Origin of the sequence: Aquimarina callyspongiae (assembly GCF_034322225.1) — a bacterium.
Classification (GTDB): domain Bacteria; phylum Bacteroidota; class Bacteroidia; order Flavobacteriales; family Flavobacteriaceae; genus Aquimarina.
This window is the reverse complement of the sequence record NZ_JAXLPA010000003.1, coordinates 602,888-660,558: the sequence shown is the minus strand read 5'-3', so window position 1 is coordinate 660,558 and position 57,671 is coordinate 602,888. Positions and strand designations below refer to the sequence as shown.

Here is a 57,671-nt window from a genome sequence, read left to right as displayed (position 1 = left end):
ATGATCTATCCAAGTTTGCAATGTTATGGTATCGTTTTCAAAAGCGGGATTATGATATTCGAGAAAATGATTGATTACTACCCAGACGTATGTATCTCTGATTCGTTCATTGGTTTTATGTTCCCAATGTTTTTTAGCGACATCTTGTACCCATTGAAGGTAAACCACATTATTAACATGATTCATATCATCAATTGCCGATTTGGGAACTTTTAATTGTAATTCAAATACTTGAGATGCCATAGTAGTTATTTTTAAATAACCTTGAAAAATAAAAAAATATTCAGGGATTTATTCCCTAAAAATAAATAATTATTAAAAAAGTTAAAATGATTCTTTACAAGTGTTTTTTGATATACATTTAGAGCATTAACCTTTAAATATATTTCATATGAAGACCAATCTTTTAACCATTGATGGTATCACCAGACTTTCTAAAAAAAGTCAGAGTACGATCAAAGGACAGGCTGGAGTAGATCTGTCATTATGCGGATGTTCTTGTAGAGGATCTGTTACAGGACCAGCGTATTGTAGTTTATACATTGGATGTCCTCACGTTTATTCTTGCGAAGAAAGTTCGTAGTGATATCAAATTAATTATCCGGGTTATGCATTGGTTATTCTTCTTGATGGTTTTACTATCTTGGCAAAATTCTTTTGTATAATCCGGAACAGAAAATACAGGGAATTTTCAAAATATCCAGATCTAAAATCCAAGCATTACTTTGGCGATATAAAAGAAAAGAAAAATCCCAAAAATATCATTGCTTGTAGTAATAAAAGGACCTGTTGCAATTGCAGGATCAATTCCTCTTTTATCTAGTATGATAGGTACAAATGTTCCGATTAGAGCTGCTACAATAATGACACATAACAAGGATAAGGCAATAGTAAAACTAAACAAGAGATCCATTCCGTCAAAAAAACCAAAAACGATCACTAATACCCCAAGGGTAACACCACTAATAAGACTGAGGCTGATTTCTTTGACTAATCGATTAAATAGACTTCCTTTTACATTATCATTAGCCAAACCTTGAACAATAATTGCACTTGATTGTACTCCTACATTTCCTGCCATCGCAGCTATAAGAGGGGTGAAAAAGAACAATTCTTTGTATTTACTTAATGCGTCTTCAAAACCTTCCATTATAAAAACACTTCCTAATCCCCCTATTAATCCTAAAACTAACCAGGGTAGACGTGCTCTAGTGAGTTCCCATACACTGTCATCTGCCTCAACATCTTGAGAAATACCTGCAGCTAATTGATAATCTTTTTCTGCTTCGTCTTTGATGAAATCTACCATGTCATCAATAGTGACACGGCCAACTAAAATATCATCCTGATCTACTACAGGAATCGCTTCCAGATCATATTTTTGCATAATTCTTGCTACTTCTTCACCTTCAGTATCTACATTTACATAATCAACTTTAGGAATGTAAATGTCACTGATGTGTGCTTTGGTAGGAGCAGTTAATAGATCTTTTAAGGACAATCGTCCTTTTAACTTTTCATCTTTGTCTACCACATAGATTGAATGTACGCGAGTTACATTTTTTGCTTGTCTACGCATTTCACGAACACAGCCAGCAATTGTCCAGGTTTCGATTACCTTTACTAATTCTTTTGCCATCAATCCACCAGCGGTATCTTCATCATAAGTAAGAAGTTCTTTAATATCCTCTGCGTGCTTTTCGTCTTCTATTTCGGCAATTACCTTTTCTGCACGTTCTTCAGGAAGTTCTGCTACCACATCTGCTGCATCATCACTATCCATTTCTTCTAACTCTTCTGCAATTTCTTTTACAGAAAGTTTTTTAAGGATGCGCTCACGAAAATCTTCTTCCAACTCCATAAGAGCTTCAGAAGTTTTTTCGCTATCCAGTAATTTGATGATGTATGTAGCTTCGGTAAGGCTTAATTCACTTAAAATCTCTGCAATATCAGCAAAGTGAATCTCATCAAGCATAGAGCGTAGGCTGTTATCCCCTTCATTTTGAATAAGGTGTTTTACCTGCTCAATAAGCTCATTAGAAATCTGAAATGACATGCTTGATTATTTGATGTTTCTATTACAAACGCTCACAAAGATAACCAAAGAATTTAATTGCATTTTATGAGTGTGTTAAATGAGTTTAATCTCTTGATTTCTCTATATTGATCGTTAATTCAATAAATTGATCTACACTTAGTTGTTCTGGGCGTTTTGATAGTATTTCCAATACTTTTATTTCTTCAGAAAGTTGTAAAGTCTTAAGGCTGTTTCTTAGGGTTTTACGTCGTTGTCCAAAAGCTGTTTTTACAACGGTAAAAAATAATTTTTCACTACAAGGAAGTTCATAATCTTTTTTCCTTTTTAATCGTAAAACACCACTATCTACTTTTGGTGGAGGATTAAAAACCGAAGGAGGAACTGTAAACAAATATTCTGCATTATAAAAAGCTTGCGTAAGGACAGAAAGAATACCGTATGTTTTAGTTCCTGGTTTTTCACAAATACGTTGTGCTACTTCTTTTTGAAACATACCAGTAAACTCTGGAATACGATTTTTGTTCTCAAGAGTTTTAAAAACTATTTGAGAAGAAATATTATAAGGAAAATTACCAGTTATAGCAAACTGCTCCTCAACAAATAGTGTATTGAGATCGTATTTAAGAAAATCTGCCTCTAAAACTGTAAATTTGTTATTGCCTTTAACTGCTTGAGGGTTTTCTAATGGAAAATTAATGTTTAGATATTCAATGGATTCACTATCTAGATCCATAGCCACAACATCAATATCTTTTTGAAGAATATATTTGGTCAACACACCCATTCCTGGGCCGATTTCAATTACATTTTTATATCCTGATAAAGTAAGTGTATCTCCAATTTTACGAGCAATATTTTCATCTTTTAAAAAATGTTGACCTAAATGTTTTTTTGCCTTTACACCTCCTTTTTCTACACCTCTTTCTACAAAAGAAGGCTTAGTTTTTGAATATTTATTTTTCTTAGAGTGAGATGACATACTAGGAAGGAGTTTGAGAAGATTCTATTTTTTTGAGTAAGGTATCTTCAATTTCAATACGATCTTTTTTTCTAAACCACGAAAGTTGCAAATCTACTCTAATCCCTTCTGAAGTTATTATGTAAGGTTCAGAACCACCTTTTGAAGGAAAAAAATCTCTAATTTGATCATATGCTATTTCTTGATTGCTAGCAATGATATGAGTATCACTAAACTTAATTATAGGATTGTTTGATAGTATTGAAAAATATGAGGTTATCACAAAAAGAATGATGACTACAATCAAAATAATAAGCTCAAACAAAGAACTTTTTAGAAAGTATCCAATAACATCAAAAAAAAGATTAAAGATTAATACAGAAAAAGATGCAAACACAAGAAGCCCAAAAATCTTAATTAAATAAAGCAATGATGGTTTGTATGTTTTCATGATTGCTCACTTATAATTTCAAGCTCGGTTCTAAAAGCCACAAATTTACCAGCAAAACGATTGGATTCTGCGCGTAAACGTTCTGCATCTTCTGTGTAATATTGTTCTAAGGTTTCTTTGCTATTTGTAGTATATTGAACGGAGTAGGTGATGCCTCCCATTTCTTCTTCGACCAAAACCTTTGTCAGGAGCGCTTTGCTAAATTTTCCTGTAGCAATCATATTAGGAATGTGCTCAGCTTTCATCCACTCTAACCATTCATCATGAGCGGTTTCTTCAATATTTATAGTAACGTTATATATATACATTAATTAGTTGTATTAATTGTCTTGGGGAGATAATAGAATCAGAATAAAATTTTACTTCGACAAAGGTAAATGAACCTATATCAACTACCAACAAAATGCTAGTTTATTGCATCTCCGCGAAGGGTACGATACTTTTTACGAGCATCAACAAAATAAATACTATCTGCATGGTTGAAAATGATCTTTTCATACAGTTCTTTAGCTTTCTCTGGTTGTCCAAGTTTGTTGACATATAATTCGGCTAACCAATAGTATGCATCGTCTGCAAGAATGTCTTCACCATAAAACTCTATGATTTTAAGATAGTTTACTTTTGCTTTTTCAAATTGCTTCTCTTTCTCATATAGTTTAGCCTGACGAAGAAAGGCTTCATCTTCTATTTTTTCACCTTTATGATCGGTTAAAATCTTTTCATAGGTTGTGATGGCTTCTTCATTTTTATTCTGAAAGGCTAATAGATCAGCTCTCGCAAATATTTTTAAAGCGGTCTGTGTAGAGTCTTCAAGAGAATTATCACTGATTATAAGGCTCAGTTCCATAGCATCATTTGCAATCAATTGTGAGGTAGAAGATTTTAATACATCCAATTGTGTTTGTGCCCAGGCAAAATCACCTTTGTAATAACTAGTTTTAGCAACTTTAAAACGAGCATCCTGAGCAAGGAAATTATTTTTTAAAGCATTTTGAACTTGAGTATAATAGATTAATGCCTGGTTGAATTTTTGATCTAACACCAAAATATCAGCAATTTTCATTTTGACACGAGAGGATTGGAATCGAGATAGGCGCTCTGTTTTTAACAACTTCTTTAAAAAATCAATTGCTTCTTTTTTCTGATCCTGATTAAATGCCAAAAAATGTGCGTAATCTACTTGCAAGCCAATAGTTTCTCGAGATCTTCCATAGGATTCAAAAACTTGATTGTATTGCTCATTAATCGCTTTGTATTGTTTTTCGTCTGCAACATCAACTTTGGCTTTAAGAATAATCTTGTGAGCAGTAAGTTTTATGTCATCAGAAGCAGGAGCACTTAGTATATAATTGAGAATCTCTGATGCGGATTTAATATCTTTTTCTCCAATGGCAATTCGGGCGAGATCGATTATACCCTGTAACCCTTCATTATTTCTTTTGTATATCGCTTTTTCTTGTATAAAAGCTTTTTTGAATTCTTTTTGCTGTATAAAAAGCCAGCTCAGCATCCTATTGTATAAAATATCTGGATTCTGTTGTAATTTTTTAATAAGTAGTTTTCTAAAAATCACATTTGCATTATTGGCAGGATCTTCAGAAATATATTCACTAAAATTACGCTGAACCATATTTATGTAATTAGGCTGGATTTGAATTAATGTCAAATAACTATTAAACATTTTTTCAAGTTTGCCTTGTTCTCCATAGATTTTTGCTAACTGTACATTAAAATTGGAACCAGGATTATTTTCCATTCCTTTTTCATAAATCATCGCAGCTTCATCCAGAAGGTTATATTTTTCAAAAGCTTGAGCTAAAGAATAGGCAAACGAATGATTAGCGTTATTCTGAGTATAAGTTTGGATAGCTTTGTCATAAGAAAAACGAGCTTCTTCCGATTTTCCCTGAAGATCATAATGATGACCAAGTTCTACTAAAAGTCGGGCATTACCAGGTGCTTTCTCTATTTGTTGTTTTAGAATTTTTTCGGCATTATCGAACTGTTCTAATTGCTGATACGATTCTACTAATCCTAAAAAATAATTAGTACGATTAGAGTTTCTCTGGTATAATTTTTTATAAACTGAAAGTGCTTTTTCATACTCTCCTTGTTGCATATAGTTTTTTGCTAATTGTTCAGATTGAGCAAAAAGAGAAGTAGAAAATAAAAATAATATGCATACAATGATAATGCGCATGTGGCAACTTTTTTTGTAAAGATAACAAATTGTTGATGAGTTAGGTAGTTTTTAAGAAGCTGGTACTAATTAGTAATTGTATAGAAAATTTGCTTTCAATAAAATAACCCGATCAAAGATATAATCCTTTGGTCGGGTTAGTGTATTCTTTCTTACTATTTAAGTGATTCCAGAAATTATTCTAAAATCTCTTTTTGTAGGTAAGTATAGTGTTAATCAATCCATTCAAATCCACAATAAGGTACTAGAACGTCTGGGATTCTGATACCTTTTGGAGTTTGGTAGTTTTCTAGAATACCTGCTAATACGCGAGGTAATGCTAAAGAACTTCCATTAAGGGTATGTGCCAATTGATTTTTACCATTTGCATCTTTAAAACGTAGTTTTAAACGATTAGCTTGATAAGATTCAAAATTAGAAACAGAGCTTATTTCTAACCAACGATCCTGCGCTGTAGAAAACACCTCAAAATCATAGGTTAGGGCAGAAGTAAATCCGATATCTCCTCCACAAAGTCTTAAAATACGATATGGCAGTTTTAATTCTCTTAAAAGTTCTTTTACATGATCTACCATTCCATCAAGAGCAGCGTATGAATTTTCAGGCTTTTCAATTCTTACAATCTCTACTTTATCAAATTGATGTAAACGGTTTAATCCTCTTACGTGAGCTCCATAAGAACCTGCTTCTCTTCTAAAACAAGGCGTGTATCCAGTACAACAAACAGGAAGATCGTTTTCCTGTACCAGGTCATCTCTAAACATATTGGTTACCGGGACTTCTGCTGTTGGAATTAAGTATAAATCATCTCCTGTTACATGATACATCTGTCCTTCTTTATCCGGTAATTGTCCAGTACCATATCCTGAAGCTTCATTTACTAAATGAGGAACCTGATATTCTTTATATCCTGCATCAGTATTTTTATCCAAGAAATAACTAATTAGAGCACGCTGTAATCGGGCACCTTTACCCTTGTATACCGGAAAACCAGCTCCAGTAATTTTTACACCTAGCTCAAAATCAATAATGTCATATTTTTTGGCTAATTCCCAATGAGGTAATGCTCCTTCTTCTAATTCAGGAACGTCACCTTCTCTAAAAACCTCTTCATTATCTTCATCACTCTGTCCGTCAGGAACAGAGTTGTGAGGAATATTGGGTATTGTATATAATATTTGCGCTAGTTTCTCCTGAATTTCTGTTAGTTCCGAAGAGAGCTCTTTTGAACTTTCTTTAAGTTGTGCAGTTTTCTCTTTTAACAAATTGGCTTTTTGCTGTTCTCCATTCTTATATAACATTCCGATTTCTTTGGAAAACTTATTGGAGTCAGCAAGAGTGTTATCTAATTTTGCCTGTGTTGCGCGACGATTTTCATCTAAAGTAATTACCTCTTCTAAAATAGGCGCCGCATCAAAGTTACGTTTTGCTAAGGCTTTGATGTAAGCTTCTTTGTTTGCAATAATGTTCTGTACTACTAACATGGTTCTAATTTTGAGCGATAGCCGAGTTATCCGCTATATCCCTGAAAAAAATTCAGGAGATGCTGCTATTACCCCCTATCGCAATGAAGGAGCAAATTTAAAGAAAAGAAGTGTTTAAATAACTTGATTGATAAGATAAATTTTGTGATCTGAGAATGGAACTTGATTGTACTTTTTTGGGTAAACAATATTACTGAAAAGTAGTAGGTAAGATTTATAAATTTAACAGATAAAATTTATAAATCTTAATCAGTTATGGTTGAAATCAAGCTAATTGAGGTAATATCTTTAATGCTATCAAAAATCAGAAATCGAGGATCATATGTTGAAGACTCATGGGAATTTAGATATAAGTTGTTTTGTGAAAATTGACACTAACATTGGGTGTCATAAATAGTTTAGAGAATATAAATCATAAATATTTTATACATGTTAAAATCAATTTTAAAACTTGACGGGGTACAGTCAATTAAAAAAAACCAGCAGAAAAACATTTTAGGAGGATCGGCTACCGAATTGGCTCATCATGATGATCGAGAAGGTGGGGTTAATTGTCATTGTGGTGGAACTACTCATTATGCTGAGGATTGTTCATGGTGCGGTTGGATATGTGGTAGTGACTTTCACAGATGTTCACCGGCTTAAATATTGAAACGATTTAAGAGCACATGATATAGTGTTATTTCATTTAGCAACAGGTATAAAATTTAAAATCTCGTATAAGTGGAATTTATAAATTTTAACCAGTTGTTTGTTGAAATAAAGCTAATTAGATAACAAGTTTATTGTCGTCAAAAATCAAAAATCAATTGTTATGTGTTTAAGACTCTTGAGAAATAGGTATAAGTTCTTTTGAATGAATAGACACTAACCCTGGGTGTCATAAATAGTTCAGGGAGTATAAATCATAAATTTTATTCATAATGTTAAAATCAATTTTAAAGCTTGATGGGGCTAAGACATTAAGCAAAACTCAACAGAAAAACGTTTTAGGAGGATCAGCTACTGAGTTAACTCATCAGGATGATGGAGATGGGGGTTTTAATTGTCATTGTAATGGCACTACTTATTATGTTGCTAATTGTAAATGGTGCGGTTGGAAGTGTGGCGCTGGTACGATTCAAGGATGTACATCAGCTTAAATATTGAAACGATTTAAGGGCACTTGATATAATGCCATTTCATATAGTAACTGGTATAAGATTTATAAACCTTAATCAGTTGTGGTTGAAATCGAGTTGATTAAGAAACATATTTATTGTTGTTAATAATCAGAAATCAACTGTTATGTGTTGAAGACTCTTGAGAGATAGGTATAAGTTCTTTTGAATGAATAGACACTAACCCTGGGTGTCATAAATAGTTCAGGGAATATAAATCATAAATTTTATTCATAATGTTAAAATCAATTTTAAAGCTTGATGGAGCCAAGACATTAAGCAAAACTCAACAGAAAAACGTTTTGGGAGGATCGAGTACCGAATTAGAAATTGCAGATGATCAAGTTGGTGGAGATCAATTGTATTGTCATTGTAGTAGTGGTGGTGTTTATAAAACTGGTCATTGTCAATGGTGTGGTTGGTTTTGTGGTGCCAGTACTATTTTAGCTTGTAAATAGTATAAGATTGCAATTCTGTTATAATTAAAAATTTAGACGGGTTTACTGTTATAGGTAAATCCGTCTAAAATTATTTGGACTGTTTACTTTATTATATTTTTTCCTTAAAATTTAAAACCAATTTATTGATTTAAGATTTTGATTATTTTTATCAGCGCTAAAATCATCCTATGCATACAAACAATTTTTCAACCAAAAGACTTATTGTAATTCTAAACATAGTTTTTCTGTTTTCTAATATACTACACTCCCAAACGGTTGTAGATACAGTAAAAGCATCAGTTTTCTACAAAAAGGGGGATTCACTTTTTGGACAAAGAAATTTTACCAGTGCTATTGCAAATTTTGAAGAAGCTAGAAAAATTTATAAACAAACCCCAAATTGGGAGCGTATTGCTTCTTGTCATAACAAACTATCAGAAAACTATCAAAATACTTTTGGTTTAGAGAAAGCTTTACATCACGCACAAAAAGCATTACAAATTAGTGAAACCAAAATACCTGATAATGCACGGGTAAAAGCTAGGGCTCTGGATAATTTGGGGACGTATTATAGAATAGGTAAGTCTGACTTTGATCTTTCATTAGAATATTATGAAAAGGCATTTCAATTACGATCTGAAAATCTTACAAAAGAAGATCAGGATTTTGCCAGATCTCATTATAATTTTGGTACAGCCAAAACATACAAAGGGCTTTATGAAGAAGCTATGGATCATTTTAACAAAGCAATTGAGGTCAGAAAGAAAAAAGCTAAAGAAAATCCAATCGAAATAGCAGAAATCTATAGACAAATTGGTAATGTTTTTTATGAACAAGGGTTATATGATGATACATTAGCATATCTTGAAAAAGCATTGATTATAGCAAATAATACCTATAAACCAGATAACTTTTATTTTGTTGATTTATACAATAACATAGGGTTAATGTATAGCTATAAAAAAGAAGAAAACAGAAGTCTTGAATATTATATAAAATCTCTTCAGTTAAGTGAACTGCATTTGGGAGTTGATCATCCTGATCAGGTACGTATGCATTATAATATTGCAAACATATATTATTTTCAGAAGAACAAAGAAAAAGCACTATTTCATGTAAATAAAACCATAGAAATAGGCGTTCAGACTTTTGGTGAGAATTTTCCTAATCTTGCCTTGCCATACAGTCTCAAAGGACTTTTGTTAAGAGGAGAAGAAGGAATCGTTTATATCAAAAAAGCGTTAGTTTTAGCACGTAAGGTTTATGGCGAAAATAATGTAAGAACTGCCTATTTCTATTCGTATCTAAGTGAACTATATCATGAAGTCGATCAATACAAAACAGCATCTGAATATGCCGAAAAAGCACTTGATATTCGTTTAAAGGTTTTTGGAAAACATAATTTTTATGTAGTAGAATCTTATAACCTTATGGCAATTTTTGAAATCGATAAAAAGAAATACGATAAAGCTTTAATCTATCTTGAAAAAGCAATCACAGCTAATACACAACCCAAAAGCACAGCTTCAGAAAACTATGGAGAGTTTGATAGGTTTTTAAGTCTAACCAGATTATTAAAATCTTTGGAACGGAAAGCATTTGTATTAAAAATGATGTATGAGAAAGGAAACGATGCAAAGGTTCTCAATAAGAGTGTGATTACTTATGAAAAAGCTAGTCGATTGGTAGAAACCATTAGAAAAATTCAATACAATAAAGAAGACAAAATAACATTTGCAAAGGATGCTAAAAATGTTTTTTATGGAGGTATCGCTACTCAATTATTATCTGATGCTGAAAATGGAGAAGAGAGATTAGAAAAAGCTTTTAATTATGCAGAAAGAAGTAAGGCAAATCTTCTTAAAGAGATGCTTAATGATGCAAATGCCAAAGGTTTTTCAGGTTTGCCAAAGAAGCTTTTACTTTTGGAGAAAAGATTAAGAGAAGATTTATCTGAGGCCAAATCCATTTTCTATAACAATATCGATAGAGGAATTACAGATACAACCAAAGTATCAAATATAGAAGGTAAGATTGCAGATGTTTCCAGAAGACAAGATTCATTAAAAGATGTACTCGAAAAACGATATCCAAAATACTATCAATTAAAGTATGAAGATAAGACGCTTTCGGTTAAAGAGATTCAAAAAAAGATAGATCAAAACACAACTCTTCTGGAGTATTTTGTTGCAGACAGTACATTATATGTTTTTTTACTAACTAAGGATACAGCAAAGATTAAAGAATTATCAATTTCTGGAATTGATAAAAAAATAAGAGATTTTAGAAAAAGCATAACTTTTAAAAACACTACAGACTATGTTGTTTTAGGGCACGAGCTTTATAATGATCTTATTGCTCCTATAAAAAATGATTTTAAAGGAGATCATCTGATTATAATACCTGATGAATCTTTATGGCACCTTAATTTTGATCTTTTATTGACTTCTGATAAGCAAATAGATGCCGTTGCTGATCTGCCTTATTTGTTAAACCGATATTCAATAAGTTATACCAATTCTGCAACCATTCTATATGACAGATCAAACGAAGAAGTACAAGTCGGTGATGAACTTCTTAAGCAATGCCTAGCATTTTCTTTTTCGGGTCAAGATTCTTTAAAGATGGGAGATGTTCTTTCTTTGGAGAAGTTGAGAGATGCTGATGAAGATTTGCCGGGAACGCGAAAAGAAATCAAGGCGATAGCAGATATTGTTGAAGGGCGTTACTTTTTTGGATCAGAAGCTGTAGAGTCAAATTTTAAGAAAAACACATCCAGGTATAATATTTTACATTTAGCATTACACGGAGAAGTGGATGATAAAAATCCGGAAAACTCTAAGATTTACTTTACCAAAACAATGGATTCTTTAGAAGATAATGTATTGCATGGTTATGAATTATATGCTTTGGATATTCCTGCAGAACTGACTGTTTTAAGTGCTTGTAATACAGGAGTAGGTAAAATAGCAAAAGGAGAAGGGGTTTTGAGCTTAGGTACTGCTTTTCAATATGCAGGAACCAAAAGTCTTTTATTGAGTAGTTGGGAAGTTTCTGACGAAATTACCCCTTTAATTATGAAAAACTTCTATACCAATCTCGGCAAAGGAATGAGTAAAGCCAAAGCATTACAACAAGCAAAGCTAGCTTATATCAAAAATGCAGATGTGTTTACGAATCACCCTGTGTATTGGGGTGGATTTTATTTAATAGGTAATAATAACCCTATTGAATTTGAAACTCCTTCAGAAACAAATTGGATACTATATATAATACTTGTGGTATTAGGTGTTGTGATATTGGTGTACGGTAAAAGAAAATTAATTAAGTGATTTTTTAAAGCTTAAATCATTCTTTTAATTGTATTTCTGAGTTATTGTTATTGGGTAATTCAAGGTGTTTTTTGGCAGACTCAATATCATTTAAATCCAAATAAATTAAGCCTTTATACCATTGTGCTTCTTTTGATAACCGACCTGTAGGATAGTTTACTAAAGAATTTAACAATTGTATTGCCTCTTTCGGTTTGCCCATTTTGTAGATAGATAGTGCTCGTATCAATAATGCATCTTCATAATATGACTGAGGTGGGACATATTTTTCTAATATTTCTAGAGCAGACTGATAATCTTTTTTTTCGTACGCTTTAAAAGCATTGGTCACTATTTGTTTTGGATTAATGTCTGTATTGTTTCTTACGCTGTAATCACTAAAACCTACTTTTTTATTCCAGGCTTGTTTTGTTAATTCGTCAAGATCATTTTTTTGTAAAGAAGGCTGGAAATACCAAAAAGAAACTAGTAGTACAATAGTAGCGGCAATACCTGCAATCCATTTCCAGTAAACTGTATTGTTAGAAGTTTGAGTTTCGGTAATAAGTTCTTTCCATTTTTTGTTGCGTGCCTCCTGGTCTGTATTACGATAGCTTTTGTTTACTAAATCAATACTGTTTTGGTATTTATTTACTTTAGAAGCAAAAATAGAATCATGTTGTAGTTTTTGATCAAACTCTTTCATTTCTTTTTCAGAAAGATCTAAGTCAAAATACCTCGTAATAAGCAGTATGTCTTTATCCTTTATCTCTTTCATCCTAATGTTTCTTATTTACCGTTAATTGATCAAATATCTCATAGACCTTTTTAATAAGTCTTTTTTTGCAATTATATTTTGCTTGTGCTAAAGCTTGGTAATTTTGGAATTCTAATTGTTGTTGTAAATCTTTTAATTTTATTTCGGGATTAATTTCGGATTCCATGAGGGTTTTGCATTTTTCAGATAAACTATCCAACGCTTCGGATAAGGCTCTTTTTTGTGTCCATTCGACTTCTAGATTTTCGATAGAATTATCAATATTCGTATTATTTTGATCATTAAATTTATGATCTTCAGAGATAGCTTCTTTTAATACCACAGAATTCCAGGGATGACGCTTTGAGATGAGCCAATTGTTTTTGCACATTACAAAAATATAACCGATACTATTTTCGGGTAATTTTTCCTGATTGACAACAAATCGTTCCCAAAACTTTTGCATAGAAGCTATAAAAATATCTTCAACTTCTTGCGGTGATTGAGTTAGAGATAAAAGTTTTGGTTTTAATTGCTTAAAAAGATCTTTAAGAAAACGGTCAAAAGGCAATTCATTTCCTTCAATTGCCTGTTTAATAATCTTTTCCAGCTTGTTTTTATTCATATAAGAAAATAATTTCTTTTAAACATCTTGATGATACTTCGATCCTGTTAATTATAAACAACTTCTATCGCTTTCTGTGTCAAAAGGCATAAAATTAATCAAAAAGAATTTGAAAAAAATCAAAAAACATCTGTTATGTTTTTTGATTCTTGCATTAATACTATGTGGGCCTGTAAAATTTGATCTAATACGCAGGAATACATATGGATAACAAATCAAGTTTGGGATACAAGGGAGCTGACACAAACCTTGAGTGTCATAAAATGTTCAAGGGCTTAATCAATTTTTAAATTATTACTTATGAAAAAATCGTTGTTAAATTTAGGACGAGCTTTAAACAGAAACGAACAACAACAAATTAACGGAGGAATGTCTGCAAGTTTTGGAACTTGTGGTTGTTCTTCAGATTATGTTTTAGACGTAGCAGATGGAGGTTGGTCTAATGGGAGGGAGTGTTCATATGAGCCAACAGGAGCTGGTGGTTTTCCAGGAGCTCGATGCTATGGTAAAGTTGAAAACGGTATGTGTTGTCCGTATTAATAACAATTCATAATTTTTGGCATATGAAAAAATCATTGTTAAACGTTGGAAAAGCTCTAAGCAGAGAAGAACTAAAACAAATTAATGGGCAACAAAACCTTTACTGGTGTGCAGGAGGAAATGCACATACTACTAACAGATGGTGTCCGGTAAGATGTTTTATGGGTAATTGCTTATTGTAAAGCTTATTGTATACAAGAGTTCCAAATCAGGAACTCTTGTTTTTTTATAATAAAAATTCAATTTCTGGACACTAAGCTTTAAAAGCTATAATAATGTGTTTGATTTATGAAGAAACAGGGGTTAACACAGGAATTTCAATATCGATAACCGTTCCTCTTCCAGGAGTAGAATCAACAAATATTTTTCCTTCTAATGCATTTAAGCGGTTTTTGATATTTTTAAAACCAACTAGTCAAAGCTTTTATATAAGCTTCTTTGTTTAGAATGATTTATTGTACTATTAACGTGTTTTTTATTTTAACCTTTTAGAATGAAGGAGCAAATTTTAAAAAAAGTATGGTTTCTGTAATGTAAAATTAAAGGATGATTATTACGCTTACGGATTACATCATTCTAGTACATATGGTAGTAGTATATTTACTTCTGTTCCACTTCCATTAGAAACATCTTTAATAGTATACTTGGCCTTTTTGTTAAGGGATTTAGAATAAATATGCAATCTTTCTTTTAGTATTTTTCCAGAAAAAGAGCCATGTTTTTGAATTGGATCACTTACAAATTTTGAAGCTTTAGATATTCCTATTCCGTTATCCAAAATTCTACAATTAATCAATTTATCTGTAGTGTTAATTGCGATATCAATACTGATAATTCCATTCTCAATACCTTTTAAGCCGTGTTCTATGGCATTTTCTATAAAAGGTTGAATAAACATGGGTGGGATACAAGTTATTTCTTGATCTATTGAATTGTCAATATTAATTTTGTAATTGAATTTTTGAGAAAAATTGGATTGTAATTCCAGGTAATCTTCTATTGATTTTAACTCATCTTCTAATAAAACAAACTCCTCTCTAGAATTCTTAAGTATTAATCTGATCAAGCTTGCTAGTTTTGCGATATAGGGGATAGTGTTTTCAGAGTTTTTGCCTGCAAGGATACTTACTGTATTCAATGCGTTAAATACGAAATGTGGATTTAATTGAGAACGTAACAAACGTTGTTCTAAATTTGCAGTTTCATACTTGTTTTTAAGTTTTCGTTGTCTAAAAAACAGGAACCCCATTCCTAGAATGGATAATAATAAAATGCCTAAAACAGCAGTAATAATGTTACGCTGTCGGAGAATGATATTCTGCTCTTTATTTGTTAATTCTAATTGCTGAATAGATTTATCTTTCTCTCTTACTTCGTAAGCTATGGTGAGATCTCTAAGTTTCTCATCTAATACTTGTTGGTAAAATTGTTCTAAAAATTGACTTTTATTGAGAGAGACGACTAAAGCATTTTCTGGCTGATTGTATATTTTATAAGTTTCGATAAGGCGATCCATTGCCTTTATTTTTAGATCTTTATCTACTTTATTGAATTTTCCAAAAGCATTTATACTATCCAATACGGATTTCAGGTTATCAATACTTTCCTTATACTTCTTTTGGTGATTCAGAATATAACTATAATTGACTTTAGAGTTATATTTTGAAGTGATTGAAACCTTATTGTCGTATAAATCAGCTAATTTCTTAGAAATATCATAGTGATATAAAACAGAATCTATTTTATCTTGTTTTATATACAAATCTCCTAAATTGTTATGAGCCGTTACTCTTCTTGATTTAATGGTGTCCAATAGTGCTTTATGGTAAAAATAGATTGCGGAGTCTGGTTTTTTTTGCTCCAAGAACATTTCACCAATACCATTATATAAAGGACTATAATTTAATGGGTTTTTTAAGTAGTTAGTGTCTTTTGATGTCTTAAGCAAATATTTTAAAGCCATTCTGTCATCACCCATTTGAAGATGAATATTGGCTATATCTTTTAAGATATAACCTCGCAGATATTTTGAAAATCGAGGATATTTAGTGATAAGAGCTAAGGAATTCATCATATAATCCAATGACTTATTATAGTTTTTATAATATAATCGCAAAGCGCGCCCACCATTATAGTAAGCTCGGGTTAGTTGTTTTTCATCCTTAGCACGTTTTTGATCAGATAACGCATAGGATTCGATGGCTTTATTTGCATAAAAGTAACAAGAATCTAATTTGTTTTCTCCTAGATGTAAAACACTCATCTTAGAATAATAGTAAGTCCAGCCTAATAGGTTTTTATCCGATTCTAACATCTTTCGGTAAGTAAGAATATTCTCCCTGTTTGTTGGTAATATTTTAAAAGTATCTATTTCTTTCTGAGTATAAATCTTTTCTTGTGCTATGATATTATAAGATATAATAATAAGAAATAGCAGTATAACTTCTTTTGTTTTGATCATCTCAACAGCTTAGTATAAGCAACAATAATAGTAAAATTAATTATCTTGGTCTTTTATAAAAAAGAACGAGCCCATTATGGTTAAAATTTATACGGAAAAATTGGTTTCTGTAGTTGTTATAGAAGATGAAAAGGAAGCATTCGAGAATTTATCTAACGTACTTATAAAAAATTTTAAAGAAATAGAAGTTATTGGTAATTCAGATAATGTACAAGATTCTATTGAACTTTTGAATTGTGCTAAACCAGAATTGGTATTTATGGATATAGAATTGGTAGATGGTAATGCTTTTCAGATTCTTGATAAAATCGAAAATTATGATTTCGAAATAATTTTTACCACCGCACATAATAACTATTTAGAAAAAGCAATATCATATTATGCTTTTCACTTTCTTACAAAACCTTTGGAGGTCGATAAATTAAAAAAAGTTGTTACACGTTATCTGGATTTAAAAAACCGATTATTTACTCAGCAGAAGTATAAGTTGCTCATGGAATTTATTAATGAATCAAGGTTGTTGGTTCAGGTTGGAAACGAACATATAGCTATTGATCTTAATGATATTGTAAAATGCGAAGCAGATGGTAATTATACACATTTCTTAACCACAGGGAAAGTGAGATATTTAGCATCGAAACCATTAAAATATTATGAAAAACTGCTAATTGAACGAGGTTTTTTTAGAGCCAATAGATTTGTGCTTATTAATATCAAACATATCCGATCCATTTATAAAAAGGAAGCCATTGTATTGGCTAATAACGAAAAAATAGTTGTTTCTGTCAGAAACAAATCCAAGTTATCAGAATTGATAAAATATCTCTCTTAAGTTTATAATAATTACGCTCATCAGCTAAATACCGACGCTAAAAACTTTATGTGTTTCCTGGTGTCTTATTAACACTACGTTTGTATTTGTTTAACAAAGTTTATTCTTTTTACTTCAAATATGAAACGTATTATTTTAGTAGTATCAACCGTGTTGTTAAGCTTCATTATGACAGCACAGGACGACGGGAGCACTAGTTTAGCTATTGACTATGGAGGAGAGCTTTCCAGAATTGGCAAAGCAGCCACTTCGCCAGAAGCCGCGGCATTAACCAAACATGGAAACACCCCGGTAAGTTTATACACAGGTACTCCGCAAATCAGTATTCCTCTATACCAACATCTAGGTAAAGAATTTAATCTTCCTGTGCAATTGAGTTATGATGCACAAGGAATAAAAGTAGAACAACAAGCTACTTGGGTAGGATTAAGTTGGAGTCTTACTATAGGTGGTAGGGTAACAAGAATTACTAATGGTATGCCTGACGATTATATCTCCTCAGATTACCAAACCATCTTTACACCCGAGGTTCGTACTAAAATGTTACAATATGGTGCAGAAGAACGTTATTTTGATACTGAGCAGGAAGTAATGGATTACTTTACTTTTTTAGAAAATGTCAGTGATAACCGAAAAGATATAGAACAAGATTATTTTACGGTGAGTGCGCCAGGACTTAATGAGATGGTGGTTATCGACCTGACTACTATGGAGGCTCGAAGTCTAAAAAATCCAAGAACTAAAATTACTTATACCAGATCTGGAGCCATACAGAGTTGGACGATCACCAACGATACAGGCACCAAATACTATTTTGAAACCAAAGAAACTACTGATGTTCAGGGTAATGATGCTGCTTCTGCAGGAGGGATTTTAAAAGAATATGTATCCTCCTGGTTATTGACCAAAATAGAATCGCCGAACCTAAAAGACGTGTATACTTTTAATTATGTAGCTACAGGGTATTGGAACCAACCCTTTAGCTCCTCTCCGGTAAGTCATGTAACCAACGTTTTACAAAACAATCCAAATGGAAGTACTTATAGCAATGCTCCGGGATCAACCTTTCAACCAGTTACTAAATTGAACCAACAATTTTTGAGTAGTGTGAACCACAATGGACAGACGATCATATCTACAGTTCTTAAAAATCGTTATGATATTGCTATAAGTGTGCCTAGTGCTTTAGAAGAGTTGCGAATCCATACTCCTTGTATAGATGAACCTTGTAATACAAATAATCAATATTTAAAAAAAATCAAATTTACCCATAGTTATTTTGGTATCCCTGAAACTGCAAATCCAGTTACAAGTGATATAAATGCTATCCGCCTTAAGCTTGACGAAATTGCCATTACTAATAGAATTGATACTGATTCTCAAAAGTATGTGCTTACTTATGAGGAACCATTAGCAGTACCGTCTAAAATTTCATTTTCACAAGATTATATGGGGTATTATAATGGGGCAAACAATAGTGTATTATACCCTCGGTATACTGGTAATGGAGATACATATAGTGGAGCAGACCGTAGTCCTGTTTTCTCAAATGCTAAAAAGGGCATCTTAACCAGGATTACCTATCCAACAGGAGGGCATAGTCTTTTTGAATATGAACCCCACTTATCCAAAACCCCATCGACCAACACCGAGGTTACCCAAGATTATACCTATGGAGCATTGAGCATAAGTGGAGGAACTGATCAAAGTAATAGCGATGTCTGTGGTTCTGCTTGCCACGATGTACACGGAAGCCAGCCGCCAAAAATACAACATACCTTATTTAAAATTACAGACCCCAATCAGATCGTATACGAATTAGCATATGCTGCCAGGGGAAATACTGAAGCGTATTTGATTAAACACGATGCATCAGCATTACCAGAAGATCATATGTTCTATAGTAATACGCCTATTCCTTACGATCAGATTGTAGATCAGAATACAGCAACTATTATCGGTAATCCATTATGGAGCAATTATGGATCTGCGGATAATAGATTCATTACCCTGGAACCCGGAGGTTATCAGCTTACCTTGGTGAATTCGACTCCAGGAGAATCTTCTTCCGTACGTATTTATAGAGAAGAAACTCATAACACCTCCCAACAAGGAGATGAATTTATAGTTCCAGGATTGCGAATCAAGAATATTACCGATTATACTTCAGAAGGGCAGAAAGCTTCTGCCAAACATTATAGTTATGTGCCAGGAACTGTCATATTCAATCCTACCCTTGTCTATACCGTTTCTAAAACTGTTTCGGATGGTGTGGATAATGTGACCACAACCACCTTGCATCGACTCTCAGGAGCTTCCAGTAACCAACCTCATATAGTGTATGGGAGTGTCAGTGTACAGGAGCAAAATATCACCAATTCTCTAACGGAAAATGGCTATACCAAACATCTTTTTAACGTGGGAAGTGATGGAATTGTAACTTATAATAAGCGTCCCTATACCAATAGCTATATCCCAGATTATAAAGTTGGAAAAGAAAAGGAGCAAACCGTAGTAGACAACTCAGGTACTATTCTTTCTAAAACAGAAACCACTTATGAGGATCCATTGTATTTTTCTGCATTAGGATTATCATTGGGTCATAATGAAAGTAACAGTGTTAAATATATCCGGATCTACCGTGATGCAACTCTTAATAAGTATACCTATGAGTATCTGGAACCTTTATGGAGTGGTGGACAATTAGGATCAGGTGGCGCTGGAGGAGTTGTGCTTCCAGGAAATTCAGGGCCAGCCCCTGCACCGCCACCAATATGTAATGAACCTGGAGCAAATTGTATAAGCAGGTTCGAGCTCTCGACATTAGTCCTGAAGCGAAACCTGATGCAAGGAAAAATCGGAAATACTATCGAAGTACGTTCCACAGAACGATTAGGTGATACCACCATTGTCCGCATGAATCAAATGACATATGCTCCAGAAGTAGATTATTTATTGAGGAGTAGTACCACAACCAGGAGTAATCAGTTAGCACAAGAAATACGATATTATTATCCAAAAGATGATAACAATCAATTATTGATTGGAGCCAATCGTCTTACAGAAGTGCTACAATCAGAATCCTATCTGGATGGACAAAAGATTGCCACCAGAAAAACCATTGTCAAAGATTGGGGGGATGGAATACTATTACCAGAATTTGTACAATATGCTAAGGGAAATGCTACTCTGGAAGACCGTATTGTGTACCATAGTTATGACAACGAGGGAAACCCTCTGGAGATCTCGCAACCTGATGGTAGTCATACCATCTATATTTGGGGATATCAAGGGCAATACCCAGTAGCCAAAATCGATAATGCTACCTATACAGGGATGCCAGTAGCCGTTCAGGATCTCATCACCCAGATCCAAAATACCTCTAATTCAGAAAATACTTCTGTAGAAGAAACTGCGCTTAGGGGGCTATGTGATGACTTAAGAAACCATTCCTACTTCGCAGAAGCATTCGTTACCAGTTATACTTATGACCCGATGATTGGTGTCACCAGTGTTACCGATCCCAAGGGGTATAAGATGTCTTATGAATATGATGATTTTAATCGTCTGGAATTCGTAAAGGATGAAGATGGAAACCTGGTTTCAGAAAATAAATACAACTACAAAAACTAAGCAACTAAGATGAAAAAATATATATTATATATAATACTGTGCATACCGGTATTCGGGATGGCACAATTTGGCGGTGGTGGTCTGATTGTAGATACTAGTTGTGATGATGTCGATCCCAGTTATACTCGGTATTGGCAAGATGCTGATGGAGATGGATATGGAAATCCTGCTATATGGAGGTGTGAGCCTAGTCGTCCATCAGGGTATATTACAGCAAATGCCGATAGAATTGATTGTAATGATAACAATGCCAGTGCTACTGTCATTCGTGTTTGGTATAGGGATGCTGATGGAGATGGTCACGGAAGTAGTGGTACAACTCAAAGCTCCTGCGATCAGCCTTCGGGGTATGTCAGTAGCAATGATGACTGTAATGATAATGATGCCACAGTATATGAAGTGCGTACCTGGTATCGGGATGCGGATGGAGATGATTATGGAGTAGTGGGGATTACCCAAAGCTCTTGCTCTCAACCTGCAGGATATACCAATAAAGTCGGGGATTGTGATGATAGTAACCCCAATGTCAACCCAGGAGGTGTAGAGCCCTGTAATCTGGATGGACTGGATAACAACTGCAACGGACAAGTGGATGAGCTTACTCCTGTTGTACCTACCGCTTCAGTAGTCAATAATTGTGGTAATAGTGTTCTTACCCAAGGGACCCCACCTTTAAATGTCACTTGGTATTGGCAGGGTAGTGCTAATGGAACCAGTACCTCAAATTCAGGAAATTCAGTAACAAGAACCAGTGGGACTACCTATTATCTTAGAGCTAGAAACAATAATAGCGGATGCTGGAGTGCAGCGAGAACAGTATCTTATACAATCAATACAGTACCTGGAGTACCATCTACACCATCTGTCGCTAATAATTGTGGTAGCAGTGTACTTACAAAAGGTAATGCACCATCAGGGATCACCTGGTATTGGCAGAGCAGTGCCACAGGTACCAGTACCTCAAACTCGGGATCATCAATAACCCGTAGCAGTGGATCCACCTATTACCTAAGAGCCAGAAATAACAGTAGCGGATGCTGGAGTGCAGCCAGGAGTATATCCTATACAATTATAGAGGTACCCGCTACACCTTCTGTTCCTTCAGTAACCAACAACTGCGGAAGTAGTGTGTTGACAAGAAGTAGTGCGCCATCAGGGATCACCTGGTATTGGCAAAACACAGCATCAGGAACAGATACTTCAATGGCTAGTGGTTTTTCATCTATTACGCTTACCAGTGGTAATACTCATTACCTAAGGGCAAGAAACAATACAACCGGATGTTGGAGTGCTGCCAGAAGCGTGTCTTATGCGATCAAGACGCTTCCGGATACGCCTCCTGTTCCTACTGTAACCAATAATTGCGGAAACAGTATATTGACAAGAAGTACGCCACCATCAGGAACTACCTGGTATTGGCAGAGTAGTTCCTCTGGAACCAGTACTACAGATGCTTCTGTATCTATTACTCAAACAAGTGGTAGTTCCTATTATCTGAGAGGAAGAAATAACAGTACAGGATGCTGGGGCACAGCTACAAGCGTATCCTATACTGTAAATCTGATACCAGCTGTTCCTGCAACTGCTACAGTGGTTAACAATTGTGGGAATAGTGTGCTTACACGAAGCAATCCACCATCAGGAATTACCTGGTATTGGCAAAGTAGTGACACAGGCACAAGTACATCCAGTTCTGATATTTCTGTAACGAGAACGACAGGAAGTTCTTATTACTTAAGAGCCAGAAACAATACTACCGGATGTTGGAGTACCTCCATAACCATATCCTATAGTATTACCCCTATACCTACCTGGTATAAAGATGTGGATGGAGATGGATATGCAGGTACTTCAGTTATGCAATGTAACAGTCCCGGTAATGGGTATACTCAAGTTGTATTGCCATTGACTGATTGTGATGACCAAAATGCTGCCCTACATCCTAATACCAAATGGTATGCAGATGTTGATGGCGATGGATTTGGAGATGCTAACGATATCATAACACAATGTTTACAACCTACAAGTTATGTAGCCAACAATGCAGATCAATGTATTACCATAGCCGGTAATATTAATGGATGCAAAGGAGAGCCTTATCAAGATATTACTTTAAGTAATGAAAATTATGTTTTTACAAGGAGCTATCAGACTGAAATAAGTACTCCTGCCCAGATACAACACAATAGTGATGTTATTGAAGGAGTTACCTATTTTGATGGATTAGGAAAACCCAAGCAAAATATTGCTTTAAGAGCTGGTGGATTGGTAAATAACAATATTCTGGACTTAACAGGAGATTGGACAGTAGGAACGGGCTCTACCCCATTATTTAATAATGCCGGCAGAACCCAGGATAATAAACGAGAGTTTGGTCCCAATCCTTTTGGAGAACAGTCCTTACTCTGGCGTTGCGGAAATAATGAGGGAGTACAGACCAATGCAGGATGGAACTCAGATCATTTTGCGGTTGATCATAGTACAGCATATGTATACCAGGTATGGATCAAACGTACAGGGCCTACTTCGGGATCAGCATATCACGGCATTTGGGATGTGAATTTTGTCAATGGAACAAATGCAGGAAATCCTTATTTCCTGCACCACGAATTACCAGAGGCTGATACCTGGTATTTACTGGTGGGATTGATCTATCCACATAATTACACAGGAAACAACCCAACCTTTAGCGGAGTTTATGATGCCAATGGTAATAAGATAATTGGAGGAACCGATTTTAAATGGAAAAGCACCACTGTTTCTACCAGATTGAGGGATTTTTATTATGATGGAAGTGCTACCAATTCTTTTGCCTATTACTGGGATCCGAAAATAACAGCATTAAAGGGCTCGACCGCTTCTATTACAGAGTTGATTACCGATGATAAACCCAGAGATATTGTCACTCATATCGAATATGACGGATATGGCAGGCAGACAAAAGAATACCTGCCATATGCATCCTATGGAACTTTGGGAAGCTATAAGAATGTGGATGTTAATACAGATATTAATAGCTATTACCTGAACAAATACCCAGAAGATTTTTCAGGAATTGATGCGGCTACAATAGGGGATGTTAACGCCTATTCTGAAAGTATATTAGAAGCTTCGCCTTTAGGTAGAGTATTGGAACAAGGAGCACCAGGTAAAGCCTGGAAAGCGGATCCATTGAGTGATACCGATCATACCATCAAATTTGATTGGAAAACAAATAAAACCGAAGACGCAATTATAGATTTCAGAGTAGATTTCTCAAATCCAAGTAATACAGAAATACCATCATTGGTAAAAACGGGCACTTATCAAACAGGAGAATTGTATGTCACCATCACCAAAGATGAAAACTGGATAACTACCAGTGGCAACAACCATACTACTGAAGAGTACAAAGATAAATCGGGGAGGGTAATTCTTAAAAGAACATATAATGAAGGAGATGCGCATGATACCTATTATGTATATGATAGTTTTGGGAATCTTACTTATGTGCTACCTCCTAAAGTGATTGTTAGTGATGGAATCAGTGCAATAGAACTTGATGAATTGTGCTACCAATATCGATATGATTATAGAAATCGCCTGATCGAAAAAAAGATACCAGGAAAAGGGTGGGAGTATATTGTATACAATAAATTAGATCAACCGATACTGACTCAAGATGCCAATCTGAGAAAAGAAAATTCTGGGAAATCCTGGGATCAATGGCTATTTACAAAATATGATGTCTTAGGAAGAGTAACATATACCGGGTTGATTATTAACAGTAGTAATCGAAAAGTAATGCAGAGCAGGACTCATTCTTCAACCTACGAGCAATATGAGTCTAAAGAAGTAAGCCCGAATACGATTGCAGGAACTCCTGTGTATTATAGCAAAGCTGCATACCCAACAAGTATGCAAAAGATATATACGATCAATTATTATGACACCTATAATTTTGACATAGCTGATTTGATTTCTCCAGGAACGGTGTATGGAGTGGCCATATCTGACCAAACCAAATCCCTGGCTACAGGTTCCAAAGTAAATGTATTAGGAACCAATGACTGGATTACTACAGTGACCTATTATGATGAAAAAGGAAGAGCTATCTATGTAGCTAGTAAAAATGAATATCTAAATACTACAGATATTGTAGAAAGTAAACTGGACTTTACTGGAAGAGTTTTAGAAACTAAAACTACACATATCAAGGATAATAAAGCTCCGATCATAACCATAGATACCTTTACTTATGATCATGTGGGTAGGTTGTTGGATCAGTCTCAAAAGATCAATACTCAGGCACCAGAAGTGGTTGTGGCGAACACCTATGACAAGCTAGGGCAATTAGAAGCCAAAATCGTTGGTGGTGGCTTGCAAAAGGTGGATTATACTTATAATATCAGAGGTTGGTTAAAAGGGATTAATGATGTCAAGGATCTCCAAAATGATTTATTTAGTTTTAAGATCAACTATAATGAAATGGAAATGCAAAACTCTATTGCATTGTATAATGGTAATATAAGTGAAACATCCTGGAAAACTGCCAATGACAACCAGTTAAGACATTATACCTATAGCTATGACGCCCTAAACCGGATCACAGGGGCAACCAGTAATGACAACAGGTATAACCTGAGTAATGTTACTTACGATAAGATGGGGAATATCCTGACCTTACGGCGTGGAGGACACCTGAATGAAGCAGCTACCAGTTTTGGAGTGATGGATAACCTGGCCTATACCTATTACAATGGGGGTAATAAACTAAAAGCTGTAGCAGAAACCATACCCCAACCTTTTGGGTTTACCAAAAATGCAACGACAGGGACTGATTATGTGTATGATTCTAATGGAAACATGATCCTGGATCAAAACAAAGGAATCACGGGTATTACCTATAACCACCTTAATTTGCCCGAAGCAGTAACTATTAATAATACAGCACATACCGGAAATATTCAATATATTTATGACGCCACTGGAGCGAAACTTAAGAAAACCGCAACAGAGGGAAGTTCATTAATAGAAACCGAATATGCAGGTAATTATATTTATGAGAATGACCGACTCCAGTTCTTTAATCATCCAGAGGGTTATGTAGAGCCAAGTCAAGATGGTAGAGTTACAAATTATAAATATATCTATCAATACAAAGATCATTTAGGAAACATCAAGCTTAGTTATAGTGATAATGATGAAGATGGTCAAATAGACGTTCTTAGAAATAACATAGATGTAGATGGTGATGGAGATAACTACCACGAAATCTTAGAAGAGAAAAATTATTATCCTTTCGGACTACAACATAAAGGATATAATAACACCATTACGGGTAGAAAACATAACTATGGATATAATGGCAAAGAGGAGAATGATGAGCTTGGGCTAGAATGGATTGATTTTGGAGCTAGAAATTACGATGCTTCTATTGGACGTTGGATGAATATCGATCCTCTTGCTGATGAAATGAGAAGGCACTCACCTTATAATTACGCATTTGATAATCCAATCAGTTTTATTGATCCTGATGGAATGGCTCCTTTTTGGATAAATAATGGTGATGGAACTTATACTGCGGAAGCTGGCGATAGTGCTTCGACATTAGCAAAGGATGCTGGAATTTCTTTTGAGAGAGCAAAAGAAATAATGGCTAATACTCCTAATGAAAGCTCTTCTTTGGGTACTATGGGGACTTATATAGATACTAATGATGGTGTTGAAAAATCTGCTGTTGATGAAGGAGATGTAGTGGCTATTCCTGAGCAAAAAACAATCATAGATATCAATAAAGAAGGTATTGAAAATGCCGAGAAAAGCATTTCTGAAGATAATGCATCTATTGATAAATTAAACAGGGACAATGACTCAATTCTAATATCGAAAGAAACCACGCAACAGCATATAGATCTTACAAATAAAGTAGGTATTAAGGGTGATATGGGTGACCCAGATAAAGGAGCTATTTTAGGAGGGTTAATAACCCAAGCAAGAAGAGAAGCAAAAGTTTATAAGGACGGTAAATTGATTGATCTAAATAATAATTCTATAGATAGTTTGTCAAAAGAGATCGATAAAAAGAATGCAGAAATAAAGAAAAGACAAAGTATTATTAAGAACCCTAATTCTGTTAATAAAAGAAAAAAGTCTATTAATCTAAAAAAGAAAAAAATCAAAGGTTAATTTGTTGTCAAGAGATCAAATAAATTCTATTTTTAAGGTAATTGGATTAACAATAATATATTATTCGATTCTCAATGGGTTAACGTATGTGCTTTTCACGAATGTACCCATTGAGTTTTTGGATAGTAATGATAAGATTTACCTTTTGGAATTGCTATCATTGACAGTGGTAATGTTAATGACTATAGTAGCCTATAAGCTTATCGGAAAAAGATATTTTACTTATGAAAGAAAGAATATTTTTTATTTTAAGGCTATAATTTTTATTATAATACTAGCTTTCCCCCCGTTAGCGCGAGCGTCTAGCTCGTGACAGTATGAGTGAAAAGTATTCATTAGGGATAACCGTAAGAATGGTAAAAGCTATGATAGTAATATCGTAGCTTTTCTTTATTTTGGTAAAATGAGTAGAAAATATAAGTTTCATAATAAAGAATGGATCTACTTCATAAGTTTTGCTACTGTATATTGGATAGATGTTTTTACAAGAGAGATATACCTATCCATATTAGCAGAAAGTATGGAATATTGCAGAAAACATAAAGGAATGGAAATCTATGCATATTGTTTCATGCCAAGTCATGTGCATTTAATGTTTCGTGATGGTAATGAGGACCCTTCGGGATTAATTCGTGATTTTAAAGGGTATACTTCAAAGAAGCTTCTAAAAACTATAGAAGAAAACCCTCAAGAGAGCAGAAAAGAATGGTTGTTATGAATGATGGAAAAAGCAGGCAAAAAGAATAGCAATATAACCCATAGACAGTTGTGGCAACAACATAATAAACCAATAGAATTATGGACAGATAAAGTTATTCAACAAAAAGTCGATTATATTCATAATAACCCCGTAGAATCCGGTTTTGTTACCAATCCAATTGATTGGAAATACAGCAGTGCCCGAAACTATCAAGATGATCATACTATTTTAGAAATAGATAATGATGGATTTTTATTGAGATTGATATAGTCAGAACGGTACGAGCGAGATGCTCGCGCTAACTAGAGATGGTTCTTATGAAAGCTAGCTCGCGCCGAAAGTTCACTCTGTTCTTTTTAAAATTTAAACATAAATAATTATGAAGCTAACCTAAAGGCTATCGCTAGAGTGTCTCTAATGGCGTCAAAGATTAGAAGGTAAATGCGGTCATACTACCTCGCTCAGTTATAGTATGCGTTAGTGTTAGTTTGTAACTAGTACCAGCAAAGATTGATAGGTAAGAATGAAAAATAAATGCTAAGAACCAGTTACATTTCTGTAACAGGATTTTTTATGCATTAGTATTTTTAGCTTTAAGATCTTGTGTCCAGAAATGTATTGTCTTAATAATTTTTAATGACTCCTTATCACTGATGTAAATCCCTCTTAGATTCAGGATACTGGTATTTATCAACCCAATACCAACGCTTATAATTTTTATTGCGTTATACTGTTTTTTTGGTGTTATGTTTGTATGGATGATGAGAGGTGTACTTCTTTTGTTTTTAAGAAAGCAAATCTATTCTGCATAAGGTTTCATCAGTAGATACGCTTTGATTTAACGTGAGTTCGGTATAAGAAAATCACTCAATTTGACGGCTTTTGTTAGTTCCGGTATTATATCGAACTCACATTAATTTAATCCACATTGTGGAGTTTAATTTTCCGAGGCTTGCCTCGAAATGTAAAAACTGGTTTTCAGCTGGATGCCTCGTGAGCTTGCTCCGAGGTAGTTGACTAAGAAATAAAAAAATAGTAATTATAACGAGCTTGTTTAAAAAAAGGGATACTGATGAAGATAAACAATATAAAAAATCAAAAAATCTTAGAAGAGATCATTTTGGGCAACGAGGTAGTTATTAAGGCTTTTTATAAAAGAAACCTTAGGTATATGAGGAGGTTTATCTTGGAGAATTCTGGTCGTGAAGAAGATATAGAAGATATAGTCCAGGATGCTATGGTGATCTTATATCAAAAATTGAAATCAGGTCCTTTTGTGTTATCCAGTTCTTTGCAAACCTATTTTTATGGGATTTGTAAGAATATATGGATGAATCAATTACGACGAAAAGAAAAACTAATAATAGACAATGTATTGGTTGTGCAATCAAAACAAGTAAGCTTTTCTATTATCGATGCTATAGAAACAGATGAACGTAGATCTTTGTATCAAAAACATTTTCAAGCTTTAAGTGAATCCAATAGAAAATTGCTGGCACTATTTTTTGATGGGAAAAGCATGTGTGAAATTGCAAAAATAACGGGATATTCAGAAGGATATGTGCGCAAAAAGAAATTTAAATCCAAAAAAGCATTAATAGAAATGATAGAAAACGACTTAATCTATCAAGAATTAAAAGCTAGTTAAAATATAAGTTGTAAAAAAAATTAGCTTACTTCCATCAATTTATGATGACACAGCTGATAACACAGGTATTTCAATATCAATAACAGTTCCTCTGCCTGGGGTAGAATCTACAAATATTTTTCCTTCTAATGCATTTAAGCGGTTTTTGATATTTTTAAAACCAATTCCTTCTGTTACTTTATCAGTTTCAAAACCTACTCCGTTATCTTCAAAAAGGAGTTGTATAGTTTCCTCATGTTTATTGAGATAGATATCAATGTTTTTTGCTTTTGCGTGCTTTAAACAATTAGTAAGTAATTCTTGTATGATTTTAAAGAGTTCTTCTGTAAGTTGAGGTTCAATTTGGTCAATCTCATCCTCTGGATATGGATGAAATGATATGTTTTGATTACCGCCATTAGACACATTATCGATGTATTCTTTTATTAAGACAGTGATTGGGTTTTTTTGAAACTTTTTTGGGATAAGGTTATGTGAAAAATCTCGAACCTGATGATACGTTTCATCTACTTGTTTGATTATACTAGATCGTTGTACGTCTGTTTTGTTGGCATTAGAAAGCTGCAATTTAATGCTTGCTAAGTTGCCACCAACGCTATCGTGTAATTCTCTGGCCAGACGTTGTCTTTCTTTGTCCTGACCTTTCATAGTAGCTTTAATCAGGTTGAGTTCCTGATCTTTCATTAACCCGTATACTTTTTGGGTATTTACTTCTTCTTGTGACTTGTTTAGTGCGACTTGTGTTTTTAACTTTTGAAAATACAGAAAGAGCAATCCAATAACAGGGATTAGTACAACTAAGAAACCTATCAAAAATGCCTTTTTAATAGTACGTTGCCTATCAATTTCGTTTTCTTTTAGTAGTTGCTCTTCTTTGAGAGATAATATTTCTTTTTCTTTTTGTAATGTCTGGTATTTGATTTCAAGTTCTTTGACTACTTTTTTGTTCTGATCTTTTAAAATCTCATTGGATATAGAAAGATACTGAGTCATTAGATTATAAGCATTTTCATAGTCCTTATTAGCTACTTTGAGATCTTTGAGCACCATAATAACATCTCGTTGTAATTCAAGTTTATTCCATTGTACTGCATTTACATATGCAGAAGATAAGATCATTTCTGCATCTTTAAGATAATCTAACTTGTAATATACAATCCCTACTCGGATTGAAGCTTCTATATACAAATCATAAAAATTGTTTTTACGAGCTTTTTCTTTTACATCGATAAAATATTCTAATGCAGGATTAAAGTAGCTTTGGTAAGCATCTATCCGACCAAGTTTTAATTGTGTTTCGAGAACTGTTTTGTTGTTTGGATAGGAGCTTAGATGGTCTAACACTTCCAGGTAATAAGATTTTGCTTTTAAGGTTTCTTCTGTAAAAAAGTAAACATCAGCTAAGTATTTCTTTGCTAAAAATAATATCTCATCATCTTTGGTGTTCTGTATGCAGGTTTCGAATATGGATTGAGCGGTATCATATTCATTTTGATTGAGGTATACAACGCCCAAACCTAATTGATGAGTATAGTACATTTTACTCATTTTAGAAACAGGAGAAATAGCAATACCATCAAGATGGTGCTTCATAGCATCGTCAAATAACCCTTTAGAGAGTTTTCCCTTTCCTAAAATATTGTGAGATTTTGAAATATACAGATCAACGTTTGATAGTTCTTTCTTGCCTGCTAAAACTTCGTTTTGAAGTAGTTCTCCGTAGTATAATATAGAATCGGTGTTTCCTGCTTGAATATGTATTGCAGCAATAGTATCTATAACCTTAACTTTTTGTAAAAGGTTTTTCGTATTCTTAAGATCGTTGTATAAACGTTTATCAATTGTTTCAGGAATTTTTCCGAAAACAGTATACCAATCTTTCTTTTCCTGAGCGTTTATGGAAAATGAAATTAACAAAAAAAGTATACAAAAATTCCTAGCTGAAATTATATGCATAATACACTAAATATTTTATTTATATAGCGAAGTAAATTTTACTCCTTATCGTAGGTAATGATCCACGGGTTGGTGGTGAAATAATTCCAGGGCACACTTGCAAGATCGGTTTCTGGATCAATAAGTGTTTTTCTTTTTTTGCTGTTCACAGAGACACTGCTTTTTACGTACACAGCAATATCTTTACCATTGGCCGCGTATTCTTTTTTAAGATGTTGTGCAAATTGCCACATAGCATCTGGTTTTGTGCCAACTAATCGTAATTGTTTTTTAGATAGATACTTGTTTTTATTAACAAGCTCTCGTTTATTTTTAGGATCGTTTTTGTCTACAATATAAAAATTGGTAATTCCAGATCGTCCTCTAAGCATCATCCGCCAACTCATTCTATGACCTTCTTCGGTCCATAAAACATCTCCTGGGATAACCCAATGACGTAAAGGAAGACCGATTTGTATGGTAAACCAAATAATTGTAATAACTATTAATGGTTTTTTGTATGATGGTATAATAACTTCATTTTTAGAATAAAATTCTTTCTTCTTCATGAAAATACGATGTATTCTTTCCTTAGAGAAGAAAAATACGGTAAAAGCTAGTGATAAATATGGAAATATCCCTATCTGAAATACGATAGAGTTAAATAGGTGAAAAAATACACTAATACAGAAAGCTGCGAGTCGCGTTCTTTTCCATAATAATAAGGGTACAATAAGAAGATCAAATAAAATTCCGAAATAGGTTATACTTACATGAGACCAATGTTGCTGTAATAGAGAACCTACAATCGGATAATTTGCTCTCGAGGCCATAAGATTTCTGGCAACTGTAAAATCCAGCCAGTCAGGATAAAACTTTGCTACAGAAGCGTATGTGTAAACAATCCAGAGTTGAGCTATGATGATCAATAAGCACCATCTGGGCATTGAGATTTTTTTTAATGCAGGGTTTCGTTTTACGTCTAGAGAGAAATAGTTGCCTGCAGGCAATGTCAACATAACTATGCAAAGTAGTAATAAGAGATAATAATGGTTGTTATAAGATGCTTTTTGCATGAAATATACACCTGCCCACATTATAGTAAAGCCTAACATGCTCCATCGATACTTAAAACCAATCATAACCAGTAATCCGAAGATACCCATCACGGCAAAATAATAGTACATTCCATCACCTGGTAACGGTTGAAGAAAATCCAGCCCGATAAAATTAAATGTGAATTGGGGATCAATCATGGTTTTTTTAATCCACCCGGTAAAAATAGCCCCAATAGATTCTGCTGCTATAAGAAACCCAAAAAATACTCTAAAAATAATTAAAGAACTATTGTCTATTTGGGTAAATAGCCATTTATTTATCATACCAAAGAATTTATATACTCACGTGATACTTCTTCATCTTGCTGCATAGCTTCTTTTAAATCTTCTACAGAATCAAATTTTTTCTCATCTCTGATACGTTTCAGCATTTCAATTTGAATCTTTTTTTCATAAAGATTAAAGGAAGTGTCAAAAAAGTGTGCTTCTATCGTTTTATGAGTGCCATTAACGGTGGGATTTGTACCAATATTCATCATTCCAAAGTATGTTTTACTATCAATTATCGATTGTACAATGTATACCCCGTTTTTTGGAATTAATTTATAGTTTTCTTCTATATGTAAATTGGCAGTAGGATAATTGAGTTTTCTTCCTAAAGCTTTTCCTCTAACCACTTTACCTGTTAACATGTAGCGATATCCTAAATATGAGTTAGCTTTAATTATATTACCACTTAATAAGGCTTCACGAATCTTTGTGGAGCTTACGGTAACATCATCAATATCTTGTTTAGAGATTTCTTCTACGGTAAAATTATTTTGTATGCCATATGAGGCGAGATCAGTAATATTAGAGTTTCGATTGCGGCCAAAGCGATGATCGTATCCTATGATTACATGTTTTACATTAAGGCAATCAATTAGCATTTGCTGTACATATTCACCAGCAGAAAGGCGAGAAAACTCTTTAGTAAATGGATGAATTACTAATGAGCTTAACCCTGTTTTTTCTAGTATTTGAATTCGTTCATCTATCGTGTTAATCAATTTGATGTCTGAATCTTGTTGAAGAACCATTCTTGGATGCGGAAAAAATGTTAGAATCACAGATTCTAGATTATTTCTTTTAGCATTTTCGATGAGGCGATCAATAATTTTTTTATGACCTATATGCACACCATCAAAAGTACCTATGGTAACCACGGATGGAATTTCTTCATCATATGTTTTTGCGTCATTATAGCGTTTCATCCTTTCAGGTTTAAGATATTCATGATTATTTGGAGAACTTGCCGCCTGTTATCCGGTGCGACGCTATTGAATATTATAGTTGGCATTCATTTTATTATTATAGCTTATTTCGAGATACGAAATATAAAGCCTATTGTAAAAATAAAAAATAGTTGGTATACATTTCTTTATTTTCCGTTAAAGGTGTTCATTGTATTTGCCATTCCTGCAGTTGCAAAGGATTTTATAAGAGCAATTCCTTTCTCTAATCGGTCAGGCATCGTAGTTTCTTCTTCATTACTCCATTCTCCAAGAACATAATCTACTTGTCTTCCTTTGCTAAATTCTGCTCCGACGCCAAATCGAAATCTGCAATATTTTGAAGTGTTTAATTGAGCCTCTATATCTTTAAGTCCATTATGTCCTCCCGCACTACCTTTTGATTTGAGCCTTATAGTTCCATATGGCAAATTAATATCATCTGTGATTACCAATAAATTTTCAAGAGGTACTTTTTCTTTTTCTAACCAGTATCGCACAGCTTTTCCGCTAAGATTCATATAGGTACTGGGTTTTAATAATATAATAGTTCTGCCTTTGAATTTATAGGTAGTAAGATCTCCTAGTTTTTGAGTTTCGAAAGTAAGGTTTTCTTCTTTTACTAAGGTGTCTAATATTCTGAAACCAATATTATGGCGAGTATTATGATATTTTGGGCCAATATTTCCTAAGCCCACTACAAGAAATTTTTTCATGAGTTCTTCTTGAGTTTCTTCTTCTTTTTCTGAAAACAATTTTTTGAAGATAGAAAACATGTTTTTTATGTTTTGTGTACAGCCTGGTTGTTGCCAAAAAAGAAGTTCTTTCTATTAATGTTAACTTGAGCAGGTACTAAAATTTTAGTAAAAATAAAAAAAGCACCCTAATAATTAAATTAGAGTGCTTGTAATATTCTTTTATAAGAAGACTATGCTTCAGCAGCTGGAGCTTCAGCAGCTGGTGCTGCTCCTTCTTCTTCTTCCTCTTCTTCTTCATCCACAGCATTACGAGAAGTTTTCACCATACAAATTACTGTATTATCCGGGTGTAGAATAGAAAAATCTTCACTTGCTACATCAGTAACATATAATTTGTTTCCAATTTTAAGTTCTGTAATATCTCCTTCGATTACATCTGGTAATTTAGAAGCAAGACCTTTTACTTTGATACGTCTTAGGTTAAAACGTAGTACCCCACCATTACGAACACCTTTAGAGTTTCCTGTAGTTCTAAAAGGAAGTTCAATAACAATTGGTTTATCATCAAAAATTTGAATAAAATCGATGTGTAAAATTCTATCAGTTACAGGGTGAAATTGGATGTCCTGTAGGATAGCATTTACTTTAGTACCATTATCCAACGCAATTACCACTGTATGTACGTCTGGAGTATACACTAAATTTTTGAAAGCAATTTCTGGTGCTGCAAAGTGTACAATAGTGTCTCCACCGTAAATAACACAAGGTACCTGTCCAGCATTACGTAAGGCTTTTGTTGCTTTCTTGCCTACGCTTTCTCTTTGAGATGCATTGATTGTTAATGATTTCATTTTTTAAAAATTTATTAATTACTATTTACATTATAAATTTAGAGCTGATAGATTCGTTATGATGTACTCTATTCATAACATCTGCAAATAAATTTGCACAACTGATCACTCTAATTTTATTACTTTCCTGTTTTAGAGGAATAGAATCGGTTACGATCAATTCTTCTAATTTTGAATTTTCTAATCGTTCATAAGCAGTTCCTGAAAGAATTGCATGTGTACAAATAGCTCGAACACTTTTTGCTCCTCTTTCTATCATCAAATCTGCTGCCTTTGTTAATGTACCTGCGGTATCAACCATATCATCTACCAATACTACATTTTTTCCGGTTACATTACCTATTAGTTCCATGTGCGATATTACATTGGCTTTTGCACGTTGCTTATAACAAATAACAACATCACTCATTAAAGCTTTAGAATATGCGTATGCTCTTTTTGAACCTCCCATATCTGGAGAGGCAATGGTAAGATTATCTAGATTAAGTCTTTGCAGATAAGGCAAAAATATAGTAGAAGCATATAAATGATCTACTGGTTTCTCAAAGAAACCTTGAATCTGATCTGCATGTAGATCCATTGTTATGATTCTTGTTGCACCTGCTGTTTCCAGCATTTTGGCAATAAGTTTTGCAGCAATAGGAACTCTTGGTTTATCTTTTCTGTCTTGACGTGCCCAACCATAATATGGCATTACAGCTGTTATATGTCTTGCCGAAGCTCTTTTGGCTGCATCCAGCATCAGTAACATCTCCATAAGATGATCAGAATTAGGATGTGTTGAACCAATGATGAAAACTCTGGAGCCTCTAACAGATTCTTCAAAAGAAGGTTGAAACTCACCATCACTATAGGTAGAGGTAATAACCTTACCTAATTTAGCGCCATAGGCAGTTACCATTTTTTCGGCAAGTTCTGTACTTTGGCTACACGCAAAAAATTTTGCTTCTGTTACTGCTTTAGGCATGGGTAAACTGTTGTATTGTAATGAGTTAAAACTTATTTTTAGAAAACAAGGTGCAAATTTAAAAATTTATTTTAACTAAGGCTCGTATTTTATTACTTATTTGATGGTATAAAACGAATATTTTTATAATTTTGCCGTCCAATTCATAAAGAATGCTCAAGTGGCGGAATTGGTAGACGCGCTGGATTCAAAATCCAGTTCTTTCGGGAGTGTGGGTTCGATTCCCACCTTGAGTACTAAAAACCCTGATAAACAGTTGTTTGTCAGGGTTTTGTTGTTTTTTAGGGCAACGAATGGGGCAACTCCTGGTGAATAAACCGCGTTTTTTTGTTCTAAAGCCTAATACTGAAATTATTTATTGTTAAAAACCATAATCGTAATAACCAAGAGCTTTTAATCTATAATCCATAGCTTGAGTACTGACTTGGAATATATCTGATAATCTGTACAATTTGTCATCATAAGTTAAATTATCATTTAATTTTTCAATTTCATCTTGTATTAATTTTCTTGGCATTAATATACTGGCTGCAAAAAAATTAGCTTGTTTTTCCATTAAAGGATTATTAGACTTATGATTGCTTCTGTAAATTTTTTCTGATTCCTTTGTTCTTAGCATTGAACCTCTATAGAAGTAATCTACAAATAATGGCGATTCAACATTATGTAATTTATAATGACCAATTTCATGGGAGATAGTAAACCTTTTTCTTACCTCTGGATGATTCTTGTTTAAACCAATTATTGTTTTATTGTCTTTTTTTAATAAAAACCCCGAGATGTCATCACTTAAATCTTGAGGTTCTATGATGATTTTCAATTTTTTTGCTAATTTATTTAAATCAACGGGGGCCTTCATTAGGCTATAATTGATTAATACGTCATTAGCAATTTGTTCGATTTTTTTGTAAGTGTACATAAAATAAGATGATTAATCTTTCTTTAAAAAACCTTTCAAAATATTCAGATCTTTTTCGCTGATATTTTCAGGTAAAGAATTATAGATGTCTCTATACTTTTTATCTATAACTGTAGACGTAGTGTATATTTTTAATGAAGGTAATAAGTCTTCTATTTGACATTTTAACGCTAAAGCAATTTCATATATTGTATAAATTGATGGTTGATGGTTGCCAATTTCGATATTAGAAAGAGATGATCTGCTTAAAGAAATTTTTTTTGCTAATTCTTGCTGTCCTAGCTTTTTACTTTTGCGAATTCTCTTAATATTATTACCTATAGTTTCATAAAGAATATCACTTTTGTTGCTCATAGAATTGCTTATGATGGTAAACAAAGATAAACAAAAATGTTTAAAATACAAGCAAAATCAAATATTTTTTTATCAATTTGCTTAATATCGAAAAAGATGCTATATTTGTATGTCATATATAAAATTATGGCATAAAAAAATCAGGCAGAAAACTACCTGATTTGGATTTATTTTTGAATAAACAAGGGCTCGCAACCCAGGTCATCCTTAATATTGTTAGAGATACAAAGGTACATATTCTTCTATAATTTTCCAAATCCGAGTTTTCTGTCGGATTATTATTAACGAAATAAAATTTTGATTGCGCTTATTTATTGGTCTAACCAGTACAAAATTGGTTGTTAGAATAGCTATGACCCTTGCCCATATTTGTAATGGTTAATAATTTCTTTGGGCTTATTTATTTAATAATTTAATACTACAGCGTAATGCAAAAAGTAGATAAAACAGATTTAAAAAAATGCTTTTGCAGCGGAGTAAAACCTGCAATTGCATACGAATATCTATTCGATATAAACGAGAATAGACATTCCACCAAAAACCAAGTAATAACCGGTAATACTTTGCATGAACTTGCAGGTACAAATCCTAATACTCATTTTATCAGGATGGTCACCCATAAAGGAAAGACACTTGTTGGACCAGAAATCAAAGTTGATCTGACCGAATGTGGCATCGAAAAATTTATAATACGTCCTTATAATCAAGAGATCATTGATATAGAAGATTGTTTTTGTGAGGGGATAAAACCTGTAATAACGTATAAATATCTTATCAAAATTAATGGTAAAAAATATACCATTGATAAGGAAAGGATTACTGGACGGGAAATACTGCAGTTAGTAGACAAAGACCCTAAAAATTATAGACTTAGGATGTTTACTAAAAATGGTAAAATTATTGTTAAACCGGATGATGCAATTGATGTCACTCAATGCGGCGCGGAAAGATTTGTGTGCGAACCTTTGGATTGTACTGAGGGGTTTATTCAGAAATCAGATTTTGATATACCTTTAGAAGATTGCGAGTTCTTGAACTCGTTGCCTAATAAGGTTGATGTGTTAAGGGATAGGAATATTTGTTGGATAATACTTCGAGGTTATACTTTGCCAGAAGGATACAATGTAAGTTCTGCCGATGTAGCAATTATGATTCCTCCGCACTATCCCAGAACTGCCTTAGATATGGTTTACTTCAATCCACCTTTACAAAGGAAGGATGGTAAACAGATAAGGCAATTAGCAAATCAATCAATTGAAGGTAAGAGCTATCAACGCTGGTCGAGGCATAGGACACAATACAATCCTTGGCATCCCGAAGTTGATAATTTCGAATCTCACTTAGATTTGATGATGCATTGTTTGTTAGCTGAATTTAATAAACGTTAAAATCAGTATTATGATGCATATTAAATTAACAAGCAAGATGCATCAAGAGCTAAAGAACCATCTCCATCCAGGAGATGGTTTGGAAGCCCTTGCTTTTGCAATTTGTGGGAGATTAAATTTTGGTAAAGACAATTGGTTATTGGTACATGAATTGTTTCTTATGCCTTATGAAAAGTGTGATCGCAGAGTTGATTCTGTTTCATGGAAAACCGAATATTTGGAGGATATCTTAGATAAAGCTAGGACTAAAGGATTTGGAATTATAAAATTCCATTCACATCCTAAGTTCGCAACTGATTTCTCCGAATTAGATGATATCTCTGATACAACTTTTTTTGAAAGCGTTTATGGTTGGACGGATACATCATTACCTCATGCCAGTATGATCATGTTTCCTGATGGTTCGGTAAAAGGTAGGTCAATTTCTGAAGATCTGAGTTTTTACCCGATTAAGAAAACCACAATAATTGGAGAGAATATTAAAGTTTTTGAAGAGCACGCTGGAGATGTTCAGTCTAACAATGCTTTTAAAAGAAATGAACAAACATTCGGAAAAAAGACAACCAATTTATTAAAGAACTTGAAGGTTGCTGTAGTTGGGTGTTCCGGCACAGGAAGTCCAGTTATTGAATTGTTAGTAAGACTTGGAGTTGGTGAATTGGTTTTAATTGATCCAGATATTGTTGAAGAAAAAAATCTGAATAGAATTATTGGCACTACGTTGCAAGATGCTAAAAAAGGTCGATATAAGGTAGATGTTTTAAAAGAGTATATTGAAAACATTGGGTTAAATACTAAGGTAATTGTTTATCCAGTTTTACTGCAGGAAAGTAGGAAAGCAATGGATGAATTGGCAAGCTCTGATGTAATATTTGGTTGTTTGGATTCCGTAGAAGGACGATACTATTTAAACCTGATGTCGACTTATTATCTAAGTCCATTAATCGATATTGGTGTTAAACTTGTTGCAGATGGTGAAGGTGGAATTGATTCTATTAATGGGAACATATATTATGTTTATCCAGGATCTCAAACTCTTTTAGAGAGAAAAGTGTTTACGGCTGATCAGTTGTCAGAGGAAAGTTTGAAAAGAGTTTCTCCAGAAGAACATAAAAATAGACAAGTTTATTTTGATAATGCTGCAGTTAATAGCCCTGCAGTCATAAGTGTAAATATGACTTATGCTTCCTATGGGGTAAATGAAATGCTAAGTAGATTACATCCTTTCAGGTATAATAATAACAGTAAGTATTCTCATACCTGTATTAATCTTACCGATTGGGATATAAATACTTCCGCTACTGAAGTAAGTTCTTCGAAATTGGATAACAGACATATTGGAGTAGGAGATTTAGAGCCTGATCTAACCAATATATTTATATGAGAAGGTTTTTTAGATGGATAGGTGGCTTCTTTACAAGAAAAATAAATGAAAAAGTTTACCACTTGGAAATAGTTTCTGAATTACCTGAAAATATTCTTGATCGAACACTTTATCTTGAAGGAGATCCTTCGAAAGAAGATTATTGGTATGTGTTGCTAAAGTGTCCTTGTGGTTGTGGAGAAAGAATCATGCTTAATTTGATGCAAGGTGCTAAACCTTGTTGGGAAGTAACTATTGATGAATCAAATTTTTCGATATCACCTTCTATATGGAGAACAAAAAACTGCAAGAGTCATTTTTGGTTAAGGAATCGAAAGATTGTTTGGGTAAATGATTAGTTATCAATTAATGTTAAATAATTTTTCTTAACTTAGAAGCGACGTAAATTAAAAATTACCCCATATCCGGATTCGCTCTGGGTATGGGGTGTTTTTATAAATGGAATTTTTAACAAGTAATGGAAGGATTTAAAGGAGAAAAAATAAAACGTGATTTAAGCACTAAGCAAGTTTTTTATTACTATGACACTGAACAAGGAATTGATCAATTATCTAAGGAGGTTTTCAAGAAAAAAGACATGATTATTCATTACCCGAGAGGTTTTGAAGGTGGGGCAAAGTACAAAACTATTAAAAAGTTCACCTACATAGGATGCAAAAAGAAATTTCCAGTTGGTGTTTTTAAATCTCCCTCATATGGCTATGGTTTTACAAAAACTCTTTCTCCTTTTGCTTATTATATTGATGAAAATTATTCTTTTGAGGAAGTTGTAATTGATATCAAAGGAAATACCAAAATAGATTTAAAAAACAAAAAATTACATCTTTCTCCTAGTAGCTTAAGTCGTTTACATAAAGCATTTAGTGGAATTTATAAGAAAAATAAAGAGGAGATTAAATTTCTTCTTCACATTGAGTTAAATGCTTTGTTTCCAAAAGATATCAAGAAGCCTGATAAAACATACATTCCAAATGCATTATCAACTTCATTATCCGCTTGGGGTAACTCTATTGATGAATTTTCAGAGGATGATAAAGCAACAATAAAAGATTTGTTTGATAAACTCTCTTTAAGCACAGATTTTTTAACTAGTACCTCTCTGGCAAAAACCAAAGAAATTGTGGATATTAAATATATCGCTTCCACTCTTAAAGAATACAACTCTCTTTTGAAACTCACATCAGATGGAGATAGTCTTGAGAAAAAATGGCAAGCCTTTTTAAAAAGTAATAGCTGGATATTTTCATCAATTTTTGCACAACCAGTTATATTGCACAGAGACGAAGCATATGTTGGAGGTAAAAATTTAGATAATCAAAATGGTAAGTTTAATGACTTTTTAATAAAGAACAGTTTAAGTGATAATGTTTCATTTCTTGAAATAAAAACTCATAAGACAAAGCTTTTAGAAAACTCTTCCTACAGAGGAACAGATGTATTTAGTGTTGGGAAAGATCTTTCAGGTTGTATAAATCAAGTTCTTAATCAACGAGATAATTTTCAAAAGGAATTTTGGACTTTAAAGGGTAAAAGTAAAACTATTATTGAATCATTTAATTCCAAATGCGTAGTATTGATAGGTACTTTAAAGAGCTTGTCAGACGAACAAAAATATAGCTTTGAATTATTTAGAAGTAATAGTCGAGATGTTGAAATATTGACTTTTGATGAGTTAAAAACTAAAATTGAGAGTTTACAGAAATTAATGAAAAAGAAGTAAACGAACATATAACGATTTGTGTAGTACCTATTAGTTTTTCATGACGCAAGCATACGTAAGCAAAAGAAGTTATATATAATTTAAAACGAACAAAATTATAGTAAATATGGGTATACATTACAGTGTTACAAATACTCATTGGAATTATTTCTTGGCTTTAGAAAAAGACTTTGAATTAATTTCAAGATACGTTGAGTTTTCTGAACGAAATAACTCAACTTTCTCAATTGAACTGGCTAGACTGATTATGACATCTGCGCAAGAAGTTGATGTAATAATGAAAAAGCTATGTAACCTAGTAAGTCCTAATAGTCCTGCTAATAACATTGGTAATTATAAAACAATAATTATTGATAGAATTCCTGAATTCAGAGAAGAAGAAGTTAAAATCCCAAGGTTTGGAATGTCTAGTATTCCTTGGTTGAACTGGATAGAAAATAGTGACCCTCCATTATGGTGGACGGCAAACAATAAAATAAAACATCAGAGAACAGACCATTTTGAAAAAGCAAATTTGAAAAACGCTTTTAATTCTATAGGGGGCTTGTTGGTAACTACGTTATATTATTACAAGAAAAAATATGAGCAAGAAACTGGTTCTGAGACCGATTGGAGAGAGATTACTTCTTCCCTTATACCAAGAACCTCTTTAATTCAGCTTAAAGATGAATATTATCATAACCCAGGAGATTGGTCTGAAGTGAATTGGTAATGATTACTTAGAAAAATTAAGTTCTAAATTTAATGATAAAGATGGGGGATTCATTATTAAAAGGAATACTAATACATCAATTGAGAAAGAATTGGAATTCAAATATTGATGATTATTCATTTATAAAAAAATTGAATGACAATTATTATAAGGTGATTTTGGATGGGTCAGGTTTTGAACATAAGGATATTGAATTTTCAATTGAAGACTTAAGTAAATCTTCAGGATTGAAATTAAATGTGAATAACACTTTGTTTATGGATAGTGACATTTCTAATGCCACCTATATTCCTAGTAATAACAAGATTTTTATTCATGTACATAGAATAAAATTAAAGAAACTTCATAAAGAAATTAAAACTTCATAATATAATGGATATAAATAGGATAATACAAAATTTAAAATCATACTTAAGCGAAGGGGTTGATAATTATAGATTTACAAATATTGATGAGATAATTCATATGATTTCGGCATTGGGAGGTGCAAGAGAATATGATGAGGCTATTCAATTATATCAAAACAAGGAAAATGATTTGAAAAATTCGGAGTTATATGAAGCCGCATTAACAAATATTATTAAAGTTTGTGACGAAATGGGAAATAAAGATTTAATGATAGAATATGCAAAAGAGTTAAAAAAAACTCTCCCAGATCACCCATATGTTTTAGAGATTTCTAAAAATCACACCTTATAACTAAAATTAACCGAATTAATAATGAAAAAATATGAAGCAAACGAAGAATTAGAAAATATTCTTCTTAAAAAAGGTTTTATTGAAACCACTTCCCAAAGAGATAAAAAGAAGGGTAAAAAAAGTTTTAAATTATCAAAAAATGCTAAAAAGGAAATATATTTTGATTATATAAATATTCACATTTTAAATTCAATACACGGCCAAGACAGTGAAATAAAAATAACAGAATCTCAATTAAAAAGTATTCTTCTATATTTTAAATTAAACTCTACGGATTTTAAGGAAATTAATCAAAATGGAAAGTTTGATTTTAAGAAAACAGAAGAAGGATTAACATCAATGAAAGATGAACTTCAAGACTTGATCAAATTTGATTTACACAAACCTAGAAGAAATAAACTCACTCGCATTTTGAAAGAATATGAGGATATTACTTTAGATTAATTACATAATCTTAATGGTTTATTGTATAATTTCTGTTCTAACTACTTGCAGTAAGAATGTGAAATTTCCCGTATAATTTAAATAAGATACAGATAGTTTTCTGTATTAGGAGAACAAATATGTTACATGATAAAACTATCCAAAAATCTTAAATCAGATATAGCGAAAGAGATTTTTAATGAAAATACTTTATTTGGGAAAACTACTACTTATGATGGTATAATGGAATTTTTAGAATTAATCTTGGATTTAAGAAAAATGCCTTCGGAAAATCCACATTTTATAGATGCTTATGATGATATTTATAATTATTTAACTAATCTGGAATGGGATTATAATGATCTTTTTATAGGGAGATTACGCATATTTGAAGATGATGATAAATTTGTGAAGCTTCTCAATATTTCTATAAGCCCGAAATTTAGGAATGATGAAGATGACATAATGAATTTCTATTATCTCCTTGAACCTTATCTAGAGAATGAAAATTTGTTTTTTGATAATTCTAAACCTTTAAGTTATCTACAGTTTATTTCAGGTATTAGATATGTAAGTGGTAGATTAACGGCAATGGAGTACGGAGATAATATTTAAATAAACTTCAGTACAACATGTCGAATTGTACCGAAGTTCGTTGTCAATTACAAAAGTAAATGCGAAATCTCCTTAGTTAGTGAGAAAATTATAGAAGTAGATGTAAATAACACTAGTTCATTTTATAGGTTTACGAATTAACACTTAAATGAATTGATTTGTTATTTAGATACGCAAGTATAAGTATTCCATCTCAGAAATTTGATTTGCAAAAGATATAATACAAAAAACACGTAAAAAATTGAGGGAAAAAATAGTCTTTTTGATCTTGTTTTATTAATTTAGGAACAGCGTAAAAATTATGACCCACCCCATGTCTGAAGATTTCTTCGGGTATGGGGTTGTTTTTTTTAGTTAAAAAAGGAAAAATAATAATTTATAATGAAAAAATATACACCGGTATACATATTTCATTGTTTGCTGCAAAATAAGAGATACACTTAATAGATATGATAAATATTACTTGGAAAAACAAAGAACAAAATGAACCATTTATTAAAAGGTCGCTTAATTCGGTTTTAAAATCTTTGAACATAAAAGATAGAGATTTTGATAGAGAATCAAACTACATACCATTTCTTGATGACCTAGAGACTAATGCATCGACAAAGGAAAAATTAATCGCATTGCTAAAAATCGCATCTGAAGTTGAGCACAGATTGATGGCTCAATATCTGTTTACAATGTATTCAATAAAAGATGATAACATTCCTGTGGTTCTAGATATAAAAATGGCCATAAAAGAAATTGCTATTCAGGAAATGGGTCATTTGCTCGGAGTACAAAATTTGCTTTTATCACTAGGCGGAATTGAGTCACTTCATTTACATAAGGATTTGATTTTATCTGATAGCAAAGAAAACCCAATACCATTTAATTTAGAAAATTTTAGCATTGATGTACTTGCTGGTTATCTAATTGTCGAAACCCCTGAAAAACTACCTACTAATTTAAAAGAAGAAATAAACAAAATAAGAATTAGAGCCGAAAAGCATTTTAGTGGGTCAATTAAATCTGTTGGAGGTCTATATAAAAGAATTTTCTGGATGTTTCAAGAAAGTGATTTACCTCCGTCTGACCCTAGACTGATGCAATTAAGCCCTAATGGTAGGGATTTAATTTCAGATGATCACGTTTCATTAAATGATTTCAGACCTATTGAAGAAATCGAGAGATATGAAGCTTTTAAAAGCCTTTGGAATAATGGAGGCAATAAAGTTGCTCATTTTGGATTAACATTATCTAAAGTACATTCTCATAGAGATGCGTTATATCTTACAAATTATATTGCGGAACAAGGAGAGGGAGAGGATTTTGTAGATGTTGATTCTCATTTTGAAAGATTTTTCAATGCATATAAGGCTATTGAAGCTTATATAGCTATTGAAGGGGCAAAGATTAACGTATACAAAACCCCAAAAAACTTATCAACTAAAAGACAAGAAAATAGACTACAGAATATTATTGAAAATAAGTACTCAATTTATTGGGTAGAACTATATAATTTATGTTATAATTCCTTACTGCTAGATATTTTTTCAAGCTTCAAATTTAAAGGGGAAACAAACTATAGCGAAAATGAAGTTATAGAACTCTTAGTTTACAAAAGTATGATTGACATTTTAGGTAAAATGTCTGAAGTTTTATTTAAGCTTCCGTTTAATTCGGGGGATTTTTATTATGATAAAGAGCCCCGTTGCGGTCCAACCTTTGAAATAGAGAAAGATTTTAATTTGTCAACAGATATAAATCAATTAATAGACTATAGTCAAACTATTTTAGACAGAATACAAGATAGAATTTCAAAAATAGAGTCTCATGATGATTATTCTAAACATCAAGAATTAGACTTTGATGTTGCTCTTGGACTTCATATAAGTAATGTAAATATATATATAGAAAATAAACAAAACATTATTAATCCTTTTATATCATAAATTATGGAAACATATAAAATTTTCCCAACTATTGGTATTTCTCGAGTTGGCAGCAGTAAAACTGATTTTTTTTTAAGTCCTGAAAAAACTGACTCAAAAGGAATTGAAATTGATTCTGGAGGAAATGAAATTGAATTATCAGAATATAAGGACACTAACGGTCTTATAAAAAGACAAGGGTGTAGATTTAGAGTTTTTAAATTTGATGAAGATACTAAAGAATACAAGCCTATTGAAGAAAACCTTCAAGAACAAGTTGTTTGGAGTGTAAATCTTGTCAATAAGAAATCAGCAGTTGTTAGACCTTTCTCAAATATGAGACCTCCTAACTCTCCTCCATCACCACCTCTTCAAGTTAAACAAAATTCTGCTGAATTTGAAATTAATGGGGGGATAAATGAAATTTCAGGAAAAAATACAAATCCAAAAGAATTTGCTGGTAGATATAAGGATACCTCGGTTATTTTGGGAGATATTCGAACTGATAAAAATGGTAATTTGATTGTATTGGGAGGCTATGGGATATCTGGATCTCCTTCTGGGTCTCCTGTTGGACCACAACCAGACCCTCAGACAGGAGAAAGAGTAAAAACTTCTTCGAATAACTTTTATTACAACGAGGATTGGTATGATGATACATCTGATGGCTTTGTAAAAGCTAAAATTAACATCGATGGAGAAGAAATTGAAATTGACGGAGCATGGATAATCGTGGCACCACCAGATTATGCTCCACTAGTAAAGGGAGTTGTTACGTTATATGATGTAATTCAACAAACGAATTCAGAAGATTTGGATGTTCCCAACACATACTTCAATAGGGATATAAAACCAATGATAGATAGATTTTCTAGTCATAAGTGGGTTCATAAAGCTGATTATGATATAGATATATCATTAGATCAAATGATTGATAGTTCTGTAAATGGTCGCCAATATAGAATAGAAGTAGTAAGAAAAATAAGAAAAATCGAAAACTACTTGAGTCAATACAAGTTAACTGACATTCAAAAAGCTCATTTACGGAATTATGCGTCAGGAAATTTTAAATTAAATATTAATGAGAATAGTAGCTCAGGTAACTTTCTAACCAAATTATCTTTGGATTCAACTATTGGGCAAGGTTTTTTTCCTGGAATTGAAGGAGGTATAATTTTAAAGAATCCAGATATTTATAAATCGGAATTCACGATTAATCATGACAAAGTTAATTCAGGAGAAATTACAGGATTAATGGCACTTCCTTGGCAAGCAGATTTTCTTGAGTGTCAAGGAAGGTGGTGGCCAAGTCAAAGACCTGATCTAATCACAATGAAAAATGGACAAAAAAGGGCGTGGGCTAGAACAAATCAAGGTCCTCTAGACCCACTTAGTGATCACAAAATACTAGTTAATGAGTTTGACAAATTTGGATTCATAAATGAAGTAGACGGAAATCAAATTGAAACAGAACGTGATCCAAACTTTTAGAGGTATATTTGATTTTGTTATTATTGGAGCAGGAATTACTGGAATTACTGCTTCAATTCTTCTTAATAAGAAAGGGTATAAAGTTTTATTGATTGATAAATCGAATTTAAACAAGCTAAAAGCAGGTGAATCGATACATCCAAATGGGAAAAGGATAATAAACAGAATAATACAAGAATCCGATTGTTTACCATTCACTGAAGCTTATACAGGTAATAATATTTATTGGTCTTCCAAACAAAATATTCATCAAGATTTTATATTTAACCCAAATGGAAACGGAATTTCCATTGATAGATTGAATTTCGAGAAACATATTTTGAAATTAAGTAAAGATTTAGGAAATCAAGTACTTCTTAATACTAGCTTTATTGAATATAAATATGGTTCAGTATTATGCAAGAAAGTGGTTGAAAATGCAGTGCAACACTTTAGAATTTCCTCAAGGTTTATAATCTACGCTACAGGTCGCTACTCCGTGAGGGGTAAATCGAAAAAAGTATACCGCGACAAGTTAATTGGTCTCACAACTTCTGTAGATGAAAAAAAAATTCTAGATCGGTCTAAATTTCTGCAAATTGAATCATTAAATCAAGGGTGGTTGTACTGCAATAAATTGCCAAAAAACAAGTACATAATTTCCTATTTTACAGATTCTGATTTAATTGATAATTATCTTGTCAATTTTAATTATGCTATAGATAAATCAATAGCAATCAGTTTAAATCATAGGTTAACTACCATTGAAAATACATTTGATTCAAGGACATATTGGAACGGATTCGAACTAAATGAAAATTCAATATTTTTAGGAGATGCGTTGTATTCAATTGACCCACTAAGTGGTTATGGAATAACTAAGAATTTAGAAATGGTAGAGTACATCGAAGCAAAAGCTCATTCATTAATTAATGGGAATAGAAACTGTATTGAAGAATACTATAAATTGAATAAACACAATTTTAACATTTTCGAGCAAGAAAGGGTTTCTATATATAAGACGGTTAATCGAGAATATCAAAGAAACAAGTTCTGGGAAAGGAGGTTCAGCAGCTAATATATTACATAAGTAATAGCGGTTTAAATTATAAAACAAAGGTACAAGCATAAAATGAGGGTCAGTGCAAAACCGATAGGTTTTGGATTAGAAATCCGCTACTACTCATACACTAGACCGTTAAAAGTTTAATAAAACTATGAAAAATTATGAGGAGATAATTAACCATCCTAATTTACTTGAATTAATCCGTTTGAATAGTAAATTAGACTATCAGCTTTTCAAGGGCTTAGAAAATTCATTTTCAAGCCTTAAACCAGTAGAGTTAAGAAAAGGAAAACACGGAAAGACACATTTCTATTTAATAGATTCTATTGGGGTTTATAGGTACCATATCATTATTAATAACAGTGATCATTATAGGGTTCTTTTTAATACAGAACTTCATTTTGAAGTATATAAAAATTTTGATACTAGAAACAAAAAAGACGGAAACGATATACTAGAATTTATTCCAATTAAGGATGATGAAATTAAAATTGATTCAGGAAGAGCATACATTGAAAATAAAAATTATTGCTTTGAATTGAGGTTATGGACATTGGTAGCCGAAATGTTTAAAGAAGAACTTTATAAAAAAGGATCATACCACACAGGAATCGAGACATTCTTTTTTGACGACAGAAAAGGAATAAATAGAGATTATTGCCACTTTAGCCCAAGCAAAACATCTCAATATAAGATGTGGCATTTTTCAGAATATAAATGTAATTTTCAAAACGAAGTAATTAATTTTTCTGCATTTGCCGAGAAAAATTTGATTAGAGAGAAATATGCTGAATTCAATTTTAAAGCTAATTTTCATATCCAAACAGGTCATTTAAATGTAACCGAACATTCTTTTGGAAGTTGGAATTATAAATAAAACGGGAAACGAAAAATAAAGCCAATTGCCAACAATATATATGATGTCATAGCAGCAAAATGATCAATCGAATAGTTGTTGTATTTTTGGTAAAGCGCAGCCACGTATAATAAAAAAATAGCAATCACCACGCAAAAAAAACCGAAAAGCAGGGGTGACATTTTGCTCTGCTATGACATATATAAAACATTAAAAGTTCAATAAAACGATACTTTTTCGCACTTTCTTTTGTAAATCATTTGCATTTACTTTTGTAATTGACATTCGTTAAGATTCATTTCTGTCTTTTATCCTATTTCTTACTTCTTCATAAGAAATAGGATAAAAGTCATGACAATCAACACCCACATCCAAAGCTAATTTCCTATTGAAACTACTTAGGTTTCCATGAGAATGTCCAAAAAGGTGATATGCTCCGCTATATTTTCCTCTCCAGGTCATTAAGGGATAATGCATCATTACAATCAATTGATTGTTTGCTGAATCTGGATCTGGTAATTTTAATTCATGATAATCTTTGATCCATTCAAATCGATCCTTACAATTTCGGTTTAAATCATCATGGTTTCCTTTAATTAAATAAATCTTTCCATTTATCCTTGAATTTTTGTTTTCTAAAAATTACCAAAGCAAAAAGTACAATTCCTGGCGTTTTTTTTATAGGACAAAATTCTGGACATATGTTGAAATTTGCAGTGTAAATAAAAACGATTAAAAAAAATACAAAATGAAAAATTTATTAAAAACAGTAGCAGTAGCGTTTGCCTTTGTTATAAGTACAACAAGTTTTGCTCAAGATAAAAAAGCTAATAATATTGATGATAGTAAAATAGGATTACAAGGATATAGCCCTGTTTCGTATTTAGATTTAGAACTTGCGCAAAGAGGGTCTAAACAATACAAATCAGTGTACGAAAAAGTGGCTTATTATTTTACTTCAGAAGAACAGAAGAAAACTTTTGAGAATAATCCAGAAAAATACCTTCCTCAATATGGTGGATTTTGTGCTTTTGGTGTTTATGCTGGAGCAAAATTTAGAATTGATCCTAACAAGTTTGTTGTGAGTGATGGTAAGTATTATTTATTCTTAAATGATGTTGAGGTTGATGCAAAACAATTATGGGTATCTGAAAAAGAATCTAAACTTTTGAAAAAAGCGGATAAGAATTGGAAAAGTTTAAGTACCAAATAGAGTTTAATATGTGATTACTTTTTTTGGATTTTAAGGAGGCTGTCTTTCTAGATAGCCTCTTTTTTTATAGAACGTTGATATGATTTATGTTTCTTAAGTTTTGAAGAGACTTAATTTAATGAATTAGATTTGAGAGGTGAGAAGTATGTAATTAGTTCGTTAGAAGAATCTAGGATAAAAAATACTGGCTTCTTTTTTAAAAATATCAAAACGAAGAAAAAATTCATAAGTACCTGAATTAAACTCAGTATTTCCTAAGGCAGTGGTTTCCCAATCATAAGCAAATCCTAATAACATAGATTTCGAAATCTGAAATCCTGCTTGGGCGCTTAAAGCAGAATCCCATCTGTAGGCCAAACCAAGAGTAAGCTTATCATACATTAAAAAATTGGCAGAAACATCTACTTGTACTGGAGCTCCAGAGACCGCTTTCCCTAAAATAGCTGGTTTAAACTTAAGGTGATGATTAAGATCAAATACCTGTCCAAGAATAAGGTAGTAGTTAACTCGTTCTGCCGCTAAAAAAGAAGATGCCGTATTATCGTTGGATGATTCGTTAAAATGTTTGGTTTCTAATAAATTAGGTGCAGAAAGACCTAGGTAAAAATTTTGAGTATAATAGTAGAATCCTATTCCAACATTAGGCGAAAATTTGTTGTCAATATTAGTATCTAACAAAATATCTGATGTACTATACTGATTAAGTCTATTAAAATCTACATCTAATAGGTGTCCTCCAGCTTTAATTCCTAAAGAAAGTTTTCCTTTTTCTGAGGCTTTAAGGGTATATGAGAAATCAACATTGAAATATGTTTCTTGTGAAGGACCTATTTTATCATTAATAATAGATAAGCCGAGACCTACTTTTTGTTTTTCTCCAATGGGAGAATGAATATTAATGGTTTGTGTATCGGGAGCTCCTTCAATACCTACCCATTGATTTCTATACAGCCCAGTAATACTCGTTGTTTTTCTTGATCCGGCATATGCAGGATTTATACTTATCGTATTGTACATGTATTGAGTGTATTGAGCGTCTTGTTGGCTATAGGTTTTTGTATTGTATATGCATATCACTGTAAATAATACCATGAATATGCTTTTAAAAGATAAAATGCTGGGGCATGGTTTTAAGAAAAGTAATTGTATCATATGTTATCTGTTAATGTATAGATATCCTGACCTGTTTTTGGTGATACCTCGTTCATTCTTATATTCTAAAACATAAAAATAGGTGCCTACTGGAAGCATGTTTTCTTTGTTGAGTGTTGCTCTTCCACTTGATTCTCCTCTAAAGAATTTTTGTTGTTGACCATACCCTTGAGCTCGATAGACAATAGTACCCCAGCGGTTGAATATCTTTAATTCGTTATTTGGAAATTTCTCTATATTTCGGATAACAAAAACATCATTATCGCCATCTCCATTGGGGGTTATTGCATTAAATACTTCAATTTCATCTTCTGCATTAATGTCTCCGTTATTAGGATCTAGATAATCAGGAGTTCCATCTCCATCAGAATCGAAAGCATCATCTGGAACCATATTTCCATCAGGATCAGGGTTTTCATCCTCAGTGAGTAATCCGTCATTATCATCATCTATATCTTGAAAATCATGAATTCCATCGTTATCACTATCTTGAGGTGTATAGCTTACATCTCCATTATCTGGAATATCCTGAACACTATCAGGTATACCATCAGTTCCAAATGGCCCATCAATTCTTCCATCACCATCACTATCTATTCCTGTATGACCAGCTTCGATATAATCATATATACCATCTCCATCAGCATCCAAGTCTAAACTGTCAATTATACCATCACCATCCGTATCTAATGATAAATCTCCATTTTGTTCTTCAATATCTGTTATTCCATCGTTGTCATCGTCTAAATCTATATTATTAGAAATGCCATCGCCATCCGTATCCCCATAGCTTATTGTGGGGTCCTCTGGATCACCATCATTGTCAAGATCTATATCGGTTGGGTCAGTAGGGTCATCTGAGTCTTCTGTGATGACTATTGTTGAGTTAGAAATAGTAGCGTTTACAAGAGCTGTGTTTACTATAGAACCGTTTGTCAAATCGTCTAATGTAACGGTATGCTGCGCGGTTAAGACAAGAGTTTCATTAGGTTCTAAAGAATCTATTGTCGAAGGACTAGTAAACTCAACAATAGGATCTTGAACGTCTATATCTAATAATGTAACGTTTCCTGTATTGGTAACAGTTATGGTGTAGTTAAGAACATCTCCGACCATATCATAAGTGTTGGTGTCTACAACTTTAAGAATTTCAATAGTAGCTAATTGAGGAGTGAGAGTAATTGTGGGGTCATCAGGTTCTCCATCGCCATTATTATCAATATCATCAGGGTTATTAGGATCATCAGAATCGTCAGATATTGTATTTCCTAGTGAATCTTGTGCGGCAACTGAAGCAGAATTTATTACAAATCCAGTATTTAAATCTGATTGAGTTATAGTATGAGCGGCTACTACGATAACTGATTCTCCTGGCAAGAGAGTATTGATAGTATTTGGTGAGATACTTCCTGGATCAGCATTGGGATCTGATATAACAAGATCGATTAAAGTTGTATTTCCTGTATTTGTAACCTCTAAAGTATAGGTGATAACCTCTCCAACAGTATCCCATAATCCATCTGGAGCGACGTCTGATGCTTTGGTTAATTCAAGAGCTGGGTTTTGATCGAGAGGTGTAATAGTGGGATCGTTTAAAGCTACCGTATTTGGATCATCCGAAACAAAAATAGAAGATTGCGGACAAGACGAGCCTATTGTCACTTCTGCCTGATTGATAACTTGACCATTATCTAAATCCTGTTGTGTAATTGTATGCGATGCCGTGATTACAACACTCTCTGATCCTTGAATGATAGCTATCGAAGATGGTGTTATGCTGCCCGGATCAGCGTTAGGATCATTAATAGTTATATTTTCAATAGGGTCTTGATTTAAGTTCTCGATGATGATTTGATATTCTATAATTTCACCGACTGTATCGTAATTCCCATCAGGGGTATTAGCATATGTTTTGCTGAAGTTTAGTTGGGATTCTGGAGTTATAGTTACTTCATAAGTAAAAGCAAATGGATTGGGAGCGCAACCAAAAATACTCGTTGGTTCAATAATGTAAGTTACTATTTGTACAGTATTAGAAGTATTTATAAGAGTGTCTGTAATTAAAGAGTTTGTACTATTCAATGTTGTTTCTCCTATCACATTTGGGTTGTCAACTGCAAACCAATTAAATGAAGCTCCTGTAATGTTTACATCCAAAGATAGATCGTGATTTAATGTTGTATTACTACAAATAATATCTGTAGGTAAATTGGCGACAAATGGTTCAGGATTCACAGTGACAGTTAAAGTGTAATTATCTCCAATACATCCATCCAGACTTGTGGGTGTAATGGTATAAATTACAGTTTGCACCATTCCAGAGACATTTACAAGTGTATCAGTAATATTGGTGTTGGTACTATTCGTAGTTGTTTCTCCCGTTACATTAGGATTATCTGCAGCACTCCAACTAAAAGTAGTTCCGATAACATTAACATCTGCTGTAAGATCATAATTGAGGGTAGCTTCACTACAAATAGTTTGAGTTGGTGCTGTTGCAACATATGGTTTGGGATTAACTGTTACTGTGAATGTATAATTATCACCCACACAACCATCCGGACTTGTAGGTGTAATAGTATAGATTACCGTTTGCACGGTTCCAGAGATATTTACCAGTGTATCCGTAATGCTAGTATTAGTGCTATTCGTAGTTGTTTCTCCAGTTACATTAGGATTATCTGTAGCACTCCAGTTAAAAGTGGCGCCAGAGATATTCACATCTGTAGTAAGGTTATGATTAAGAGTTGTATCGCTACAGATAGCTTGAGTTGGTGCTGTTGTTACAGATGGTTTAGGATTTACTGTTACAGTAAATGTATAATCGTCACCCAAACAACCATCAGGACTTATTGGTATAATGGTATAGATTACCGTTTGCACTGTCCCTGAGATATTGACAAGTGTATCAGTAATACTGGTGTTGGTACTATTTACAGTCGTTTCTCCCATTACATTAGGGTTATCTGCAGCACTCCAGCTAAATGTAGTTCCGATAACATTTACATCTGCTGTGAGATGGTGGTTTAGCGTATCATCTCCACAGATGGTTTGAGTTGGTGCTGTTGCAACATATGGTTTGGGATTAACTGTTACTGTAAATGTATAATCGTCACCTAAGCATCCATCAGGACTTGTTGACATAATAGTATAAATTACTGTTTGCACGGTTCCAGATATATTGACAAGTGTATCTGTAATACTGGTGTTGGTACTATTACTAGTTGTTTCTCCAGTTACATCGGGGTTATCTGTAGCGCTCCAACTAAAGGTAGTTCCGGAGATATTCACATCAGTAGTAAGGTTATGATTAAGAGTTGTATCACTACAGATAGTTTGAGTTGGTGCTATAGCAATAAATGGCCTGGGATTGACCGTTACGGTAAAGGTATAGTCCTCACCAATGCAACCGTCAGGACTTGTTGGTGTAATGGTATAGATGACTGTTTGCACGATTCCAGAAGTATTGATAAGTGTATCTGTAATGCTAGTATTAGTACTGTTCGTAGTTGTTTCTCCAGTTACATTAGGATTATTTGCGGCACTCCAATTAAAGATAGTTCCTGTAACATTTACATCTGCTGTAAGGTCGTGGTTAAGAGTGTCATCTCCACATATAGTTTGAGTTGGTGCTGTTGTAACAAGTGGTTTAGGATTTACTGTAACAGTAAATGTATAATCTTCTCCTATACATCCATCAGAGCTTATTGGAGTAATGGTATAGATGACCGTTTGTACGGTTCCAGAGATATTGATTAACGTATCTGTAATACTAATAACAGTGCTATTTGCAGTTGTTTCCCCTGTTACGTTTGGATTATCTGTAGCATTCCAATTAAAGGTAGTGCTTGTTATATTAACGTCAGCCGTAAGATCATGGTTAAGACTAGCATCACTACAGATGGTTTGGGTTGGCGCTGTTGCTACATATGGTTTAGGATTGATTGTAACCGTAAATGTATAATCATCACCAATACATCCATCGGGACTTGTAGGTGTAATGGTATAGATGACTGTTTGCACTGTCCCTGAGATATTGACAAGTGTATCCGTAATACTGGTATCGGTACTATTCGTAGTTGTTTCTCCCGTTACATTAGGATTATCCGCAGCACTCCAGCTAAAGGTAGTTCCGGAAATGTTGACATCTGTAGTGAGATCATGATTTAGCGTATCGTCACTACAGATGGTTTGAGTCGGCGTTGTTGCAACAAGTGGTTTAGGATTTATGGTAACTGTAAATGTATAGTCATCTCCCACACAACCATCCGGACTTGTTGGAGTAATGGTATAGATGACTGTTTGTGCAGTTCCCGAAATATTGATAAGTGTATCGGTAATACTGGTGTCAGTACTATTAGTAGTTGTTTCTCCAGTTACATTAGGGTTATCTGTGGCACTCCAACTGAAGGTAGTTCCAGTAACATTTACATCAGCTGTAAGATCATGGTTAAGAGTTGTATCACTACAGATAGTTTGAGTCGGTGCTGTTGCTACAAAAGGTTTAGGATTTACAGTGACAGTAAAAGTATAGTCATTTCCGAGACACCCGTCAGGACTTGTTGGTGTTATAGTATAAATTACCGTTTGTACCGCTCCGGAGATATTGACAAGAGTATCTGTAATACTGGTGTTAGTACTATTCGTAGTTGTTTCACCAGTTACATTAGGGTTATCTGTAGCGCTCCAATTAAAGGTAGTGCTTGTTATATTAACATCTGTTGTAAGATCATGATTAAGACTAGCATCACTACAGATAGTTTGGGTAGGAGTTATTATTGTAATGGGTTCTGGATAAATAGTTACAGTATACGTGAAATTATCCCCACCGCAGCCATCGGGAACTATCGGTGTAATGGTATAGATTACGGTTTGTACTATTCCAGAAATGTTTACTAAAGTGTCTGTAATAAGATTATTAGAAGTTACAGTGGTTGTTTCTCCCGTTACATTGGGGTTATCTGCAGCACTCCAAATAAAAAAGGTTCCAATAACATTTACATCTGCAGTAAGATCATGATTAAGTGTTGTGTTACTACATATAGTTTCTGTAGGTTCTGTTGCAACATATGGTTCAGGATTTATAGTTACTGTAAATGTATAATCATCTCCATCACAACCATCAGGACTTATTGGTGTAATAGTATAGATTACCGTTTGTATCACTCCAGAAATATTTACTAAAGTATCTGTAATAAGATTAGTAGTTGTGAGTACAGTAGTTTCTCCAGTTACATTGGGATTATCTGCGGCACTCCAACTAAAAGTGGTTCCCGTAACATTTACATCTACGGTAAGATCGTAGTTAAGAGTTGTATTACTACAGATAGTTTGAGTCGGTGCTGTTGCTACAAAAGGTTTAGGATTGATGGTAACCGTAAACGTATAGTCATCTCCAATACATCCATCCGGACTTGTTGGTGTAATGGTATAGATTACGGTTTGTACCGCTCCGGAGATATTGATTAGAGTATCTGTAATACTGGTATCAGTACTATTGGCAGTTGTTTCTCCGGTTACATTAGGATTATCTGCAGCACTCCAACTAAAGGCAGTTCCGGTAACATTTACATCTGTAGTAAGATCGTGATTTAGCGT

Annotated in this window: 46 protein-coding genes, 1 tRNA gene and 1 pseudogene (1 of these 48 cut by a window edge); 27 read left to right on the top strand and 21 right to left on the bottom strand. The window is 33.2% G+C overall.

What is annotated here, in order from left to right:
- A protein-coding gene (locus tag U0D62_RS15105; protein ID WP_416135541.1) for an acyl-CoA thioesterase crosses the window boundary here: on the bottom strand, positions 1-243 show its 5' portion. Its footprint begins 153 nt before the window's first position; 243 of the gene's 396 nt are visible here — the first part of the coding sequence; it begins with the start codon at positions 241-243; its stop codon lies off the left edge, out of view.
- Positions 244-391: 148 nt separating this feature from the next.
- Here U0D62_RS15105 and U0D62_RS15100 point away from each other — a divergent pair, with 148 nt between their 5' ends.
- Positions 392-583, top strand: coding sequence for a hypothetical protein (locus U0D62_RS15100; protein WP_322288141.1), 192 nt, complete (start codon positions 392-394; stop codon positions 581-583).
- Positions 584-706: 123 nt separating this feature from the next.
- Here U0D62_RS15100 and mgtE read toward each other — a convergent pair whose 3' ends face one another.
- From mgtE to serS, 6 genes are all read right to left on the bottom strand, one after another.
- Positions 707-2,056, bottom strand: a complete 1,350-nt coding sequence (mgtE, locus tag U0D62_RS15095; protein WP_322288140.1) for a magnesium transporter — start codon at positions 2,054-2,056, stop codon at positions 707-709.
- Between the two features lie 85 nt (positions 2,057-2,141).
- Positions 2,142-3,017 carry a 16S rRNA (adenine(1518)-N(6)/adenine(1519)-N(6))-dimethyltransferase RsmA gene (gene rsmA, locus U0D62_RS15090; protein WP_322288139.1) on the bottom strand — a complete coding sequence of 292 codons (876 nt, stop codon included), beginning with the start codon at positions 3,015-3,017 and terminating at the stop codon, positions 2,142-2,144.
- A gap of 1 nt (position 3,018) precedes the next feature.
- The gene (locus U0D62_RS15085) at positions 3,019-3,447 is read right to left on the bottom strand and encodes a hypothetical protein (RefSeq protein WP_322288138.1); all 429 of its coding nucleotides are present in this window, start codon (positions 3,445-3,447) and stop codon (positions 3,019-3,021) included.
- Positions 3,444-3,755 (bottom strand): DUF4286 family protein, encoded by a 312-nt coding sequence (locus U0D62_RS15080; protein WP_322288137.1) that lies wholly within the window; start codon positions 3,753-3,755, stop codon positions 3,444-3,446. The genes U0D62_RS15085 and U0D62_RS15080 overlap by 4 nt, the downstream gene beginning before the upstream one ends.
- Before the next feature lie 98 nt (positions 3,756-3,853).
- Positions 3,854-5,647 carry a tetratricopeptide repeat protein gene (locus U0D62_RS15075; protein WP_322288136.1) on the bottom strand — a complete coding sequence of 598 codons (1,794 nt, stop codon included), beginning with the start codon at positions 5,645-5,647 and terminating at the stop codon, positions 3,854-3,856.
- Between the two features lie 212 nt (positions 5,648-5,859).
- On the bottom strand, positions 5,860-7,131 hold the full coding sequence (gene serS, locus U0D62_RS15070; RefSeq protein WP_322288135.1) for a serine--tRNA ligase: 1,272 nt from the start codon (positions 7,129-7,131) through the stop codon (positions 5,860-5,862).
- A gap of 429 nt (positions 7,132-7,560) precedes the next feature.
- Here serS and U0D62_RS15065 point away from each other — a divergent pair, with 429 nt between their 5' ends.
- The 4 genes from U0D62_RS15065 to U0D62_RS15050 all read left to right on the top strand — a co-directional run bounded on the left by U0D62_RS15065 (position 7,561) and on the right by U0D62_RS15050 (position 12,063).
- A complete protein-coding gene (locus U0D62_RS15065) occupies positions 7,561-7,776 on the top strand; it encodes a hypothetical protein (protein WP_322288134.1) in 216 nt (71 codons plus the stop codon).
- 278 nt (positions 7,777-8,054) lie between these two features.
- On the top strand, positions 8,055-8,273 hold the full coding sequence (locus U0D62_RS15060) for a hypothetical protein (RefSeq protein ID WP_322288133.1): 219 nt from the start codon (positions 8,055-8,057) through the stop codon (positions 8,271-8,273).
- Between the two features lie 254 nt (positions 8,274-8,527).
- Positions 8,528-8,749 carry a hypothetical protein gene (locus U0D62_RS15055; protein WP_322288132.1) on the top strand — a complete coding sequence of 74 codons (222 nt, stop codon included), beginning with the start codon at positions 8,528-8,530 and terminating at the stop codon, positions 8,747-8,749.
- Positions 8,750-8,919: 170 nt separating this feature from the next.
- Positions 8,920-12,063, top strand: coding sequence for a CHAT domain-containing protein (locus U0D62_RS15050; protein ID WP_322288131.1), 3,144 nt, complete (start codon positions 8,920-8,922; stop codon positions 12,061-12,063).
- Positions 12,064-12,079: 16 nt separating this feature from the next.
- On the opposite strand, the gene U0D62_RS15045 is transcribed toward U0D62_RS15050, so the two are convergent.
- Entirely contained in the window at positions 12,080-12,820 is a 741-nt protein-coding gene (locus U0D62_RS15045) for a tetratricopeptide repeat protein (protein WP_322288130.1), read from the bottom strand.
- 1 nt (position 12,821) lies between these two features.
- Positions 12,822-13,424: an RNA polymerase sigma factor gene (locus tag U0D62_RS15040; protein ID WP_322288129.1), complete on the bottom strand. Its 603-nt coding sequence runs from the start codon at positions 13,422-13,424 to the stop codon at positions 12,822-12,824.
- A gap of 300 nt (positions 13,425-13,724) precedes the next feature.
- On the opposite strand from U0D62_RS15040, the gene U0D62_RS15035 reads away from it, so the two are divergent.
- Both U0D62_RS15035 and U0D62_RS15030 read left to right on the top strand, forming a co-directional pair.
- The gene (locus U0D62_RS15035) at positions 13,725-13,964 is read left to right on the top strand and encodes a hypothetical protein (protein ID WP_322288128.1); all 240 of its coding nucleotides are present in this window, start codon (positions 13,725-13,727) and stop codon (positions 13,962-13,964) included.
- 23 nt (positions 13,965-13,987) lie between these two features.
- Positions 13,988-14,146, top strand: coding sequence for a hypothetical protein (locus U0D62_RS15030; protein ID WP_322288127.1), 159 nt, complete (start codon positions 13,988-13,990; stop codon positions 14,144-14,146).
- Positions 14,147-14,535: 389 nt separating this feature from the next.
- Here U0D62_RS15030 and U0D62_RS15025 read toward each other — a convergent pair whose 3' ends face one another.
- A complete protein-coding gene (locus tag U0D62_RS15025; protein WP_322288126.1) occupies positions 14,536-16,425 on the bottom strand; it encodes a tetratricopeptide repeat-containing sensor histidine kinase in 1,890 nt (629 codons plus the stop codon).
- Positions 16,426-16,501: 76 nt separating this feature from the next.
- Here U0D62_RS15025 and U0D62_RS15020 point away from each other — a divergent pair, with 76 nt between their 5' ends.
- The 5 genes and pseudogenes from U0D62_RS15020 to U0D62_RS15000 all read left to right on the top strand — a co-directional run bounded on the left by U0D62_RS15020 (position 16,502) and on the right by U0D62_RS15000 (position 29,406).
- Positions 16,502-17,257, top strand: a complete 756-nt coding sequence (locus U0D62_RS15020; RefSeq protein WP_322288125.1) for a LytR/AlgR family response regulator transcription factor — start codon at positions 16,502-16,504, stop codon at positions 17,255-17,257.
- A gap of 120 nt (positions 17,258-17,377) precedes the next feature.
- Positions 17,378-20,890 carry an RHS repeat domain-containing protein gene (locus tag U0D62_RS15015; protein WP_322288124.1) on the top strand — a complete coding sequence of 1,171 codons (3,513 nt, stop codon included), beginning with the start codon at positions 17,378-17,380 and terminating at the stop codon, positions 20,888-20,890.
- Between the two features lie 9 nt (positions 20,891-20,899).
- Positions 20,900-27,058, top strand: a complete 6,159-nt coding sequence (locus U0D62_RS15010; protein ID WP_322288123.1) for a DUF6443 domain-containing protein — start codon at positions 20,900-20,902, stop codon at positions 27,056-27,058.
- Positions 27,059-27,461: 403 nt separating this feature from the next.
- Positions 27,462-28,028, top strand: a pseudogene (locus U0D62_RS15005) (REP-associated tyrosine transposase).
- A gap of 802 nt (positions 28,029-28,830) precedes the next feature.
- A complete protein-coding gene (locus U0D62_RS15000; protein ID WP_322288122.1) occupies positions 28,831-29,406 on the top strand; it encodes an RNA polymerase sigma factor in 576 nt (191 codons plus the stop codon).
- Positions 29,407-29,445: 39 nt separating this feature from the next.
- Here U0D62_RS15000 and U0D62_RS14995 read toward each other — a convergent pair whose 3' ends face one another.
- The 6 genes from U0D62_RS14995 to U0D62_RS14970 all read right to left on the bottom strand — a co-directional run bounded on the left by U0D62_RS14995 (position 29,446) and on the right by U0D62_RS14970 (position 36,186).
- A complete protein-coding gene (locus tag U0D62_RS14995; protein WP_322288121.1) occupies positions 29,446-31,362 on the bottom strand; it encodes an ATP-binding protein in 1,917 nt (638 codons plus the stop codon).
- Positions 31,363-31,400: 38 nt separating this feature from the next.
- A complete protein-coding gene (locus tag U0D62_RS14990; protein ID WP_322288120.1) occupies positions 31,401-32,723 on the bottom strand; it encodes an HTTM domain-containing protein in 1,323 nt (440 codons plus the stop codon).
- Positions 32,720-33,652 (bottom strand): bifunctional riboflavin kinase/FAD synthetase, encoded by a 933-nt coding sequence (locus U0D62_RS14985; protein ID WP_322288119.1) that lies wholly within the window; start codon positions 33,650-33,652, stop codon positions 32,720-32,722. Before U0D62_RS14985 ends, U0D62_RS14990 begins: the two co-directional genes overlap by 4 nt.
- A 167-nt stretch (positions 33,653-33,819) precedes the next feature.
- On the bottom strand, positions 33,820-34,446 hold the full coding sequence (gene pth, locus U0D62_RS14980) for an aminoacyl-tRNA hydrolase (protein WP_322288118.1): 627 nt from the start codon (positions 34,444-34,446) through the stop codon (positions 33,820-33,822).
- A 152-nt stretch (positions 34,447-34,598) separates the two neighbouring features.
- A complete protein-coding gene (locus tag U0D62_RS14975) occupies positions 34,599-35,219 on the bottom strand; it encodes a 50S ribosomal protein L25/general stress protein Ctc (protein WP_322288117.1) in 621 nt (206 codons plus the stop codon).
- Positions 35,220-35,244: 25 nt separating this feature from the next.
- Complete coding sequence (locus U0D62_RS14970) at positions 35,245-36,186, bottom strand: ribose-phosphate pyrophosphokinase (RefSeq protein ID WP_322288116.1); 942 nt, start codon at positions 36,184-36,186, stop codon at positions 35,245-35,247.
- Between the two features lie 154 nt (positions 36,187-36,340).
- Here U0D62_RS14970 and U0D62_RS14965 point away from each other — a divergent pair.
- A tRNA-Leu gene (locus U0D62_RS14965) sits at positions 36,341-36,422 on the top strand.
- 125 nt (positions 36,423-36,547) lie between these two features.
- Here the strand turns inward: U0D62_RS14965 and U0D62_RS14960 are convergent.
- Both U0D62_RS14960 and U0D62_RS14955 read right to left on the bottom strand, forming a co-directional pair.
- Entirely contained in the window at positions 36,548-37,105 is a 558-nt protein-coding gene (locus U0D62_RS14960; protein ID WP_322288115.1) for an ImmA/IrrE family metallo-endopeptidase, read from the bottom strand.
- A 12-nt stretch (positions 37,106-37,117) separates the two neighbouring features.
- Positions 37,118-37,459, bottom strand: a complete 342-nt coding sequence (locus U0D62_RS14955; protein WP_322288114.1) for a helix-turn-helix transcriptional regulator — start codon at positions 37,457-37,459, stop codon at positions 37,118-37,120.
- Positions 37,460-37,887: 428 nt separating this feature from the next.
- On the opposite strand from U0D62_RS14955, the gene U0D62_RS14950 reads away from it, so the two are divergent.
- The 13 genes from U0D62_RS14950 (at position 37,888) to U0D62_RS14890 (ending at position 49,729) form a co-directional block, all read left to right on the top strand.
- Positions 37,888-38,847: a multiubiquitin domain-containing protein gene (locus tag U0D62_RS14950; protein ID WP_322288113.1), complete on the top strand. Its 960-nt coding sequence runs from the start codon at positions 37,888-37,890 to the stop codon at positions 38,845-38,847.
- 10 nt (positions 38,848-38,857) lie between these two features.
- Positions 38,858-40,231 carry a HesA/MoeB/ThiF family protein gene (locus tag U0D62_RS14945; protein ID WP_322288112.1) on the top strand — a complete coding sequence of 458 codons (1,374 nt, stop codon included), beginning with the start codon at positions 38,858-38,860 and terminating at the stop codon, positions 40,229-40,231.
- A gap of 62 nt (positions 40,232-40,293) precedes the next feature.
- The gene (locus U0D62_RS14940) at positions 40,294-40,569 is read left to right on the top strand and encodes a ubiquitination-like system serine protease family protein (protein WP_322288111.1); all 276 of its coding nucleotides are present in this window, start codon (positions 40,294-40,296) and stop codon (positions 40,567-40,569) included.
- Between the two features lie 119 nt (positions 40,570-40,688).
- Complete coding sequence (locus U0D62_RS14935) at positions 40,689-41,951, top strand: Shedu immune nuclease family protein (RefSeq protein ID WP_322288110.1); 1,263 nt, start codon at positions 40,689-40,691, stop codon at positions 41,949-41,951.
- A 106-nt stretch (positions 41,952-42,057) separates the two neighbouring features.
- Positions 42,058-42,663, top strand: coding sequence for a hypothetical protein (locus tag U0D62_RS14930; RefSeq protein ID WP_322288109.1), 606 nt, complete (start codon positions 42,058-42,060; stop codon positions 42,661-42,663).
- A 41-nt stretch (positions 42,664-42,704) separates the two neighbouring features.
- Entirely contained in the window at positions 42,705-43,031 is a 327-nt protein-coding gene (locus U0D62_RS14925; RefSeq protein ID WP_322288108.1) for a hypothetical protein, read from the top strand.
- Positions 43,032-43,035: 4 nt separating this feature from the next.
- Positions 43,036-43,362, top strand: coding sequence for an outer membrane protein assembly factor BamD (locus U0D62_RS14920; RefSeq protein WP_322288107.1), 327 nt, complete (start codon positions 43,036-43,038; stop codon positions 43,360-43,362).
- A 21-nt stretch (positions 43,363-43,383) separates the two neighbouring features.
- Positions 43,384-43,806 (top strand): hypothetical protein, encoded by a 423-nt coding sequence (locus U0D62_RS14915; RefSeq protein ID WP_322288106.1) that lies wholly within the window; start codon positions 43,384-43,386, stop codon positions 43,804-43,806.
- Between the two features lie 126 nt (positions 43,807-43,932).
- On the top strand, positions 43,933-44,400 hold the full coding sequence (locus tag U0D62_RS14910; protein ID WP_322288105.1) for an AbiJ-related protein: 468 nt from the start codon (positions 43,933-43,935) through the stop codon (positions 44,398-44,400).
- A 449-nt stretch (positions 44,401-44,849) separates the two neighbouring features.
- Positions 44,850-46,337 carry a ferritin-like domain-containing protein gene (locus U0D62_RS14905; protein ID WP_322288104.1) on the top strand — a complete coding sequence of 496 codons (1,488 nt, stop codon included), beginning with the start codon at positions 44,850-44,852 and terminating at the stop codon, positions 46,335-46,337.
- 3 nt (positions 46,338-46,340) lie between these two features.
- Positions 46,341-47,807, top strand: coding sequence for a LodA/GoxA family CTQ-dependent oxidase (locus tag U0D62_RS14900; protein WP_322288103.1), 1,467 nt, complete (start codon positions 46,341-46,343; stop codon positions 47,805-47,807).
- A complete protein-coding gene (locus tag U0D62_RS14895) occupies positions 47,779-48,864 on the top strand; it encodes an NAD(P)/FAD-dependent oxidoreductase (protein ID WP_322288102.1) in 1,086 nt (361 codons plus the stop codon). The genes U0D62_RS14900 and U0D62_RS14895 overlap by 29 nt, the downstream gene beginning before the upstream one ends.
- Before the next feature lie 139 nt (positions 48,865-49,003).
- Positions 49,004-49,729 carry a hypothetical protein gene (locus U0D62_RS14890; protein WP_322288101.1) on the top strand — a complete coding sequence of 242 codons (726 nt, stop codon included), beginning with the start codon at positions 49,004-49,006 and terminating at the stop codon, positions 49,727-49,729.
- Positions 49,730-49,996: 267 nt separating this feature from the next.
- On the opposite strand, the gene U0D62_RS14885 is transcribed toward U0D62_RS14890, so the two are convergent.
- Positions 49,997-50,188, bottom strand: a complete 192-nt coding sequence (locus U0D62_RS14885; RefSeq protein ID WP_322288100.1) for a hypothetical protein — start codon at positions 50,186-50,188, stop codon at positions 49,997-49,999.
- 268 nt (positions 50,189-50,456) lie between these two features.
- On the opposite strand from U0D62_RS14885, the gene U0D62_RS14880 reads away from it, so the two are divergent.
- The gene (locus U0D62_RS14880) at positions 50,457-50,921 is read left to right on the top strand and encodes a YHS domain-containing (seleno)protein (RefSeq protein WP_322288099.1); all 465 of its coding nucleotides are present in this window, start codon (positions 50,457-50,459) and stop codon (positions 50,919-50,921) included.
- A 159-nt stretch (positions 50,922-51,080) separates the two neighbouring features.
- Here the strand turns inward: U0D62_RS14880 and U0D62_RS14875 are convergent, their stop codons facing one another.
- Positions 51,081-52,073, bottom strand: coding sequence for a PorP/SprF family type IX secretion system membrane protein (locus tag U0D62_RS14875; protein WP_322288098.1), 993 nt, complete (start codon positions 52,071-52,073; stop codon positions 51,081-51,083).
- A 3-nt stretch (positions 52,074-52,076) separates the two neighbouring features.
- Positions 52,077-57,671 (bottom strand): PKD-like domain-containing protein (locus U0D62_RS14870; RefSeq protein WP_322288097.1); only part of this gene is annotated, 5,595 nt, incomplete at its 5' end.

What these genes read in the sequence shown, in the direction of transcription:
- U0D62_RS15100 (WP_322288141.1), top strand. Translation starts at nt 392, where the DNA reads ATGAAGACCAATCTTTTAACCATTGATGGTATCACCAGACTTTCTAAA.
- mgtE (WP_322288140.1), bottom strand. Translation starts at nt 2,056, where the DNA reads ATGTCATTTCAGATTTCTAATGAGCTTATTGAGCAGGTAAAACACCTT.
- rsmA (WP_322288139.1), bottom strand. Translation starts at nt 3,017, where the DNA reads ATGTCATCTCACTCTAAGAAAAATAAATATTCAAAAACTAAGCCTTCT.
- U0D62_RS15085 (WP_322288138.1), bottom strand. Translation starts at nt 3,447, where the DNA reads ATGAAAACATACAAACCATCATTGCTTTATTTAATTAAGATTTTTGGG.
- U0D62_RS15080 (WP_322288137.1), bottom strand. Translation starts at nt 3,755, where the DNA reads ATGTATATATATAACGTTACTATAAATATTGAAGAAACCGCTCATGAT.
- U0D62_RS15075 (WP_322288136.1), bottom strand. Translation starts at nt 5,647, where the DNA reads ATGCGCATTATCATTGTATGCATATTATTTTTATTTTCTACTTCTCTT.
- serS (WP_322288135.1), bottom strand. Translation starts at nt 7,131, where the DNA reads ATGTTAGTAGTACAGAACATTATTGCAAACAAAGAAGCTTACATCAAA.
- U0D62_RS15065 (WP_322288134.1), top strand. Translation starts at nt 7,561, where the DNA reads ATGTTAAAATCAATTTTAAAACTTGACGGGGTACAGTCAATTAAAAAA.
- U0D62_RS15060 (WP_322288133.1), top strand. Translation starts at nt 8,055, where the DNA reads ATGTTAAAATCAATTTTAAAGCTTGATGGGGCTAAGACATTAAGCAAA.
- U0D62_RS15055 (WP_322288132.1), top strand. Translation starts at nt 8,528, where the DNA reads ATGTTAAAATCAATTTTAAAGCTTGATGGAGCCAAGACATTAAGCAAA.
- U0D62_RS15050 (WP_322288131.1), top strand. Translation starts at nt 8,920, where the DNA reads ATGCATACAAACAATTTTTCAACCAAAAGACTTATTGTAATTCTAAAC.
- U0D62_RS15045 (WP_322288130.1), bottom strand. Translation starts at nt 12,820, where the DNA reads ATGAAAGAGATAAAGGATAAAGACATACTGCTTATTACGAGGTATTTT.
- U0D62_RS15040 (WP_322288129.1), bottom strand. Translation starts at nt 13,424, where the DNA reads ATGAATAAAAACAAGCTGGAAAAGATTATTAAACAGGCAATTGAAGGA.
- U0D62_RS15035 (WP_322288128.1), top strand. Translation starts at nt 13,725, where the DNA reads ATGAAAAAATCGTTGTTAAATTTAGGACGAGCTTTAAACAGAAACGAA.
- U0D62_RS15030 (WP_322288127.1), top strand. Translation starts at nt 13,988, where the DNA reads ATGAAAAAATCATTGTTAAACGTTGGAAAAGCTCTAAGCAGAGAAGAA.
- U0D62_RS15025 (WP_322288126.1), bottom strand. Translation starts at nt 16,425, where the DNA reads ATGATCAAAACAAAAGAAGTTATACTGCTATTTCTTATTATTATATCT.
- U0D62_RS15020 (WP_322288125.1), top strand. Translation starts at nt 16,502, where the DNA reads ATGGTTAAAATTTATACGGAAAAATTGGTTTCTGTAGTTGTTATAGAA.
- U0D62_RS15015 (WP_322288124.1), top strand. Translation starts at nt 17,378, where the DNA reads ATGAAACGTATTATTTTAGTAGTATCAACCGTGTTGTTAAGCTTCATT.
- U0D62_RS15010 (WP_322288123.1), top strand. Translation starts at nt 20,900, where the DNA reads ATGAAAAAATATATATTATATATAATACTGTGCATACCGGTATTCGGG.
- U0D62_RS15000 (WP_322288122.1), top strand. Translation starts at nt 28,831, where the DNA reads ATGAAGATAAACAATATAAAAAATCAAAAAATCTTAGAAGAGATCATT.
- U0D62_RS14995 (WP_322288121.1), bottom strand. Translation starts at nt 31,362, where the DNA reads ATGCATATAATTTCAGCTAGGAATTTTTGTATACTTTTTTTGTTAATT.
- U0D62_RS14990 (WP_322288120.1), bottom strand. Translation starts at nt 32,723, where the DNA reads ATGATAAATAAATGGCTATTTACCCAAATAGACAATAGTTCTTTAATT.
- U0D62_RS14985 (WP_322288119.1), bottom strand. Translation starts at nt 33,652, where the DNA reads ATGAAACGCTATAATGACGCAAAAACATATGATGAAGAAATTCCATCC.
- pth (WP_322288118.1), bottom strand. Translation starts at nt 34,446, where the DNA reads ATGTTTTCTATCTTCAAAAAATTGTTTTCAGAAAAAGAAGAAGAAACT.
- U0D62_RS14975 (WP_322288117.1), bottom strand. Translation starts at nt 35,219, where the DNA reads ATGAAATCATTAACAATCAATGCATCTCAAAGAGAAAGCGTAGGCAAG.
- U0D62_RS14970 (WP_322288116.1), bottom strand. Translation starts at nt 36,186, where the DNA reads ATGCCTAAAGCAGTAACAGAAGCAAAATTTTTTGCGTGTAGCCAAAGT.
- U0D62_RS14960 (WP_322288115.1), bottom strand. Translation starts at nt 37,105, where the DNA reads ATGTACACTTACAAAAAAATCGAACAAATTGCTAATGACGTATTAATC.
- U0D62_RS14955 (WP_322288114.1), bottom strand. Translation starts at nt 37,459, where the DNA reads ATGAGCAACAAAAGTGATATTCTTTATGAAACTATAGGTAATAATATT.
- U0D62_RS14950 (WP_322288113.1), top strand. Translation starts at nt 37,888, where the DNA reads ATGCAAAAAGTAGATAAAACAGATTTAAAAAAATGCTTTTGCAGCGGA.
- U0D62_RS14945 (WP_322288112.1), top strand. Translation starts at nt 38,858, where the DNA reads ATGATGCATATTAAATTAACAAGCAAGATGCATCAAGAGCTAAAGAAC.
- U0D62_RS14935 (WP_322288110.1), top strand. Translation starts at nt 40,689, where the DNA reads ATGGAAGGATTTAAAGGAGAAAAAATAAAACGTGATTTAAGCACTAAG.
- U0D62_RS14930 (WP_322288109.1), top strand. Translation starts at nt 42,058, where the DNA reads ATGGGTATACATTACAGTGTTACAAATACTCATTGGAATTATTTCTTG.
- U0D62_RS14925 (WP_322288108.1), top strand. Translation starts at nt 42,705, where the DNA reads ATGGGGGATTCATTATTAAAAGGAATACTAATACATCAATTGAGAAAG.
- U0D62_RS14920 (WP_322288107.1), top strand. Translation starts at nt 43,036, where the DNA reads ATGGATATAAATAGGATAATACAAAATTTAAAATCATACTTAAGCGAA.
- U0D62_RS14915 (WP_322288106.1), top strand. Translation starts at nt 43,384, where the DNA reads ATGAAAAAATATGAAGCAAACGAAGAATTAGAAAATATTCTTCTTAAA.
- U0D62_RS14910 (WP_322288105.1), top strand. Translation starts at nt 43,933, where the DNA reads ATGATAAAACTATCCAAAAATCTTAAATCAGATATAGCGAAAGAGATT.
- U0D62_RS14905 (WP_322288104.1), top strand. Translation starts at nt 44,850, where the DNA reads ATGATAAATATTACTTGGAAAAACAAAGAACAAAATGAACCATTTATT.
- U0D62_RS14900 (WP_322288103.1), top strand. Translation starts at nt 46,341, where the DNA reads ATGGAAACATATAAAATTTTCCCAACTATTGGTATTTCTCGAGTTGGC.
- U0D62_RS14890 (WP_322288101.1), top strand. Translation starts at nt 49,004, where the DNA reads ATGAAAAATTATGAGGAGATAATTAACCATCCTAATTTACTTGAATTA.
- U0D62_RS14885 (WP_322288100.1), bottom strand. Translation starts at nt 50,188, where the DNA reads ATGATGCATTATCCCTTAATGACCTGGAGAGGAAAATATAGCGGAGCA.
- U0D62_RS14880 (WP_322288099.1), top strand. Translation starts at nt 50,457, where the DNA reads ATGAAAAATTTATTAAAAACAGTAGCAGTAGCGTTTGCCTTTGTTATA.
- U0D62_RS14875 (WP_322288098.1), bottom strand. Translation starts at nt 52,073, where the DNA reads ATGATACAATTACTTTTCTTAAAACCATGCCCCAGCATTTTATCTTTT.